General features: G+C 57.0%; 53 protein-coding genes, 4 tRNA genes and 6 pseudogenes (2 of these 63 running past the window's edge). 22 read left to right on the top strand and 41 right to left on the bottom strand.

The window, feature by feature from the left end:
- The 4 genes from AC1Z1G_RS10510 to AC1Z1G_RS10495 all read right to left on the bottom strand — a co-directional run.
- On the bottom strand, nucleotides 1–709 hold the 5' portion of the coding sequence (locus tag AC1Z1G_RS10510; RefSeq protein WP_347905287.1) for an ABC transporter permease. Its footprint begins 269 nt before the window's first position; only the first 709 of its 978 coding nucleotides appear in the window; it begins with the start codon at nucleotides 707–709; its stop codon lies off the left edge, out of view.
- Nucleotides 706–2259, bottom strand: a complete 1554-nt coding sequence (locus AC1Z1G_RS10505; RefSeq protein ID WP_483626862.1) for a sugar ABC transporter ATP-binding protein — start codon at nucleotides 2257–2259, stop codon at nucleotides 706–708. Before AC1Z1G_RS10505 ends, AC1Z1G_RS10510 begins: the two co-directional genes overlap by 4 nt.
- A gap of 61 nt (nucleotides 2260–2320) precedes the next feature.
- Complete coding sequence (locus AC1Z1G_RS10500) at nucleotides 2321–3277, bottom strand: substrate-binding domain-containing protein (protein WP_483626861.1); 957 nt, start codon at nucleotides 3275–3277, stop codon at nucleotides 2321–2323.
- A gap of 259 nt (nucleotides 3278–3536) precedes the next feature.
- A complete protein-coding gene (locus AC1Z1G_RS10495; RefSeq protein WP_483627800.1) occupies nucleotides 3537–3971 on the bottom strand; it encodes a hypothetical protein in 435 nt (144 codons plus the stop codon).
- Nucleotides 3972–4318: 347 nt separating this feature from the next.
- On the opposite strand from AC1Z1G_RS10495, the gene AC1Z1G_RS10490 reads away from it, so the two are divergent.
- From AC1Z1G_RS10490 to AC1Z1G_RS10480, 3 genes are all read left to right on the top strand, one after another.
- The gene (locus AC1Z1G_RS10490; protein ID WP_347905283.1) at nucleotides 4319–5407 is read left to right on the top strand and encodes an asparaginase; all 1089 of its coding nucleotides are present in this window, start codon (nucleotides 4319–4321) and stop codon (nucleotides 5405–5407) included.
- 201 nt (nucleotides 5408–5608) lie between these two features.
- A complete protein-coding gene (locus AC1Z1G_RS10485) occupies nucleotides 5609–5902 on the top strand; it encodes a DUF1654 domain-containing protein (RefSeq protein ID WP_483626860.1) in 294 nt (97 codons plus the stop codon).
- Nucleotides 5903–5906: 4 nt separating this feature from the next.
- The gene (locus AC1Z1G_RS10480) at nucleotides 5907–6596 is read left to right on the top strand and encodes an endonuclease (RefSeq protein ID WP_483626859.1); all 690 of its coding nucleotides are present in this window, start codon (nucleotides 5907–5909) and stop codon (nucleotides 6594–6596) included.
- Nucleotides 6597–6670: 74 nt separating this feature from the next.
- Here the strand turns inward: AC1Z1G_RS10480 and AC1Z1G_RS10475 are convergent, their stop codons facing one another.
- Both AC1Z1G_RS10475 and AC1Z1G_RS10470 read right to left on the bottom strand, forming a co-directional pair.
- On the bottom strand, nucleotides 6671–7582 hold the full coding sequence (locus AC1Z1G_RS10475; RefSeq protein ID WP_483626858.1) for a siderophore-interacting protein: 912 nt from the start codon (nucleotides 7580–7582) through the stop codon (nucleotides 6671–6673).
- Nucleotides 7583–7692: 110 nt separating this feature from the next.
- Nucleotides 7693–8061, bottom strand: coding sequence for an SPOR domain-containing protein (locus tag AC1Z1G_RS10470; RefSeq protein WP_483626857.1), 369 nt, complete (start codon nucleotides 8059–8061; stop codon nucleotides 7693–7695).
- A gap of 249 nt (nucleotides 8062–8310) precedes the next feature.
- Here AC1Z1G_RS10470 and csrA point away from each other — a divergent pair, with 249 nt between their 5' ends.
- Nucleotides 8311–8505 (top strand): carbon storage regulator CsrA, encoded by a 195-nt coding sequence (csrA, locus tag AC1Z1G_RS10465; RefSeq protein ID WP_483626856.1) that lies wholly within the window; start codon nucleotides 8311–8313, stop codon nucleotides 8503–8505.
- 215 nt (nucleotides 8506–8720) lie between these two features.
- Here csrA and AC1Z1G_RS10460 read toward each other — a convergent pair whose 3' ends face one another.
- Nucleotides 8721–9176, bottom strand: a complete 456-nt coding sequence (locus AC1Z1G_RS10460; RefSeq protein ID WP_483626855.1) for a DUF2214 family protein — start codon at nucleotides 9174–9176, stop codon at nucleotides 8721–8723.
- Between the two features lie 174 nt (nucleotides 9177–9350).
- Between AC1Z1G_RS10460 and AC1Z1G_RS10455 the strand changes: the two genes are divergently transcribed.
- Together AC1Z1G_RS10455 and AC1Z1G_RS10450 are read left to right on the top strand one after the other, a co-directional pair.
- Nucleotides 9351–10064: an alpha/beta fold hydrolase gene (locus AC1Z1G_RS10455; protein ID WP_483626854.1), complete on the top strand. Its 714-nt coding sequence runs from the start codon at nucleotides 9351–9353 to the stop codon at nucleotides 10062–10064.
- 48 nt (nucleotides 10065–10112) lie between these two features.
- On the top strand, nucleotides 10113–10505 hold the full coding sequence (locus tag AC1Z1G_RS10450; RefSeq protein WP_483626853.1) for a VOC family protein: 393 nt from the start codon (nucleotides 10113–10115) through the stop codon (nucleotides 10503–10505).
- Between the two features lie 240 nt (nucleotides 10506–10745).
- On the opposite strand, the gene AC1Z1G_RS10445 is transcribed toward AC1Z1G_RS10450, so the two are convergent.
- Nucleotides 10746–11477, bottom strand: coding sequence for a hypothetical protein (locus AC1Z1G_RS10445; protein ID WP_483626852.1), 732 nt, complete (start codon nucleotides 11475–11477; stop codon nucleotides 10746–10748).
- 472 nt (nucleotides 11478–11949) lie between these two features.
- Here AC1Z1G_RS10445 and AC1Z1G_RS10440 point away from each other — a divergent pair, with 472 nt between their 5' ends.
- The 3 genes from AC1Z1G_RS10440 (at nucleotide 11950) to AC1Z1G_RS10430 (ending at nucleotide 15407) form a co-directional block, all read left to right on the top strand.
- Nucleotides 11950–12702 carry a carbonic anhydrase gene (locus AC1Z1G_RS10440; protein WP_483626851.1) on the top strand — a complete coding sequence of 251 codons (753 nt, stop codon included), beginning with the start codon at nucleotides 11950–11952 and terminating at the stop codon, nucleotides 12700–12702.
- A gap of 316 nt (nucleotides 12703–13018) precedes the next feature.
- Entirely contained in the window at nucleotides 13019–13621 is a 603-nt protein-coding gene (locus AC1Z1G_RS10435) for a hypothetical protein (RefSeq protein ID WP_483626850.1), read from the top strand.
- A gap of 1111 nt (nucleotides 13622–14732) precedes the next feature.
- A complete protein-coding gene (locus AC1Z1G_RS10430; protein ID WP_483626849.1) occupies nucleotides 14733–15407 on the top strand; it encodes a DUF3313 domain-containing protein in 675 nt (224 codons plus the stop codon).
- Nucleotides 15408–15578: 171 nt separating this feature from the next.
- Here the strand turns inward: AC1Z1G_RS10430 and AC1Z1G_RS10425 are convergent, their stop codons facing one another.
- From AC1Z1G_RS10425 to AC1Z1G_RS10405, 5 genes are all read right to left on the bottom strand, one after another.
- Nucleotides 15579–15935 (bottom strand): copper-binding protein, encoded by a 357-nt coding sequence (locus tag AC1Z1G_RS10425; protein ID WP_483626848.1) that lies wholly within the window; start codon nucleotides 15933–15935, stop codon nucleotides 15579–15581.
- Entirely contained in the window at nucleotides 15932–19090 is a 3159-nt protein-coding gene (locus AC1Z1G_RS10420; protein ID WP_483626847.1) for an efflux RND transporter permease subunit, read from the bottom strand. The genes AC1Z1G_RS10425 and AC1Z1G_RS10420 overlap by 4 nt, the downstream gene beginning before the upstream one ends.
- On the bottom strand, nucleotides 19087–20571 hold the full coding sequence (locus AC1Z1G_RS10415; RefSeq protein ID WP_483626846.1) for an efflux RND transporter periplasmic adaptor subunit: 1485 nt from the start codon (nucleotides 20569–20571) through the stop codon (nucleotides 19087–19089). The genes AC1Z1G_RS10420 and AC1Z1G_RS10415 overlap by 4 nt, the downstream gene beginning before the upstream one ends.
- Nucleotides 20568–21824 carry a TolC family protein gene (locus AC1Z1G_RS10410; RefSeq protein WP_483626845.1) on the bottom strand — a complete coding sequence of 419 codons (1257 nt, stop codon included), beginning with the start codon at nucleotides 21822–21824 and terminating at the stop codon, nucleotides 20568–20570. Before AC1Z1G_RS10410 ends, AC1Z1G_RS10415 begins: the two co-directional genes overlap by 4 nt.
- A 99-nt stretch (nucleotides 21825–21923) precedes the next feature.
- Nucleotides 21924–22265, bottom strand: a complete 342-nt coding sequence (locus AC1Z1G_RS10405; RefSeq protein WP_483626844.1) for a hypothetical protein — start codon at nucleotides 22263–22265, stop codon at nucleotides 21924–21926.
- A 685-nt stretch (nucleotides 22266–22950) separates the two neighbouring features.
- Between AC1Z1G_RS10405 and AC1Z1G_RS10400 the strand changes: the two genes are divergently transcribed.
- Nucleotides 22951–23133, top strand: coding sequence for a hypothetical protein (locus AC1Z1G_RS10400; RefSeq protein WP_483627798.1), 183 nt, complete (start codon nucleotides 22951–22953; stop codon nucleotides 23131–23133).
- Nucleotides 23134–23453: 320 nt separating this feature from the next.
- Here AC1Z1G_RS10400 and AC1Z1G_RS10395 read toward each other — a convergent pair whose 3' ends face one another.
- The gene (locus tag AC1Z1G_RS10395) at nucleotides 23454–23942 is read right to left on the bottom strand and encodes a hypothetical protein (protein WP_483626843.1); all 489 of its coding nucleotides are present in this window, start codon (nucleotides 23940–23942) and stop codon (nucleotides 23454–23456) included.
- A 390-nt stretch (nucleotides 23943–24332) separates the two neighbouring features.
- Here AC1Z1G_RS10395 and AC1Z1G_RS10390 point away from each other — a divergent pair, with 390 nt between their 5' ends.
- Complete coding sequence (locus AC1Z1G_RS10390; protein WP_483626842.1) at nucleotides 24333–24542, top strand: hypothetical protein; 210 nt, start codon at nucleotides 24333–24335, stop codon at nucleotides 24540–24542.
- A gap of 407 nt (nucleotides 24543–24949) precedes the next feature.
- Entirely contained in the window at nucleotides 24950–25375 is a 426-nt protein-coding gene (locus AC1Z1G_RS10385; protein WP_483626841.1) for a hypothetical protein, read from the top strand.
- Between the two features lie 188 nt (nucleotides 25376–25563).
- Here AC1Z1G_RS10385 and AC1Z1G_RS10380 read toward each other — a convergent pair.
- Nucleotides 25564–25851 (bottom strand): annotated as a pseudogene (locus AC1Z1G_RS10380) (DUF4113 domain-containing protein); the annotation flags it as partial.
- A 4-nt stretch (nucleotides 25852–25855) separates the two neighbouring features.
- Between AC1Z1G_RS10380 and AC1Z1G_RS10375 the strand changes: the two are divergent.
- Nucleotides 25856–26200 (top strand): annotated as a pseudogene (locus AC1Z1G_RS10375) (SOS response-associated peptidase family protein); the annotation flags it as partial.
- Nucleotides 26201–26506: 306 nt separating this feature from the next.
- Entirely contained in the window at nucleotides 26507–27031 is a 525-nt protein-coding gene (locus tag AC1Z1G_RS10370; protein ID WP_483626840.1) for an AidA/PixA family protein, read from the top strand.
- A gap of 219 nt (nucleotides 27032–27250) precedes the next feature.
- Here the strand turns inward: AC1Z1G_RS10370 and AC1Z1G_RS10365 are convergent.
- From AC1Z1G_RS10365 to AC1Z1G_RS10345, 5 genes and pseudogenes are all read right to left on the bottom strand, one after another.
- Nucleotides 27251–27382, bottom strand: a pseudogene (locus tag AC1Z1G_RS10365) (lysis protein); the annotation flags it as partial.
- Nucleotides 27383–27398: 16 nt separating this feature from the next.
- Nucleotides 27399–27692, bottom strand: coding sequence for a hypothetical protein (locus tag AC1Z1G_RS10360; RefSeq protein WP_483626839.1), 294 nt, complete (start codon nucleotides 27690–27692; stop codon nucleotides 27399–27401).
- Nucleotides 27693–27755: 63 nt separating this feature from the next.
- On the bottom strand, nucleotides 27756–28001 hold the full coding sequence (locus AC1Z1G_RS10355) for a hypothetical protein (RefSeq protein ID WP_483627797.1): 246 nt from the start codon (nucleotides 27999–28001) through the stop codon (nucleotides 27756–27758).
- A 47-nt stretch (nucleotides 28002–28048) separates the two neighbouring features.
- On the bottom strand, nucleotides 28049–28387 hold the full coding sequence (locus tag AC1Z1G_RS10350; protein ID WP_483626838.1) for a hypothetical protein: 339 nt from the start codon (nucleotides 28385–28387) through the stop codon (nucleotides 28049–28051).
- A 32-nt stretch (nucleotides 28388–28419) separates the two neighbouring features.
- Nucleotides 28420–28849, bottom strand: a pseudogene (locus AC1Z1G_RS10345) (structural protein).
- A 506-nt stretch (nucleotides 28850–29355) separates the two neighbouring features.
- Here AC1Z1G_RS10345 and AC1Z1G_RS10340 point away from each other — a divergent pair.
- Complete coding sequence (locus AC1Z1G_RS10340; RefSeq protein WP_483626837.1) at nucleotides 29356–30732, top strand: IS30 family transposase; 1377 nt, start codon at nucleotides 29356–29358, stop codon at nucleotides 30730–30732.
- Nucleotides 30733–30739: 7 nt separating this feature from the next.
- Here AC1Z1G_RS10340 and AC1Z1G_RS10335 read toward each other — a convergent pair.
- Nucleotides 30740–31617: pseudogene (locus AC1Z1G_RS10335) on the bottom strand (IS3 family transposase); the annotation flags it as partial.
- Between the two features lie 542 nt (nucleotides 31618–32159).
- Here AC1Z1G_RS10335 and AC1Z1G_RS10330 point away from each other — a divergent pair.
- Nucleotides 32160–33296: a fimbrial protein gene (locus tag AC1Z1G_RS10330; RefSeq protein WP_483626836.1), complete on the top strand. Its 1137-nt coding sequence runs from the start codon at nucleotides 32160–32162 to the stop codon at nucleotides 33294–33296.
- 667 nt (nucleotides 33297–33963) lie between these two features.
- On the opposite strand, the gene AC1Z1G_RS10325 is transcribed toward AC1Z1G_RS10330, so the two are convergent.
- A complete protein-coding gene (locus tag AC1Z1G_RS10325) occupies nucleotides 33964–34359 on the bottom strand; it encodes a hypothetical protein (protein WP_483626835.1) in 396 nt (131 codons plus the stop codon).
- A gap of 601 nt (nucleotides 34360–34960) precedes the next feature.
- Nucleotides 34961–35287 (bottom strand): hypothetical protein, encoded by a 327-nt coding sequence (locus AC1Z1G_RS10320; protein ID WP_483626834.1) that lies wholly within the window; start codon nucleotides 35285–35287, stop codon nucleotides 34961–34963.
- A 430-nt stretch (nucleotides 35288–35717) separates the two neighbouring features.
- Here AC1Z1G_RS10320 and AC1Z1G_RS10315 point away from each other — a divergent pair, with 430 nt between their 5' ends.
- Complete coding sequence (locus AC1Z1G_RS10315; RefSeq protein ID WP_483626833.1) at nucleotides 35718–35966, top strand: hypothetical protein; 249 nt, start codon at nucleotides 35718–35720, stop codon at nucleotides 35964–35966.
- A gap of 86 nt (nucleotides 35967–36052) precedes the next feature.
- Here the strand turns inward: AC1Z1G_RS10315 and AC1Z1G_RS10310 are convergent, their stop codons facing one another.
- The gene (locus AC1Z1G_RS10310) at nucleotides 36053–36817 is read right to left on the bottom strand and encodes a C40 family peptidase (RefSeq protein ID WP_483626832.1); all 765 of its coding nucleotides are present in this window, start codon (nucleotides 36815–36817) and stop codon (nucleotides 36053–36055) included.
- A gap of 2 nt (nucleotides 36818–36819) precedes the next feature.
- Nucleotides 36820–36936: pseudogene (locus AC1Z1G_RS10305) on the bottom strand (phage minor tail protein L); the annotation flags it as partial.
- A gap of 21 nt (nucleotides 36937–36957) precedes the next feature.
- On the opposite strand from AC1Z1G_RS10305, the gene AC1Z1G_RS10300 reads away from it, so the two are divergent.
- The 3 genes from AC1Z1G_RS10300 (at nucleotide 36958) to AC1Z1G_RS10290 (ending at nucleotide 38860) form a co-directional block, all read left to right on the top strand.
- Nucleotides 36958–37164, top strand: a complete 207-nt coding sequence (locus AC1Z1G_RS10300) for a hypothetical protein (protein WP_483628019.1) — start codon at nucleotides 36958–36960, stop codon at nucleotides 37162–37164.
- A 323-nt stretch (nucleotides 37165–37487) separates the two neighbouring features.
- The gene (locus AC1Z1G_RS10295; RefSeq protein ID WP_483626831.1) at nucleotides 37488–37721 is read left to right on the top strand and encodes a hypothetical protein; all 234 of its coding nucleotides are present in this window, start codon (nucleotides 37488–37490) and stop codon (nucleotides 37719–37721) included.
- Complete coding sequence (locus AC1Z1G_RS10290) at nucleotides 37721–38860, top strand: tyrosine-type recombinase/integrase (protein WP_483626830.1); 1140 nt, start codon at nucleotides 37721–37723, stop codon at nucleotides 38858–38860. Before AC1Z1G_RS10295 ends, AC1Z1G_RS10290 begins: the two co-directional genes overlap by 1 nt.
- Before the next feature lie 114 nt (nucleotides 38861–38974).
- Here AC1Z1G_RS10290 and AC1Z1G_RS10285 read toward each other — a convergent pair.
- Nucleotides 38975–39051: transfer RNA gene (locus tag AC1Z1G_RS10285), tRNA-Val, on the bottom strand.
- A gap of 183 nt (nucleotides 39052–39234) precedes the next feature.
- Here AC1Z1G_RS10285 and AC1Z1G_RS10280 point away from each other — a divergent pair.
- Nucleotides 39235–40518: an NAD(P)/FAD-dependent oxidoreductase gene (locus AC1Z1G_RS10280; RefSeq protein ID WP_483626829.1), complete on the top strand. Its 1284-nt coding sequence runs from the start codon at nucleotides 39235–39237 to the stop codon at nucleotides 40516–40518.
- Between the two features lie 204 nt (nucleotides 40519–40722).
- Here AC1Z1G_RS10280 and AC1Z1G_RS10275 read toward each other — a convergent pair.
- The 12 genes from AC1Z1G_RS10275 to truA all read right to left on the bottom strand — a co-directional run bounded on the left by AC1Z1G_RS10275 (nucleotide 40723) and on the right by truA (nucleotide 50181).
- Nucleotides 40723–40799, bottom strand: a tRNA-Asp gene (locus AC1Z1G_RS10275).
- Between the two features lie 93 nt (nucleotides 40800–40892).
- Nucleotides 40893–40969: transfer RNA gene (locus AC1Z1G_RS10270), tRNA-Asp, on the bottom strand.
- Between the two features lie 56 nt (nucleotides 40970–41025).
- A tRNA-Val gene (locus AC1Z1G_RS10265) sits at nucleotides 41026–41101 on the bottom strand.
- A gap of 185 nt (nucleotides 41102–41286) precedes the next feature.
- The gene (locus AC1Z1G_RS10260) at nucleotides 41287–42060 is read right to left on the bottom strand and encodes an SDR family oxidoreductase (RefSeq protein ID WP_483626828.1); all 774 of its coding nucleotides are present in this window, start codon (nucleotides 42058–42060) and stop codon (nucleotides 41287–41289) included.
- Nucleotides 42057–43268 carry an O-succinylhomoserine sulfhydrylase gene (locus AC1Z1G_RS10255; protein WP_483626827.1) on the bottom strand — a complete coding sequence of 404 codons (1212 nt, stop codon included), beginning with the start codon at nucleotides 43266–43268 and terminating at the stop codon, nucleotides 42057–42059. Before AC1Z1G_RS10255 ends, AC1Z1G_RS10260 begins: the two co-directional genes overlap by 4 nt.
- A 64-nt stretch (nucleotides 43269–43332) precedes the next feature.
- Complete coding sequence (gene purF / locus AC1Z1G_RS10250; protein WP_483626826.1) at nucleotides 43333–44838, bottom strand: amidophosphoribosyltransferase; 1506 nt, start codon at nucleotides 44836–44838, stop codon at nucleotides 43333–43335.
- 41 nt (nucleotides 44839–44879) lie between these two features.
- Entirely contained in the window at nucleotides 44880–45440 is a 561-nt protein-coding gene (locus tag AC1Z1G_RS10245) for a CvpA family protein (protein ID WP_347905246.1), read from the bottom strand.
- A gap of 98 nt (nucleotides 45441–45538) precedes the next feature.
- Nucleotides 45539–46195 carry an SPOR domain-containing protein gene (locus AC1Z1G_RS10240; RefSeq protein WP_483626825.1) on the bottom strand — a complete coding sequence of 219 codons (657 nt, stop codon included), beginning with the start codon at nucleotides 46193–46195 and terminating at the stop codon, nucleotides 45539–45541.
- A complete protein-coding gene (folC, locus tag AC1Z1G_RS10235; protein ID WP_483626824.1) occupies nucleotides 46179–47486 on the bottom strand; it encodes a bifunctional tetrahydrofolate synthase/dihydrofolate synthase in 1308 nt (435 codons plus the stop codon). Before folC ends, AC1Z1G_RS10240 begins: the two co-directional genes overlap by 17 nt.
- Entirely contained in the window at nucleotides 47483–48403 is a 921-nt protein-coding gene (accD, locus tag AC1Z1G_RS10230; RefSeq protein ID WP_483626823.1) for an acetyl-CoA carboxylase, carboxyltransferase subunit beta, read from the bottom strand. Before accD ends, folC begins: the two co-directional genes overlap by 4 nt.
- A 257-nt stretch (nucleotides 48404–48660) precedes the next feature.
- Nucleotides 48661–49293, bottom strand: a complete 633-nt coding sequence (locus AC1Z1G_RS10225; protein WP_483626822.1) for a phosphoribosylanthranilate isomerase — start codon at nucleotides 49291–49293, stop codon at nucleotides 48661–48663.
- A gap of 63 nt (nucleotides 49294–49356) precedes the next feature.
- Nucleotides 49357–50181: a tRNA pseudouridine(38-40) synthase TruA gene (gene truA, locus AC1Z1G_RS10220; protein ID WP_483627796.1), complete on the bottom strand. Its 825-nt coding sequence runs from the start codon at nucleotides 50179–50181 to the stop codon at nucleotides 49357–49359.
- Between the two features lie 213 nt (nucleotides 50182–50394).
- On the opposite strand from truA, the gene AC1Z1G_RS10215 reads away from it, so the two are divergent.
- Nucleotides 50395–51054 (top strand): M24 family metallopeptidase, encoded by a 660-nt coding sequence (locus AC1Z1G_RS10215; protein WP_483626821.1) that lies wholly within the window; start codon nucleotides 50395–50397, stop codon nucleotides 51052–51054.
- Between the two features lie 95 nt (nucleotides 51055–51149).
- Here the strand turns inward: AC1Z1G_RS10215 and AC1Z1G_RS10210 are convergent, their stop codons facing one another.
- From AC1Z1G_RS10210 to asd, 3 genes are all read right to left on the bottom strand, one after another.
- Nucleotides 51150–53819: a FimV/HubP family polar landmark protein gene (locus AC1Z1G_RS10210; RefSeq protein WP_483626820.1), complete on the bottom strand. Its 2670-nt coding sequence runs from the start codon at nucleotides 53817–53819 to the stop codon at nucleotides 51150–51152.
- A gap of 207 nt (nucleotides 53820–54026) precedes the next feature.
- On the bottom strand, nucleotides 54027–55037 hold the full coding sequence (locus AC1Z1G_RS10205) for an aspartate-semialdehyde dehydrogenase (protein ID WP_483626819.1): 1011 nt from the start codon (nucleotides 55035–55037) through the stop codon (nucleotides 54027–54029).
- A 262-nt stretch (nucleotides 55038–55299) separates the two neighbouring features.
- Nucleotides 55300–55619, bottom strand: the final stretch of a protein-coding gene (gene asd, locus AC1Z1G_RS10200) for an aspartate-semialdehyde dehydrogenase (RefSeq protein WP_483626818.1). Its footprint extends 793 nt past the window's final position; the window shows 320 of its 1113 coding nt (coding positions 794–1113); its start codon lies beyond the right edge, outside the window; it ends in the stop codon at nucleotides 55300–55302.

Raw genomic sequence — 55619 nt, 5'->3', positions numbered from 1 at the left:
AAATCTGGAACAGTGCCGCCACACCAGCCAACAGCCCCATCAGGCTGAACACCAGAACCTTGTAGGGCTTTGGATTGATCCCCGCCAACCGCACCGCTTCCTCGTTGGTGCCGATGCCGATCAGGTAACGACCGAACACCGTGCGCGTCAGCACAGCCTGGGCAACGAAGATAATCAGCAGCGCGATGATGAACGACGGCGAAATGCCAAAGGCAATCGGGTTCGACAACCAGGCAAACGCATCACCGATATACGCGGTGCGCGAGCCGGTCATCTGGTAGGCCACGCCACGTGCCATTTCAAGCACGCCCAGCGACACGATGAACGACGGAATCCGCCAGGCCACGGTGATCGAACCGGTGATGGTCCCGGCCAGCGCGGCAACTGCCATCCCCAACAGCGCGGCCGGCAGCACGCTCCAGCCCCACCCGAGAATCGCCACGCTGACCGCCGACGCCGCCAATGCCAACACCGAGCCGACCGACAGGTCGATACCGCCGATAATCAGCACGAACGTCATGCCGACCGCCAACACCATCAAATCGGGAATCTGGTTGGCCAGGGTGCTGAATGTGTCGTACGACAGGAAATGACTGCTCAGGACGGAGAACAGCGCAATCATTGCCAACAAGGCACCGGCCAGTCCCAGATAGGTGCCCAGACCGTAAAAATTGCCACTACGTTTGCCGGCAGAAGAAGCAGTTTTCATGGGAGATCCCTAGGCGCTGCTTCATTGAGCAGCGCATCACGTTTTTGATAGCCGGCAAACGCGGCGGCAAGCAATTCATCCTGGGTCCAGCTGTCGCGTTCGAAGGTGTCGATCAAACGCCCGGCCGACAAGACGCCGATGCGGTCGCAGATCAGCATCAACTCACGCAAGTCGCTGGACACCACCACGAGCGCCTTGCCCTGACGCGTCAACTCACCGAGCAAGGCGTAGATATCGAACTTGGCACCGACGTCGATCCCCCGGGTCGGCTCGTCGAACAACAACACCGAACACTCGCGCTCCAGCCAGCGGCCGATCACGACTTTCTGCTGATTGCCGCCCGACAACTCGCTGACCAATTGCGTCGGGCTGGAACTGCGAATACGCATGCTGTCGATCTGACGCTGTGCCAGCGCCGCCTCATCAGCCGCATTAACAATACCGCCGCTGGAAATCACCGGCATGTTGCCCAAGGCAATGTTGGCGCTGATCGACTGAGTCAGCAGCAGCCCCTCACCTTTGCGGTCCTCGGTGATCAGGGCGATCCCGTGACCCACCGCATCAGCGGGCGAATGGATGCTCACGACCTGCGCCGGCGAGCCCAGGGCAACCGTGCCGCTGTCTGCGGTATCGGCACCAAAAATCAGCCGCAGCAACTCGGTACGCCCTGCCCCGATCAGCCCCGATATGCCGAAAATCTCACCGCTGCGCACCTCGAAGGACACGTCGCGAACTTTGTCCGAGCGGGTCAGCCCTTTGACCGTCAAAGCGGGAGAACCGATCTGCCGGGCCCCCAGATCAATGTGCTCGCCCAGCTCGCGGCCCACCATCAGGTTGACCAATTGCTCGCTGTTGTAATTGGCCATTGGCTCGACGCAGACCAGGTTGCCATCGCGCAACACCGCAATACGCTGAGCCACCCGCGCCAGCTCTTCAAGCCGATGGGAAATGTAAATAATCGCCACGCCACGCGCCTGCAAGCGCGTGATTTGTTCGAACAACATCTCGACTTCTCGGGCCGTCAGCATCGCCGTTGGCTCGTCAAGAATCAGTACGTGGCAATCGCCAATCAGGTTACGGGCGATTTCGACCATTTGCTGGTGACCAATCCCCAGTTCCCCAACCAGCGTGTCCGGATCAATCGCGTCGAGCCCGACCTGCGCCATCGCCTGGATCGCCGCTTTACGCAGCTGCTTGCGGTTGATCCAGCCCCCCAAGCTTGGCAGGTTATCCAGGAACAGGTTTTCTGCAACAGACAGCGTCGGCAGCAGGTTGAGTTCCTGCATGACCATGCGAATACCCAGCTCTTCAGCCTGAGTCCGGCTGCCGGGACGGTAATCCTGCCCCTGGTATTGCATCTGGCCGGCGGTCGGGGTGACCAGTCCGCCGATGATTTTCGACAACGTGCTTTTGCCGGCGCCGTTCTCGCCGGTCAACGCCAGCACTTCACCGCGCATCAGGGTCAGGTCGATACCGGTCAGAACCGGCTGGGCATAGGTCTTGCCGATACCGCTGACCGAGAGGACAGCGTTCGGGGCACAAACTGACATAAGAAACTCTCCATGCCCTCGCCTGCATGATCAGGCGAGGGCCGTTGTGCGGCCAGAAGGACTACTGGGTTACCAGCTCAACCGGAGTTTCGATCACACCGTTGGTGCCGCTGTCGACTTTCTCGCCCTTGAGGATTTTCAGCGCGGTTTCGATGCCGAACACTGCCTGTTTGGCGGCGAACTGGTCAGCGGTCGCCAGTACACGACCGTCCTTGAGCATCGGTTTGATGGCATTGATATTGTCGTAGCCGACCACTTGAACCTTGCCGGCCTTGCCTGCCGCACGAACGGCAGATACCGCACCGACTGCCATGCTGTCATTGCCTGCCAGCAAGGCCTTGAGGTTCGGGTACTCGCTCAACATGGCAGCGGCAACGCGGTTACCTACGTCGATTTCCCAGTCACCCGATTGCAGGGACACCACTTTGATCTGTGCAGCTTCCATCGCATCCTTGAACCCTGCGGTACGCTGCTGGGCATTGGTGGTGGTGGAAACGCCTTCGATGATGCCGACTTCATCACCGGCCTTCAGTTGCCTGGCCAGGTATTCGCCGACCAGACGTGCCCCTTTGCGGTTGTCCGGGCCAACGAACGGCACGCTGATGTTCTTGCTTTTGAGGACGGTCGGGTCAAGTTGGTTGTCGATGTTGATGACCGTGATGCCCGCGTCGACGGCTTTCTTGATCACCGGCACCATGGCCTTCGAGTCAGCCGGTGCAATCACCAGCGCATTGACCTTGGAGACGATCATCTGCTCGACAATACGGATCTGGTTCGCGGTGTCGGTTTCGTCCTTGATGCCGTTGGACACCAAATCGAAATCGGCGGTGTGTTCTTTCTGATAAGCCTTGGCGCCATCTTCCATGGTCAGGAAGAATTCGTTGGCCAGCGATTTCATGACCAGGGCGACTTTAGGTTTTTGCGGGGTGTCGGCGAAAGCCGAAGAGAGAGGCAACGCAGCGGATGCGGCAGCCAGCATAGCGACAGCGAGAAGACGTCCAGCAAATGGCAGCTTCATGGGTTCACTCCGATCTTATGATTATTGTGAGCAACGCTTGCGCTGGAACCCGCCTCGAACCCGCCCGCCAGGCGAACACGGACTCAGGCACTCCCGACCCTTGGCAACGACCATCATGAATGGTCGCGCAAACGTTTGCGTAGAACGAACTATGGGAACCCGGATGCTATTTGTCAACGCTCAACCCGGCCAATGTTGAGCAGCGGTTCTCAACAAATGGCAATAACGCCAATGAGAACCTCGATCAGAAACCGCCTTATCAAGCGGTGGTATTGATCACTGCCCCAGCGCCGGAATCCTTGTTCAACTCTTTCACCAGTGCAGCGGAAACCTCCTGCATCGCAGCATTGGTGTTGCCAATCTGCCCTTGAATCGCCATCACTGCCGTGGTCTTGGCTTCAGGTGTTGGATAGGGTGCCGCCTGGGCTGCGGCCAGTTGTTGCTGTTGCTGCTTCAAGAGCTCCTGCAATTCCTGCAGACGCTTGAGCAGGATTTGCACCACAACGTTGTCGTGCCCCGCACTTTCACTCTTGCCCTCTGCGCCCTGCGCGCTCGAACCAGCCTTGACTTCTTTGGCCTCAATTCCATCTTGCGATGGATCATCGACCGCCAGCGCCGTGTCTTCAGCAGCTGTCGCGGGTTTCAGGCCGATGGTGATTGCGCCCGCGTTTGGAAAGCCAACAGTGAAAGACATTTGAGCTCCTGAAATGAAAGATCCTTGAAAGAACATCGACCTTCACGCGGATTTCTTTAACCCGGTCCGTTATGCCTGCATGAGGGATCCTTCCTGTTGATGCGTGGGAATTTTCGGACAGCCGAACACAGCACTCCCTCATGTTCGGAAACCCGGACACACCCCATGAATCCCTCTTCACAAAATCGAGAATAAGTTGATATAAATCATCAGGTTAAAAGAGTTTAAAGGTCACAGTAGGACTGGTATGGATCCTGCTCTTCTACAGGCGCCCCTGCATTCAGATCTGCTCGGGTGTTTCTAGATGAACCTGCATCAGCACCGTTGTCATTACTAGAGAGAGAATAATGAAATCTGCCTTCAAGACCTTTGTCCCGGGCGCTTTGGCCCTCCTGCTCCTCCTCCCGACTGCACTGCAAGCAAAAGAAGTCGAAAACAAACAAAAACTGGCTAACGTGGTGATCCTGGCCACCGGCGGCACCATTGCCGGCGCTGGTGCCAGTGCGGCAAACAGCGCGACCTACCAGGCTGCCAAAGTGGGTATCGAGCAACTGATCGCCGGCGTCCCCGAACTGAGCCAACTGGCCAACGTTCGTGGCGAACAGGTCATGCAAATTGCCTCGGAAAGCATCACTAACGACAATCTGCTGCAACTGGGTCGCCGCGTCGCCGAACTGGCCGACAGCAAAGATGTCGATGGCATCGTCATCACTCACGGCACCGACACCCTGGAAGAAACCGCTTACTTCCTGAACCTGGTGGAAAAGACTGACAAGCCGATTGTCGTTGTCGGCTCCATGCGTCCGGGCACCGCAATGTCGGCTGACGGCATGCTCAACCTGTACAACGCCGTTGCCGTTGCCAGCAGCAAAGAATCACGCGGTAAAGGCGTGCTCGTGACCATGAACGATGAAATCCAGTCGGGTCGCGATGTCAGCAAGATGATCAACATCAAGACCGAGGCGTTCAAAAGCGCTTGGGGCCCAATGGGCATGGTCGTTGAAGGCAAATCCTACTGGTTCCGCTTGCCCGCCAAGCGCCACACTATGGATTCTGAATTCGACATCAAAACCATCAAGAGCCTGCCTGACGTCGAAATCGCCTACTCCTACGGCAATGTCAGCGACACCGCTTACAAAGCCCTGGCTCAAGCCGGCGCCAAAGCCATCATCCACGTAGGGACTGGTAACGGCTCCGTCTCCTCGCGCGTTGTTCCAACCTTGCAAGCCCTGCGCAAGGATGGCGTGCAAATCATTCGCTCGTCCCACGTCAACGCTGGCGGCTTTGTCCTGCGTAACGCTGAACAGCCTGACGACAAGTATGACTGGGTTGTTGCTCACGACCTGAACCCGCAAAAAGCTCGCATCCTGGCGATGGTCGCACTGACCAAAACCCAAGACAGCAAAGAGCTGCAACGCATGTTCTGGGAATACTGAGTCACGCTGCCCGACCGCTCAGGTCGGGCACTTGCTACAACCACTCGCCCGCTCGGGCGAGTGCCTTACACGGCCCTGCCGCTGATTCTTGAGCAAGATGTGTTAGCGCTCAAAACCCTGTCGAAAAAAAACGAATCGACTTACACCAAATCGAATAAATCGTTGTCAGACGAACTTCTTGAATTTTAAGCAGTTGCGAAAATGCTCACAGTTAAATACTGTATGCACGTACAGCTTATTAAGGATCGCTTCGTGGCCACTACTTCGACTACCCCTCCAGGCTCCTATGAACGCCTCGGTTTACGCGTTCAGAAAATCATCAACTCCCCCACCGCCCAAAAAGCCAAGGCAGCACTGATATTCCGCCTTCCCGATGAGTCGGTGGAGGAATGGGAGCGCCTGCTCGAGGAAATTGCCGAGAACGACAACGTCACCCTCGCCTATCGCGACGATGGCGGCGTGCAGATTTTCTGGGTAGTGCCGAAGGAAGACTGAGTCGATGAGTGTTCGCTGTTTAGCTTTGTTGTTGCTCTTCGTTGCAGTCACCGCCCAGGCCGACCCACCCCGCACCTTCAACGAAGCCAAGAAGGTTGCCTGGAAACTGTACGCTCCACAGTCCACCGAGTTCTATTGTGGTTGCAAGTACACCGGCAATCGCGTGAACCTGGCCGCTTGCGGTTACGTCCCGCGTAAAAACGCCAAGCGTGCTGCGCGCATCGAATGGGAGCACATCGTGCCTGCCTGGCAGATCGGCCACCAACGCCAGTGCTGGCAAGAGGGCGGGCGCCAGAATTGCACACGTCACGACCCCACCTACCAGCGCGCCGAAGCTGACCTGCACAACCTGGTGCCGAGCATCGGCGAAGTAAATGGCGACCGCAGCAACTTCAGCTTCGGCTGGCTCCCGGTACAGACAGGCCAATATGGTTCGTGCCTGACCCAGGTCGACTTCAAGGCAAAGAAGGTCATGCCCCGCCCCTCCATTCGGGGGATGATCGCGCGGACGTACTTCTACATGAGCAAACAATACGGCTTGCGCCTGTCCAAACAGGACCGGCAGCTCTACGAAGCCTGGAACAAAACGTACCCGGTGCAGGACTGGGAACGCCAGCGCAATCAAAGCGTAGCGTGCGTGATGGGGCGCGGCAATGAGTTCGTCGGCCCGGTGAACATGAAGTCGTGCAGCTAACCACATAGCCCTCACTCAAAGGCCTCGGATGCAACCCCGAGGCTTTTGTTTATGAAGGGTCGGCAACGCGCCCGCTAACTGCCGACCTTGTTGTAACGCCAATACCCCATCAAATTGAGCATCTCGCGAGGGATGCGGCACTCCTTGATCAGGTACTTGCGCACGTCCATCACCGCCGCTGTCTCCCCGGCTATCCAGCCATAAAAACCGTTACCGTTCGGCCTTGGCGTTTCCCAGAGCAGTTCTTCGTCAATATTGACCTCAGCCAGCGCCGCTTGCGCCGCAGCATCCACAGAGAACGCCGACAAATCGAGCGCTCGCAACGCTGCCGCCATCAAGGTTACCGCCTGCGCGCCCGGCGCCTGATCACGAATCAGCCATTGCAATGACAAGCCCTGCCAGATCGGTGTCGGCAACTTGTCGTCAGCACTTTCGATCTCAAAAAGGACTTGAGCCCTGGGCGGCTCGGCCAACGCCGCCAGTTCGTCAAGAATGCCCAGGGCGGCCGGCAAAGCTGTCGGATCAGCCATCAGCAACAAATGCTTGAGGGCGCGTGGCGGCTTCCATTCGAAACCGCCGGTTTCCACCGCCGTGAATTGTCGGTCAGGCGCAACCATCTGGATGCCGGCACCTGGCTCGGCATGAATCGCCCAACGCGAGGCGGGCCCCGTTTCGCCGTGCAGAACGAAATCGATGTCCACCTCGCAGCGCTCGGTGCGCAGATGACGAATGGTGTAAGTGCGCATCGCCGGACGCTGGGCGACGGGAATCGAACGATAGTCAGCATGCCAGTTGTCATTACGCGGAAGATTCGCTGGCGTACCGTCGGCTGCCGGGAAAAACAGCTTCACTCGCTGATCCGGCGCCCAGGTGGCCATATCCGCGACCATTGGGCCTGCCAGGGTGACACGCATCAGATGAGGGCTCAGCACTTGCTTTCGTTGCAAAACAGCATCGAACACGGTGTAAGGCGCGGCGCGGGCCATGGGGAAATCCTTTCGCAGGTAGATTGTCACTCCTTATGAAACGGATAACGACTCACACCATTTAAGGCCTGCACCGCCCCCTCGCGCCTGCCCCCATCATTGCAGAGCGTTTAGCGAACCGCAGCGTGTTCGATAACCTGCGACTCGATGTTTTGCTTCTTCGCCTTGGTCAGCGCTTCGGTCAACTGGACTTGCCTGGCTTCTGCCTCGGCTTTCGAGTTGAATGGCCCGAGCAATATCCGGTCCTTGCCATCCTGCTTGACGACATAAGCAATGAAACTGTGCTCGATCAACCAGCCTGCGAGATCGCTGACAGCCTGCACCGTGCCCCCTTGAACAAGGACATCCCATTGCGGCGCCACGGCAACCGGTGCCGAGGCTGTTGCAGCCGGAGCCTGGACCTTCGGCGCGTCAGGACTCTTCGCCTCACCGCAGCCAGCCAGTGCCAATACTGCAATTACCGTTGCCACTTTGCGCACAGATTTGCCCTCTGAATGTCAAAAGCCGCGATTTTACCACCCGCGCCCCCTTCATGACGCCAGCAAAACAGGCTTAAAACAACGAGATTGAAAGTTCCCGGCTCTGTATAGTTACACCTTGGGAATTTATACCGCGCCAGCGCGTCAGAAAGAGACCCCTACCGTCGCACTTCACACTAATCTATACGTACTATCGACATCTGCATTGTCTGAAATCAGGTGCCCTACGAAGAATTCAAGGAGAAGCTCATGCTGATACTCACCCGCAAAGTCGGTGAAAGCATAAACATCGGTGATGACATTACGATCACCATTCTGGGCGTTAGCGGCCAACAAGTCAGAATTGGCATCAATGCCCCGAAAGACGTTGCGGTGCACCGCGAAGAGATCTACCAACGCATCCAGGCAGGCCTGGCCGCGCCAGACAAGAACGACACGCCCTGAGCGACACCCGTAATCAGTAGCCAGCCTTTTCCCTTACAGTCATGGCTGGCTAAAGATCGCTTCTTGGCGCCTCTGGAAACCGAGTGCAGACGCAAGACTGCAACGTATGTAAAGCTTTGATCACCATGGAAGGTGAAGCCGATACTAACGGCAATCCACTCGCCAACGCTGTCAGACGCTTCGTTTTAACCTCAACGAAACCTCCCCCGAACGGGCTAGCCGAATATCACCCCGCGCGCCATGCCTGTAGCCGCCACCACCATCAAGGCCATCAGTAACGCTTCAACATGGCTGATCATGGCAAATGCACCTGCACGCCCGCTGTCAATCAACGTGCCACGACTCAAGGCAGTCCGCCATTTGATCAAGGCAACCATCGGTGCGATCTCAAGCAGCAGTATGATGACGAACAGTGTCATTTTGAGATGGAACAATGGCTGATGCAGGTAGTAGTCCGCTCCCTTCTCGTACCCACCAAAAACGCGAACGCCTCCGCTAATCAACAGAATCGCAGCTGAAATCCCCCAGCAGTTATCCGCCAACAGCACACGGGACACCTCGGATGTATTCGCGGCCACTCGGCGCAGGGCCGCCCCACGGGCAAGTACTGCCCAAAACGCCATCGCAAAGGCCAAGAGGTGGACGGCCGCCAGCATCCAACGAACCAGCATAAAGTGGCTCTCCATTCATCAGAGAATAATCAGGAGTTCGTCAGTAGTAGCCCAGATTTTCGCTTTTTGCTCACATGAGACCCCATCAGCAACGCGGGAAAATGTTCCTGCAAAGCAGGTTACGAAGTCAGGCGAACATCGGCGAGAATGCCCACATCAGGGAAAGGCGGCAGCATGACGAATCAATCCAGCACACTCACACTCGTTTTACTTCCAGGGATGGATGGAACAGGCAGACTGTTCCTGCCATTCACCGCAGCCATCGGGAAAGAGTTCGACACCCTTGTCCTTGATTACCCACCCGACCAACCCCTGAGCTACGCGGCGCTTGAAACACTCGTGCGCAAAGCGCTGCCCACTGACCGCCCCTACATCGTGCTGGGGGAATCTTTCTCCGGGCCGATTGCCGTTTCCCTGGCCGCATCACAACCCCCTCAGCTCATGGGACTGGTGCTATGCAGCACGTTTGTCAGAAACCCTCATCCGATGTTTCGCAAGATGGGGTTACTGGTGAACGCACTACCGCTCGGCCAAGCCCCGATCCGCTGGATCAGCCGATTGCTGCTGGGACGATTCTCCACCATCGCATTGCGTGCCGCCTTGAGTCAGGCGATCTCTGGAGTGACGCCGGCAGTGATGCGTACACGATTGCGCTCGGTGCTGGCAGTGGATGTCTCCACGAAGCTGACGCAGGTCCGCGTGCCGGTCCTGTACTTGCGCGCGACCCGTGATTGGGTCGTCCCTGCAACCGCCTCAGCGTTAGTCTTACAACTAAAACCGAACGTTCAGATAGTCGATGTAGAAGCGCCCCACTGCTTGCTCCAGGCCAAACCCGACACGGCCGCCCGGCACATCAGAGTTTTCGCAAGGACCCTGAAAGACACCTGAAGGGTTCGTGATAAGGTTCTGCCCTTTCTATGGCAAGGATGGCTACTCATGAAATTTGGCTACACCATTATCTACGTGCCAGACGTCACTGCCTCTGTGCAGTTCTTTGAAGACGCTTTCGGCCTGCGCCGCCGCTTCGTGCATGAGTCTGGTACCTACGGCGAACTCGAAACCGGTGAGACCACCCTTTCCTTTGCCGCCCACGAACTGGCCGAGATGAACTTCAGTGCGGGTCATGTCGCCGCTCATACCTCACCGCAGCCGCTGGGCATGGAGATCGGCCTTGTCACCGAGGACGTGCAGGCAGCACACGCAAAGGCGCTTGCCTGTGGCGCATCGCAACTGTTACCGCCCACCTCTAAACCCTGGGGGCAGACCGTGTCATACGTGCGTTGCCCTGACGGAACACTGGTTGAGCTGTGCAGCCCGGTTCATCCCTGAAGAGACGCAACCACAGATTGCCTCAACAACTCAGCACTTCAAGGGGCAAAAGCCCGAATGATAGAAATTACAACCCCGGGCTTTCAAGTTTAAAACATGCAGCCAGATAGGTTTCAATAACGCAAACTTTCATAGTTTCCGAGAGCCAAACAACCGCGATCCGGCCCTATCTGGTTAATATCCACCACATAAAAAAGGCCCCGAGCAACGGGACCCTTTTGTATTGCTCAACTCAGAAAATCACAACTTTTGCAAAGCAATAGTTGCACCCTGAGAGTTTTGCTGGCTGTCGGCATCCATCCAGACATACTGCGTGCCATCACCCTGGAAAGGGTTAGTGACGCCCTTATCACCGGTGTACACGATGTTGACAACATTTGGCAATTTCGTACTGGTCGAAATTGGAACCACCTGACCTGGAAGTAAGCCATGTGTAGTCTGCTTCACCACAAACACTGTTACTTGACTTTCACGGAACTGACATGAAATGAACTGTGTAATTTTACTGTCGATGGTCAAGTTCATCCACTGCGACGGCGGTACTGCATAATAACGGCTGTATTTGCTAAATGGTCGCTGATCTCCGTCAGCGGGCAGCGGCTGATTACTTAGCCCCGACGTATCAGTCGGCATACTGACACTACCCAACCAGGCTTCGACCTGCGCAATACCAGTACCCACCTCCAGCGAAATCGAAACGGTCTGCGTGTCATCACCAGAAACAAAACCCACCGATGCCAGGCCAGCATTGGCAGTGGTACCAGGAACAACGATTTTGCCAGGAGCGCTACTATTGCTCCAGTTCACATTCACAGTGGCATTGTTGTCAGCGCCCGCTGAGTTGTAGATAAAGATCCCATAGAGCTGACCCGGACGAAGGGCTGTACAGGTCGCTGTATCACCCGCTTTCAAGGTAATACGTTGTCCACCGTTCCAGTTTGTCTGGGCTGCTGCGATAGAGATGCTTTCCATGAGAGGGTTCCTTTCCTTGGTTTAAATAAAAAGGGGGTGTCGCGTAGCGACTCCTCAACTACCACTGCGCGTGCATAGCATGTTAGCTGCCATTAAATTTTCAACTCTGAAGATTTTAGATTCTTTAGAAATAACGTAACCTTGCGTTACTTCCTCTATATGTTTCATTATTGAAACACCTCGCACCACGCCCTTAAAACACCATTGAATCTTCACGAGAAGATAAATGCACAGCCACCGCCGCCCTATCAAATTAACAATCTGCACTGCAATTCAGCCACTGAAACTGAACTGACAACAAAGGCTATAAAAAAATCTTTCACTAAAGCTAAATTCGACAAAACCATGTAGTACGAAACACAAAGTCACACACCATCTAGACTCCAGTATTGAAACACTGTCCCCCACCCCCGAAGCTCCCGGTGCTCAATGAGCGAGTCACTCCCATCAATAAGTCTGAGTACACAAGACTATGTGCCAATCATGCGATTCAAGCTCTACGCCGAACGAAAATGATCGTCGCCGGTTTCTAAAGCTCGCCGGCCTGGGAGCCGGCGCCCTGCTACTGGCCAGTGCGCTGCCCGACAAAATTGTCCAGGCCGCAGAGAAAGCGGCCCTTCCCCCAAAACCGCAAAACTCAATCAGTCCGGACATGGCCCTTAAAAGGCTGACCGAAGGCAATGAACGGTACTTCACAGGCACGTCCAAAACACATGATTTCAAAGCCGAACGAGAAGCCCTGGTGTCCGGCCAGAATCCGTTCGTAGCAGTTTTGGGCTGCTCGGACTCTCGCATCGCTCCCGAGTACGCTTTTGATACGGCACGAGGCGACCTGTTTGCCATACGCGTCGCAGGTAACTTCGTCACGGATGAAGGCCTGGCGAGCCTTGAATACGCCGTGGCAGTGCTCGGTGCGCCCCTGATTCTTGTGCTGGGGCATGAGAGCTGTGGCGCTATCTCGGCAGGTATCAAAGCAACCAAGGAGCATGTCGTTTTCCCTGGCCACATCCCCAAACTGACTGACGCACTAAAACCCTCTATCGAGAAGGTTCTCAATGAACCTGGAAGCCTCATCGAAAACGCGACGGCGCAGAACGTTAAAGACTCGGTCAACCGCCTCAAGAACGCTTCACCCTTACTGACCGATGCACTTGCCAAAGGCACGCTGAAAGTGGTCGGCGGCATCTATCGCCTTGCGAGCGGCAAAGTCGACCTGATCGCCTGAATCGCAAGATGCAGCGGCCTGATGAAACGGACACTCACTTAAGCGAGAATACTCGCCGGACCGAGGGGTTAAACGACCCATCCATGTAGTTTCTTTGCGCCGAACTAACACGAGGCCCCAGGCCTCGTGTTGCAACCCCCGACTACAAGCACATCGAGCCCGTCACGTGCTCAAGGCGATCAATTGCGGGTTGCGCCTGCGCGTTATCCGATGCGCCGGTAGACTGGCGCCCACTCAGGCCGAAACAACAACTAACACCCACCCTGGATCAGTTGCCCCTCCCGACATAATCAGACCTTACTCAGGCGCGAAGAACATGCTCAACGTCAACACCACCATGACGGCTTTCATAGCGTTACTGGCCTTTTCAGGCCAAAGCTTGGGAGCAGGCTTACAGCCACCCAACGTCAATGTACTGGCATGGCCACGCATGTCCTCAAGTGAGTTTGGTTGCTACATGGAGCAGACGCTTGGGCATCAGGACAAGCGCTTCAACTGCTCTTTGAAAAACTACGAAAACCAAGGCGACCCGTGCATAAACACCGACGCCTACTATGAAGGCCCAATACTCCCCGCAGGCCTGGCATCCCGGATTCATCCGCTCGCCAGGGAGATAGAGCTCAGCTGGGAGCATGGAGAACTGCAACAGGTCACGGTTACACTTGAGGGAACATTGAGTGAGGCCGAGGTCCGCAATGCGTTTGAATTACCTCTCGCGACTGCCGACCTACCGTCCGAAACAGCCCCGCGGCACCTGCCGGAAAATGTCATGGCCGCCCAAGTCGAGTATCCACTGGGGCCTACTGACAGCTCACCGGACAAGCACCCTGACAATCCTTCCCGAGGGCTTACCTCGGTCGTGCTGACCGGCTTCGACCATATGGGCGCAGGCGACGCCGACTGCGACGCCGAGCAGTGATTTCCTGATTGAGTAGCTCCAACGCATGCTCCAGAAACCGCTGCGACGGCTGCCCTCCTGATACTTTCAAACCGGGTCGAACGGCACGGATCGCGCTGACATTGCCGACAACGTACACGACGCCCCGCAAACGTTGGGCTGGCCTTGACAGCCGTGATGATCGTGAGGCCCCCGGCAGCGCTATCTTCCATCGATGCCGATGCTCTGGGCTCGAAAGGATCAACCTGCACAAGAGAAAGGGGGATCAATGAGCCCATTGCGCTTGTGCGCGAGCAGTTGGCCAAAGTCGCAGCTACGTATCCCTGTATCGGCAATCAGACTCATTGATCATTGCCCAGCTCAATGTTGGGCGTTTTCCATTTAAGCAAATGGAGATGCATTGGCATGCACGCAGCAGCCATGCACTAGTTTTTTTATCAAAACAACTTCTTCGCGTCTAATAACCTTTTTCTCCGGCCTTATAGGTCCGGGAAATAACCCTCCCCCTTCAAAGTCAGCTGCTATAGCAAAAAGCGCATGGGCCTATGAAAACGCATGTCATCACGCCCTCAAGACCTGTGGATCCCACTTCAGTTTGGCGCTTGAGTCATTGACTCCAGGTGCGCTTGCGCCAACGCTAAATCGCCCACCATTAACGCCTCAAGCCCCCCCGCTACGACTCGTCGCCCTGGGCCACCGCAGATAAGCCGCATTGACGTGCCCACCAAGCCAGAAACGCTTCAGGCCATAGATTTCAATTGAGTAACATTTCTACTCTATAGAAATAAGCCGGACATCTTCCAGCAAAGGGCACAGGGCACTCTATGCAGGCCCTCTCATAAGGAAACTAGTGTCCAGGTGTTCACCCCGCGCCTTATTACTGCCGTCGGCTCGATGCGGCTCTGCCGCGCGCAGTCTGTGTTTAATCGACAGCTCTAATGACCACTTCTAATCGCCCCCTACCCGATCAAGAAGGACGGCAGCGGACCCAGACCGGTCAGTAACAACAGACAGAAAACGGCCATATCCAGGCAGTTCGATAACGCCTGGGCTCAAGCCGTGACCGGCAATATGACCTGGCGCTTCTGACGCCCTGTCACCGAAAAAATGACCTTACCCATGGAGTAAAGATATGAGCCTGACCAGGAAATTGCTTGTCGGTGCGGCCTTGACCAGCCTGCTGCTCAGCGGTTGCACCTCAAGAGTCACGGAGAAGGAACAGTACTCAGGGTTTCTTCCCAACTACAACAACCTGCAAGAGGTCACCACACCCAGCGGCGAAAAAACCATGCGCTGGGTGACACCGTCCTGGAACCCGAACGCCTATGACACGGTGGCCTTCAAGCGACTGGAACTGTACCCGACGCCGCAGCCCAACGAACGAGTCAACCGTCAGACCCTGGACCAGTTGCAAACCTACATGACGAACAATGCCAAGAGTGTACTGGGCCAAAAGTACCGCACGGTACCGAACCTGCAGTCGGCCCCCGCGGGTTCGCGAACCCTGGTCATACGCGCTGCGATTACTGGTGTCAGCGCGTCCAACGAAGGCATGAAATGGTATGAAGTAGTTCCGGTTGCGGCCGCAATAGGCGCGACTCAAGCGGCTACCGGCCACCGTGATCAAGAGACCGAGTTGTACATCGAGGCCGAAATGATCGACGCGAGTAACGGCCAGACCGTGGCCAAAGTGGTGCGCAAGGTCTTTGGTGAACAATTGAAAAATGCAAGCCAACAGGTTACCGCCAACGATTTCAAAGAAGCGATCAAAAAGCTGAACAGCGATATGCAGGCATTCATCAAATAGCAATGAAGTGTCAGCCGCTTCCGCGGCTGACCGCGCTTGTGATCTCAGCGCCATAAGAAAAGATGGGGTCGCCCAATCTAATGGCGCCAGCAACCCGGACGCGCGCCTACGTCGATGAAGCTGCGCCACGCAGGAGCAACAAATGGAGCAGAACCAGAGGCGACTCAGTTTCTATTCCAGTTTCTTAATGGAAACAATCGTAGCTTTCGTGCCTTCGACTTGAAACTCGAACGCTACCTGATCTCCGACGCTCAGCCCTGTTATCTGATCTGCTGTAGCAGAGAAAGCCATGGTCATTGCAGGCCACTGCACGGCCGGAACGGCACCGTGAGAGATGGTCACAGTGTGCTTGGTTGTATTGATAGCCTTAATGGCTCCCTTGGCTTGGACTACCAGAGCCTGCTTTGTTTCCTGCTTCATCTGCATGCCCTCCATACCGTCCATTTTCATCCCCGGCATCTCCTCTGCGCGAGCAGAAAGAGAAAACACAACGACGGTACTTACAATGGCAATCAGCGTCAGTTTCATACGAGTTTTCCTTGAGGATTGGTGGGGTCAACCGGGAGGTGCCGACGGCGCATCAAGCGATAAGCTGCCGGAATGACAAACAGGGAAAGCAAGGGTGCTGTGACCATGCCCCCGACCATCGGCGCGGCGATGCGGCTCATCACTTCACTGCCAGTGCCGCTACCCAACAAGATGGGCAGTAGACCGGCAATGATGACTGCCACTGTCATGGCCTTGGGTCGAACTCGCTGCACAGCGCCTTCACGAATCGCCGCAACCAGCCCACGCTCAGTACGGTCGCCGAGGTCTTCACGTTCGGCCCAGGCATTCTTCAGGTACAGCAGCATGATTACGCCAAACTCGGCGGATACGCCGGCCAGCGCGATAAAGCCGACACCGGTGGCCACTGACAGATTGAAGCCCAAGAGATACAGAAACCACACACCTCCTGTGAGGGCAAACGGTAGCGTGGCCATAATCAGAAAGGCCTCATCGAAGCGGGCGAAGGTCAGGTAAAGCAGCACGAAGATGATCAGCAAGGTGGCGGGGACCACCAACTTGAGCCGAGCGTTGGCCCGCTCGAGAAACTCAAACTGCCCTGAGTAGCTCAAGCTCATCCCTGGCTGCAATTTGACCTGCTCGCTGACAACCCGGCGCAGGTCAGCGACTACTGAGGCGATATCCCGCCCCCGTACATCGATGTACACCCAGCCTGAAGGCCGTGCGTTCTCACTCTTGAGCATTGGTGGGCCGTCACTAATCTTGACCTTCGCCACCGTGCCAAGGGTGATCTGGCTACCCAGCGGGGTGTAGATCGGCAACTGCTCCAAGGCGCTGATCGAGTCCCGCCACTCACGGGGGTAACGTACGTTGATTGGGAAGCGAGCCAGCCCTTCAATGGTCTCCCCGACGTTTTCACCGCCAATAGCACCGGCCACGATGGACTGCACGTCGGAGATATTCAGCCCGTAGCGAGCGGCAGCCTTGCGGTCGATGTCCACGTCGATGTAACGGCCACCAGTCAATCGTTCGGCTAGCGCTGAACTGACACCTGGCACCTCCTTGGCTGCACGCTCGACGGCCCGGGTGACGGCATCAATCTCCATCAGATTTTCACCAGCAACCTTCACTCCAATCGGGCTCTTGATACCTGTGGCCAGCATATCGATACGATTACGGATCGGCGGTATCCAGATGTTGGTCAACCCTGGGACACGCACCACTCGGTCCAACTCTTCCACGAGCTTTTCCTGAGTCATGCCTGGGCGCCATTGCTCGTGCGGTTTGAATTGAATGGTCGTTTCAAACATCTCCAGTGGTGCCGGATCCGTAGCGGTTTCAGCACGGCCCGCTTTACCGAAGACGTGCTCGACCTCTGGCACTGTCTTGATTAGCCGGTCAGTCTGTTGAAGCAGTTGCGCGGCCTTCTGCGCCGACAAGCCCGGCAGCGCTGATGGCATGTAGAGCAGATCCCCTTCGTCCAATGGAGGAAGAAACTCCCCTCCCAATCGAGAGATCGGCCACAACGCGCTGACGAAGACTAATAACGCGACCAGTAGCGTTACTTTAGGTCGACGCAATACCGTGTCCAGGGCTGGCTCGTAGATTCGGATCAACCAGCGGTTGAGGGGGTTCTGTTGCTCATTGGGGATCCGCCCCCGAATCCAGTACCCCATCAACACCGGCACCAGCGTCACCGACAGTCCGGCCGCCGCTGCCATGGCGTAGGTCTTGGTGAACGCTAGTGGACCGAACAGGCGTCCTTCCTGAGCTTCCAAAGTGAACACCGGAATAAACGACAAGGTGATGATCAACAGGCAGAAGAACAGTGCAGGCCCCACCTCGGCCGCCGCTTCGGTCATCACATGCCAGTGATGCTCGCCCTTTAGTTCTTCCCCTGGATGAGCCACATGCCAGGCTTCGACCTTCTTGTGAGCGTTCTCTATCATCACCACCGCGGCATCGACCATGGCGCCGATAGCGATGGCGATCCCGCCCAAGGACATGATGTTGGCGTTGATTCCTTGGTGACGCATCACGATGAAAGCAATCAGTATCCCAACCGGCAAGGAGATGATCGCCACCAGGGACGAGCGCAAGTGCCAGAGGAAGATCCCGCAGACCAACGCGACAACGATGAACTCTTCAATCAGCTTGTGGCTGAGGTTTTCTACAGCACGGTCGATCAGTTTGCTGCGATCGTAGGTCGTGACGAGTTCTACACCCGCCGGCAGACTGATTTTCAACTCTTCGAGCTTGGCTTTGACTGCCGCGATGGTCTGGCGAGCATTCTTGCCGCTGCGCAGAATCACCACTGCGCCGACGGTCTCGCCTTCACCATCGAGTTCGCTGATGCCGCGGCGCATTTCCGGACCGAGCTGGACCGTGGCGACGTCACCCAGGGTGACCGGCACGCCACCCACACCCAGCTTGAGGGGGATCGCCCGGAAGTCATTCAGGGTCTTCAGGTAGCCGGAGGCCCGTACGATGAACTCGGTCTCCGCCATCTCCAGCACGGCACCACCCGTTTCCTGATTGGCCTTGCCGATCGCCTCGGTCACCTCAGACTGAGTGATGCCCAAGCTGGCCAACCTCAACGGGTCGAGTTGGACCTGGTACTGCTTGACCATTCCACCCACAGTGGCCACTTCTGCAACATTCGGCAGAGTCTTGAGCTCGAACTTGAGAAACCAGTCCTGCAATGCCCGCAGTTGCGCAAGGTCATGCCCACCGCTGCGATCCACCAGCGCGTACTGGAAAATCCAGCCAACGCCCGTGGCGTCCGGCCCCAAGGCTGGCTTGGCACTGGCCGGCAGGCGGCTTTCTATCTGGCTCAGGTACTCCAGCACCCGAGAACGGGCCCAGTACAAGTCAGTCCCGTCTTCGAACAGTACATAAACAAAGCTGTCACCAAAGAAGGAGTAACCACGCACGGTCTTGGCTCCTGGCACCGAGAGCATGGTAGTCGCCAACGGATAGGTCACCTGATTTTCGACGATCTGCGGTGCTTGTCCTGGATAAGGTGTCCGGATAATCACCTGCACATCCGACAGATCCGGCAGCGCATCGATAGGCGTGCCTTGAACCGACCAGATCCCCCAGGCGGTAATGAACAGAGTCGCCAGCAGCACCAGAAAGCGGTTGGCCACCGACCAGCGAATCAGGGCAGCAATCATCGCTCGCTCCCCGAACGTTCCAGACGCTCAACGCGTAGACCATCATCGGTCTGGCTTACCGCGATCCGCACCTTGTCACCCGCCTTGAGGTCCTGCATCAACGTGGGATTGGCGAGCGGGAAAGTCATGGTCATGCCGGGCATACCCAGCGTCTTGAAGGGGCCATGGGTGAGCGTGACTTCTTTGCCGTTGATCTCGACAATTTGACCGTCCGCCTCATGCAAGGCGATGGCTTTTGCAGCAGGTGGAGACATTTCCAAGGAGCTTGCAATAATGCCCTTGAGACTGGCCTCCGAGTCGAGCAGGAACTGGCCAGAGGTCACCACCTGCTGCCCCTCTTCCAAGCCTTTCAGTATCGCCATCTTGCCGTCGTTGTCTTGCCCCAGTTGCACCTCTACCGGGCGGTAACGGCCAGCGTTTTCAGCAAGCATCACCAAGGCACGTCGACCGGTGCGAATGACGGCTTCGCTGGGCACCCACAGCACACTCTGTTCCGTCGCACGATTGAGGCTTACCTGGGCGGTCAATCCCGGCCTGAGACGACCATCCGGGTTGGGTAACTCGACGCGAACGCGAAGTGTGCGACTGTCCGGATTGGTTTCCGGAAGAATGGCACTGACGGCACCCTTGAGTACAACGCCTGGGAGCGCAGGCAAGCGCGCTTCCGCCGTTTGCCCCATAACGATAGATCCAGACTCTGACTCCGGGACGGCCACGGCCAGCCAGACACTGCTCAAACCATTGACTCGAGCCAGCGTTTCACCAGCAGCTACCGTCATCCCTTCGCGCACATTCAGCTCTTGCAGCACGCCACCAATAGGGCTGACAAGGGTCAGGTCCGGTTGGACTTTACCGGTTCGCTCTACCTGGGCAATTAACGAAGGCGGCATCCCGGTGAGCCGCAAACGTTGGCGGGCGGCTGCCAGCAAGACTGCATCGCCATTGCGCTTGAGCGCCAGGAACTCCTCTTGGGCCGCAGCCCATTCCGGCACCAGAATATCCGCTAATGCGGCGTTGGCTTTGAGCACATCGCCAGGAGCACGCGCATAAACCCGCTCGACAAAACCCGCAGTACGGGCCTGAATCACTGCGACGTCCCGCTCGTTGAAAGCCAGCACACCGACCACGTTCAGACTCGAGGCAAACACGCCTCGACTAACCGTCGCCAGCCGTACACCGAGATTCTGGGTCAGGCTCGGATCAATTCGGACGGCAGCGCTATCCCCTTTGGTATCGGCGTACCGGGGGACCAGTTGCATGTCCATGAAGGGCGACTTGCCCGGCTTATCGAATTTTTGTTGTGGGTACATGGGGTCATACCAGTACAACGCTTTGGGATCGGCTAAAGCTTTTGGAGCCTGTTGCGCCGCCCCCCCCTGCACTCCGCTCATTCCAGGTTGAGCCAGCCAGTAACCTCCGCCAACGCCCAAGGCAATTGAGACACCGACGAGCAAAACGCTTTTCCAGGTTTTTGAACTCATTGAGCAGACTCCCCATATGAGAAATACAGGCGAGCATTGGTAAGAGCACGTTGCTCTTCAACATCAATCTGCTTGAGTCGAGCTTCGATGAGCTCTCGTCTGGCGGTAACAACTGAATTCAAGTCACCCTTTCCGGCGCGGTAGCTGGCCGTGCTAAGTTCGACCTTTTCCTTAGCTAGCGGCAACAGGCTTTCCTGGGTTCGGTTTACGGCACGATTGAGACGTTCGTATTCGGCCAGCTCCTCCTCCAGTTGCTGGGTGTGCTCACGCACCATGGCTTCGCGCTCAGCCTCAAGCTGGTTGAGTTCAGCGTGCTTGGCGGCAATCCTGGGGTTTTGGCGAGAGCCAGGAAAAATCGGCAGGTCCCACGAGAACTGCACGCTGATCATGTCCCCGAACTGCTGGCCCCGATGCTGGTAGTCGAGCTCCCAACTCCAGTCCGATTGCTTTTGCGACTCGGCTTCACGGATCTTGGCTTGCGCTTCACGGGTCATTGGCGCAAACGCTGCCAATTCGGGGTGATGTTGCAGCTTGTGAGAGTAGCCAGTGGTTTCTATGGGCCATTCAGGTAAGCGGCCCTCAGGCTTGTCGTTGGCGGCCGGGCCAATCCAGCGCTTGAGGGCTGCCCGGGCCTGTGCTCGCTGACGAATCAGGTCGTCCTGCTGCTCCGCTATCTGAGCCGCTTCTTGTTTGGGTGTCACCGCATCCGCAGGTTGAGCGCGGCCGCCGGCAATCTGGGCCCGAACGGTATCAGCCAACAGGCGATTTTCTTTGTAGAAATCCTGAAACAATGCATCTTTGCGCTCAACGGAATAGCTGCTGATCCAGGCCAGCGCGGTGGACTGACGTACTTTCAGGCGTTCCACTTGACGCTCGGCGGCAGCTCGATCAACGGCTGCATTGGCGACCTCAATACGGGCTTTTCGCTTGTCACTGCTGGGCATCTCCTGCCTGACCCCAACCATTTGCATGGTCATGAAGTCATGATCGATGCTCCAGCGATCCGGTCCACCGATGGGGTAATTCTGCACACCCAACAACAACTTGGGATCGGGTAGCTCCCCCGCGGGGATGGCGGCACTGCTGGCAGCCTGAATTTTGGCGTCTTGTGCGGTCAGCGACGGCGCGTTGTGTTCGGCCAGCCGCAACGCTTCATCGAGTGTCAATGCGCCTGCGAAACTCGGCAATGCCAACACGATTGCCGCTAGGCCGGCCACGAGGGACCACCCTATGCAATAGCACTTGGAGTTCATGTTCACGATTCCTGTGATGATCCACTGCGCGCTTCATTAGACATGCGCACAGATATGCCATCCCGCTAACGCGGAATGAGATTCAGTGTGGTACAGGAATCAAACGCGTGGCGGTCGCCACACCCCTGGCAGGGTTTGCACTGGCAGGAAATCGCTGGAGAAGGACAGTACAACGGGGCTGGATAAGGTGACAGGGGGCTTGATGATCGAGACTTGCAACATGCCACCCGTCTTGCATTCCTGGCCGGGTTTGCAGGGTTTGCAGTGCTCGGCAGGGCTTTTCATGTCGTTGCAGCAGTCCATCCCCATATCGTCCATCATCGCCATGCCCATCGTCTTCATTGGGCACGGTTCTGTCGGTGCCTGAATCCCCGCCATCCCGCTGAGGGGAAGCGCCAGGCTAATCATGAAGATGAGGCATAACCGCAGAGAGCGTTTCATGGGCTGGAGTGTAGTCGTGGACAATGGCTCTTACAATTGGACGCATGCCATCAGCTGTCTGCCGAAAGATGCTGATGCAGCGCGATATCACCAACCCTGAATTAAACCAGCATTACTGGTACAAAATTTAAGAGCGGCCCACTGCCCACGAAATTCGCGTTTAGGTGCATGGTTTTACGAGCAGCAGGATTTCCCGCAGAGCTACATTCAGACCTTGATGGGGCATGCGGACGAGAAGATGACGAAACACTATCAGGAGGGGCACGACGAAAAGAAAATCGTGTACCTGGAGGTAGGCGCCGATCAGGCGTTTTGAGTGGGGGTTTTTCAAATCCCAGACAACAAAAAAGGGCCACCTTTCGGTGAGCCCTTCTAGACCGCCCAGCAGAGCGGATTTTGTTTGGTAGGCGCGATTGGACTCGAACCAACGACCCCCACCATGTCAGGTGACCATCGGCAAGCTGTAAGCTATTGATAGATAAGAAAAAAAATACTCTTTCAGGACGAGTGCAAAAAGACCATATCACCCTATAAGAATCAATAACTTAGCGTTGTATATTCCTACAGTAGTACCCACCCCAACGGCGTTCTGCCGACACAAATCCCCCCTATCGTTTCAACATCTCTTGCTGCTACGCCGCCCTCTCCACGGAAGACTCCCGATGCCAAATTCAGACTCCCGTCCCTGCTGTTCAAGCTCAACGAAAACCAACTCGCCCTCGAGGCCGCCATCCTGGAGCTTTCAAACTGGATGGAGCAGCGCGGATCAGCTGACGTCACCGACAACGTTCGCGAAACCTTGGACACGATTGGCCGGAATGAGGAGTTCATCAAGATGACGCTCGCGGTGCTGATGGCGCCGGAGTGACGTCAGACTGGCAGTTATCGGCCGAGGCTGTGTAAAAACGTTTTAGAGCAGGTTTGATGGCCTGAATCGGAACGAAAATCGCGCTCCTACGCAAATTTCAGGTCTGTCTGATTAACCAAAGACCGGCAGATTTTACGTAACAACGCAGACTTCAAAACGGTGCATGCATTTTCACACAGCCTCGGCCGGATGGTGCGCAAAGCAGTTCACGGCGCCACAACGGCCCGATTGACGAGCAGGCGGCCCGGCAGCTTAGCCGGGGAGCAGGAGATGCCGCGAAGCCACAGCGGGTTCGCAGCGTATCCGTTTACCGCCAGGTTTCAGGAAGCGTTTCGCTGATAGCTGCAACCAACGTAGAGATCGCTGTCTTTGTTTTCCGTGGAGACCACTCGCAGGGTCGCGCCATTGCCGAGGCTGCGCTGGTAGTCAACATAGCCACCAAGATCCAAGGTCTTTCGCAGTTTCAGGGTGCTGGCGAGCTTCTCTGCATCGGCCTTTGGGCTGCTGCTTTTGGCCTGGAGAAAGAAGTTGAAGCGGTCGGTCATCACTACGGTGGTCGACGACACGCCGTGCACCGTCAGCGCAGGCGTGACCTGCCAGGCGCCGCCGCCCCACGGGCTGTGCGGCTCATCCTTGGGCAACGACAATTGCTCAGCGGCAACCAGATCATTGAACTCGCTCACCTGCTGCGCACCGGCCTGGCACTGCGCCAGAGCTTTGAACAGGTCACTGTGGCTCGGGCCAGCAGCCGAGACAGAAAAGGTGGACAGGCACCCAGCCAGGGCGACGATACCAAGAGAGACTTTCATGACGACATCCTTGTTCAGTTGAACCAGCAGGTGATGGGCACCCGAGGTGAATGGCAGTAGATATTGCCCCTGCCTGGCTGCACACGGAGCAGCGCTGAAGGTCAGAAGCTTGCCATCGCCAACTTGAATATGCCATCAGGGTATCCCTGAGGGTGGGCTGTCGTAGAAAACAGTACTGGCTGGAACAGTGCATAGACCACGTACTGCGCAGCTCTCAGCGATTCCCTGTCTAAAACCCTACCGTCATTTGTAGGGCTTTACGCCTAATGAATACGCGGCAGCAGGTGGTTTTATACAGCAAGTCTGCCCCTCCCTGGCGCCCTGCCTACCATCCCCCTATCGTTTCAACATTCCCTACTGCTACGGCGCCCCCTCCACGGAGGACTCGCGATGCCAAATTCAGACCTACTCCCGTCCCTGCTGTTCAAGCTCAACGAAAACCAACTCGCCCTCGAGGCCGCCATCCTGGAGCTTTCAAACTGGATGGAACAGCGCGGATCAGCTGACGTCGCCGACAACGTTCGCGAAACCTTGGACACGATTGATCGGAATGAGGAGTTCATCAAGATGACGCTCGCGATGCTGATGGAGCCGGAGTGACGTCTTACTGGCAGTTCCCGGCCGAGGCCGTGTGAAAACGTTTTAGAGCAGCTTTGATGGCCTGAATCGAAACGAAAATCGCGCCCCTACGCAAACTCCAGGTCCGCTGAGCTACCAATCACTGGGAGATTTTACATAGCGACGCAGACTTCAAAACAGGGCCTGCGTTTTTACACAACCTGGGCCAAAAGCTGTCAGTCAGATGCGTCTAGCAAGCCACGGGGAATTGAAGTCGCCGAGACTCTCCCATCAGCAAAAAAGCTCAGCAATACCAGCCCCCCTGCGCCCTCATATTCGATCATGGAACTTTTCTATAAACTGATGTCAATTTGATGTCTCATTAAGACACAAGATCATCTTGGATCAATCAACGTCAGTCTATTTCCTGACAACCCATGGAGAGTGTAATGAGAGTAATCGTTGCAGTGCTATTGATGCTTAGTGGATACGCCTATGCCGGTTGCAGCACCATCAGCGACAGCGACCAGCGCACTTATTGCTATGCCAAAACGAAAGGCGAAAGCTGTAGCACTATCAGAGACAGCGATCTTCGTACTACCTGCTATGCGGAAACCAAGGGCGAGAGCTGCAGTACCATCAGCGACAGCGACAAGCGCACTTATTGCTATGCCAAAACCAAGGGCGAGAGCTGCAGCACTATCAGAGACAGCGATCTTCGTACTACCTGCTATGCGGAAACCAAGGGCGAGAGCTGCAGTACCATCAGCGACAGCGACAAGCGCACTTATTGCTATGCCAAAACGAAAGGCGAAAGCTGCAGCACTATCAGAGACAGCAACCTGCGCAGCCAGTGTGATGCCATGAAGCGTTGATTTAAGACCTCGCCGAATGAACTGGAGGGAGGATTAAATAGGGGGGCGGCGCATGATTGTTTTGGTCAGCCCGCCTCCGGAACTCGCTTGAATTCGCCTTGCCCGTACCACTCCCATTGCGTGATGGAGAACTCCATTGTCAACTCAACAATGACTTCAGGCGGATTGCTGTCACTTCATTATTCCCATCAATGACAACTCACCCTCCACAGCTGATCAAGCCTGGTCGTATAGCTCTGACTCATCATTTCATGCCGCATGGCCCAATCCGGATGGCTAGGCACGCTGGCTGATCGAAGCGTCCCCCTGCCCCAGCGACCGTTGATCTGATCCAGCACACCCATCAGCTTTGTTGAAGCGCCCGGCTGTGACGCGGCAAACAGGTCCTCGGTGAATTCGCCCGGCTGGCACAGGTTCAGCAACATGACCTCGGCCTTGCTGTAGTTGAAACCCGGCCGGAAGGCGTGCCTGAGCGCGCCGGATGGCTCGTCGATCCTGTGCGCAGCCATTGGCCAACTTCCGGATGCCGATGAGGGCGCCGGAGAGCATGACGGGTTTGTGATCATCACCGCGGACAGCGTTGGCGGTATGGTGGGCATCCATGACCGGCGGCCGGTGGCGCTTTCTCCCGAGTTGGCCGGGGAATGGCTAGATCAATTTACGACGAAAGAGCGGGCTGAGCAGATATTGCTTCAGCAAGGTGAGCTGGCCGAGGCCTTTGAATGGTTCAAGGTCAGCGTTGCCATTGGGAATGTGCGTAACCAGGGTGCGGAGTTGATTGATTCTTGGGGGGGGCGTGCCCTAATCGCACCGAACCTAATGTGAGTTGATAGAAATATGGAGTCACAAGTAAATAATAAAATCTGCACCGCAGTTTAAAATCACACCTGAGCCTATGAATAATAAGCAACTACCATTCATCCGATTTACACCTAAATTTAGCGCAACTATTTGACCGCCTACCTTTCCAACCTATAGTCACCTGCAACAATCAATAAAATACAAATATTGTAAAAATAACAACACCACACACAACCCCTACAAACTTATCAAACCCAGACCCACAGACTAATAATTTACTGTAGAACACAAGAGATCAAAAAACCCTAGCACATCAGAAGGATCTATATAATGTCTTCAAGCACAAACACTGCGGACATACTTGTAATTGTTGATGCAGATGCCTTTGTAGAAAATTATATATCCAAAGGGATAAAAGGCACCTATGGCGAGCCGATATCAATCACCACAGCAAGCGAGCTGAACAAAATCTTCATGCTCACTCAGTACAGCTCCAGCCTCAAGGGGCAGGCTACCGCAGAACTCGATTTAACAGTAAAGCTACAGGATAATATTCGCTGGCGCGGCGCAACGCTCACAAAAGGCTTCGACAAAGAAATAATTTTGTACAACCCCCTAGTGAAACCATACTCCACAGGCGCGTTTACAGGAATAACATTTGTTGCGCCAAACGCACCGCTCCCTTTATTCAACAATGACAATCCGCCAAACCCACAACAAGTAAGGTACAATCTGTGGCAAGCAGTCGCCACCACAAAAGGGAAAGTTACATACACCCTATCCTTTATGATAGTTGACAGCGACAATAAGGTTCTTGGCTACTTCACCTGGGACCCTTACATCGAGATCGTCTAACACAACAAATGCCCGCTAAGCAATTAGCGGGCATTTACTTACAAATATACTCTTGCCCACCGCTAAAACTGTCGAAACACGCACTATGAGAAGTTCCTACTATCGACAATTTATTGTTAGTTTCGAGTTCGATGTAATGTGCACGCCTCCCTTAGCGTAATGGGCGAGACCTAATATGGTTATCCTGTGTTGCCCAGTCCGCAGATCAATCATGAGTCTCTAGCGACTCACCTCCCAAACATACGCCTGGCAAGCCGCCAGAGCGATCAGTCCTTGATCGCCGTCGCCGGTAATTCCGACAATTCGTTGAGCATGCGCTGGGTCAAGTCGGGCGCGCGCCCCATGAACTACTGGTAGTGAGCACGCTTCAATCGAAAAAAATCATCAAATACCAAACAGCAAACACCCCTAACGCAGCGGTATGGATGATCAGTATGTCGCGTACTCCTGTTGGTCGACCAGAGACCATCCAATATGCGATGACCAGTGGATAGCACAGCAGGCAGGTGAGCCCTAAGGCAATGATAGCCAGCGCAATTCGAATGCCTGGAAAAAAACCAGGAGGGCTAGCCAGGCAACCAACAAAAGCAATACCGCCTAGCGTGACTATGATTATTAAGAACGCAACGATAACGCGCTGCGCGTCGAGCCGATTTTCCATAAACCCCTACTTTCAATCCTTTAAGATCATACTTAACTGGGGCAATGATATCTCATCAAGCACTCAATAAGTGCAGGCCAAAACGGCAGCAACAAGTTGCCTTTCGTACCCGATCCGCTGCCTGCGCTCAGCCAAGAGCGCCCGCACCTTCACCTCCAGGTTGTCGCTTTTCTTCAGGCCTGCAACTACCCATGGCGGCGGCATCACATCCCAAGTTTTGCACGGTACCAGTACCGGCACCTCCACCCGTACAGTGCGTACTTCTGGCACCCGGCCGGCGCATCCCGTCACCCCGACCATGAACACCATCAGGAATAGTTTTCGGAATATTCCGTATTGATTTTCTGCGACTTGCCTCATAACCCCAACTCCCGATCGATCACCGCGTTGGCTGCCGCGCATTGATCACCACCGATCCTCTCCTGCTGAATCCGGTTCGCCGCAGCGTAGTCGAGCTTCGCCTCTTCTTTGGCCTGGGCCACCGCCTTCTCGGCGAGCGCCGCACGGTCCCTCCCTGCCCGCACCAGCCTGCCCAACTCGCGCCCCTGCTCGCTAGCCAGTGCTTCCAGGTTGTCTCGCCCGGCCTGCGTCTTGGCCAGGTCCTGGTTCGCAGTGACGAGCAGCGGCCGATAGTGACCAGCAGCCAACCAAACACCGAACACCGCCCCGCTGCCGAGAAGGACGATCAGAGCCAATCCCGCGCCCAGCAGCCGCCACGCCCCGGCACTCACAGCAACGCCCTGCGCACGCCTTCCAGCAACACCGAGTCCGGATAGGCATACCCGGCGTTTTCATGGCGGATGATCGCCTTGACGAAGCCCTGCATCACCGCCGACGTGCTCAGGTCGACCTCAGCGCCCGGCCGGGTGCCGGTGCTCGCTTCGACGGCGCGCACGTAAGCCTCGGTATTGTTCTCGTTGCTCGGCGCCCAGCGGCCGATCAGCGCCGCCACGGTCTTCAACTGGTGCTTGCGCTGGGTAGGTCAGCAGCAGCTTGCCCAGGGCGCGGATGCCGTTCTCGGCGCTGTCGAAGCGGACAAAGCGTGGTTTGGGCACGCCGACTTCCAGGCCGATCTGGCCCTGCCAGGCGTTACGTGGGCTGTAATCGATGTTTCCGGGGTTTTGGTTGCGCACTCCGCGCGTTTCGGTGATCGGCATAGTTTTCTCCAGGCATAAGAAAGCCCACGGATTGGTGGGCGAAAGACATTCGATATACTGCAGCGACTTATCGGACTTACTAGGAATGGCCCCCCTATGAAATACGCGATGTTTCTCCTAGCGACAGCCGTCCTTGGTGGTTGCTCCGCATATAGCGACGGTCAAGATGCTTCTGAAATTAAAGTCGGAGGCTTTCAGGTCAGTTGCGATGCCACTCCGGCGAATCAACCCGGTTGTAACGCCGAGCCACCCTCTCGATCGTCGAAGTCCTCTGGAGGCTTTATTCTTCGCCCCAGTCAAAACTGACTCTTCTGCCCCCCGACATCACTGTTCGGCAATCTGTACTGTAGTGGTCAACTAATCCCGGACACGACGTTAAGTTTTTTCTCGGCCCGAGCTGGCGCCAGCCCACCGTTGAATTGATGGGGTCGAATCCAGTTGGGCGGATTCAACCGGTCGTCGCAACACCTTTGATCGAGGTGTTTATGGGACGACCGGCAAGCTGGATGCAAAAGTTGACGGGACGAGGGGCGATGCGTTCGCCAGGTGCGCCGTCGCTTCGCAATGAAATCGAGCGGCTGTTTTGGGCGCAGATCGCAACCGGGATCACAAGCGAAAAGGCAGCGCAGGCCATTGGCGTTTCATCAGCGGTAGGCACACGCTGGTTCCGTCATCGGGGCGGGATGCCGTTGTTTATGTCTAACCACATATCCGGAAGGTACTTATCGTTCGCAGAGCGAGAAGAGATTGGCCTGCTTAGGGCACAAAGTGTTGGCGTGCGCGAGATTGCCCGTCGCCTTGGACGAAGCCCATCGACAGTTTCACGGGAGCTGGCACGTAATGCTGCAACTCGTTGCGGTCGGCTTGAGTATCGAGCTTCAGTCGCACAATGGAAGGCCGAATTGGTTGCCAAGAGGCCGAAGCCAGCGAAACTGGCGACTAACCCACGACTGCATCACTACGTGCAAGACCGTCTGGAGGGTAAGGTTCACGACGCTGATGGCCGTGAGATTACTGGGCCTCGGCAAGCGCCCTTCAAAGGCCGAAATAAACCACATCGCAGTGACCGTAAATGGGTCAGCGGCTGGTCGCCCGAACAGATTACCAACCGGCTACAGATCGATTTTCCGGACGATGAATCCATGCGCATCTCTCACGAAGCCATATATCAGGTGCTCTACATTCAGGGGCGAGGGGCTCTCAAGCGCGAACTGGTTAGCTGTTTGCGCACGGGGAGAGCATTGCGCGTGCCGAGAGCCAGGGCGCAGGCCAAAGCGTGGGCACATGTAAGTGAGGATGTCATGATCTCCAGTCGTCCTGCTGAGGTGGAAGACCGAGCTGTACCAGGGCATTGGGAGGGCGACCTGATCATCGGTCTAAACCGTTCTGCGATTGGAACGCTGGTCGAGCGTTCAACTCGATTCACCATGCTCGTCCATCTGCCCCGCGAAGAAGGTTATGGGCTAATTCCCCGAACGAAGAACGGCCCGGCACTTGCCGGCTACGGGGCAGTTAGCATGGCCAACGCGTTGAAGAAGACGGTGACTGATCTTCCCGTCGAGCTGTGGAGATCTTTAACCTGGGATCGTGGGAAGGAGCTATCGGATCACGCTAGGTTTACTATCGAATCCGGAGTAAAGGTCTTCTTCGCTGACCCTCATAGTCCATGGCAGCGCGGCACGAACGAGAATACGAACGGTCTTCTGCGCCAATACTTCCCGAAAGGTACCGACCTGTCTCGCTGGAGTGCTCAAGAGATCCAAGCCGTAGCCCACGCGCTAAACACGAGACCCCGAAAAACACTCGGCTGGAAAACACCCGCCGAAGCTCTGAATGAGTATCTAAAATCTGTTCAACAACTCGGTGTTGCGACGACCGGTTGAATTCGCCCTGCGACCCTTGATCCGAGTGAAACAGCAGGCCCTGAGGTCTTCCTCGTTGCTCGTAAGCCATATCCAGCGCCTTGATAACCAGATCGGCGTCCGGCTTTTCCGACAACGCCCAGCCCACCACCCGGCGCGTGCAAAGATCCAGCACGACAGCCAGGTAATGCCATTTCCCCTGGGCCCAGATGTAGGTGATGTCGCCGCACCACACCTGGTTGGGTGCCGGAACATCGAACTTCCGATTCAAGATGTTCGGGATATCCAACCGTTCAACCGTCGCTCGTTTATAGGCATGTGATCCGGGTTGTTTACTGACGAGGTCAAGCTCGCGCATCAAGCTGCGCACTTTGAATCGACCGAGCTGCTCGCCGTCGTCACGCATCAGCGACAGGATGCTGCGGCTGCCCGCTGCACTGCGACTTTGCGAGAACAGCTCGCTCACCCGGCTGCGCAACCGAAGCCGTTCGACATCAGGCGTTCGGCGCCTAAGGCGCTGGGCGTAGTAGCACGAACGGGTGACTTCAAACACCTTGCACAGCCAATCAATCGGCTCATGGACGCTCAATTGATTGATCAGCGCGTACGCTCGTGATCTTCCGACATCAAGAGCGCGGTAGCCTTTTTTAATATCGATTTTTCCCGTTCAAGGCGGGCGATCCGGGCTTCAAGCTCCTGGATTTTCTGCTGTTCCGGGGTCAGCGCTTTGCTCTGCGGAGTGACGCCTTGGCGCTCCTGCTGAACCTGATCAACCCAGCGGCGCAGGGCCGACTCGCCGACGCCGAGTGAACGGCTGGCTTCGATGTAGCTGTAGTTTTGCTTGAGCACGAGGTCGGCAGCCTCGCGTTTGAATTCAGCAGAAAAGGAACGGCGTTGTTTGGTCATCTGACACCTCGATCTGGCGAGCATTCTCGCCTAAATGGGTGTCCGGCTTCATTAGACCACTACAACTCGCTTGTACTCATCCTGCCCATACCACTCCCAGAGTGTCGCTGAGAACCCCATATCCAAACTCCTAAACCGGAACCGCCGAGATCCCTTGAGTAGCGATTTTAGCCCTAAGTTGGAAAGAAACGAAAAAGCCAAACAGGTGGACTGGGCTTTTTGCTACCTCTCCGTTGAACCGGTAAAACACCCTACAACTGCCCCTGATCGGGCATCCAGCGTGGATGCAAAGCCAGTAACGCCCCGTCACCCTCGGATAGTAGCCTCCTGCCCCCTACGCAAAGGATTTCCCAGTCCTTTGCCTGCAAGCCCAAGGACTGGGATTGCGCCAATATCGGCGCGGATAAGGCCTGACCGAACACCAGAAATAACAAAGCCCAGGTCTAGACTGGGCTTCTTCACATCTAATTGGGTCAACGAATGAGCTGTCCCCCACACACCATCTGATCAGTCATGTACTTTAGGATGTTGGTGCACGCCCGATGGCAGCCCCCTCTCAGCCCTTTTGTTACTCAAGACAAAACAGCTCAGGTCGGCTCGTCGGTTGGCAAGAGGTCACCAAAATTTTAAGAAATGCCTTATGTTCGCGGCCTTTAGCAACCCCCATGGTGGCCGCCCCTCCACCATCCCGTATCGACATCAATATGAAAACTTCAAGAGCGCAGAGCAGACTGCGCCCGCTGCTGAGCGTCGCGGCCGCGATGGCGATTGTGTTTTCGTCGGGAGCAATGGCTGAGACGTGCAAACTCACTGCCATCAACCCAAAAACAGTCACCATAAACTTCGGGAGCAATCTGACGGAAAGCCTGACAGTCCCTAGTGATGCGCCCATTGGCACGGTCATTTACCAGGACAGTATTAACGTGTCGTTCATGTCGGTTATATGTTATCCGGGCAAACTGTATGGCTTTGCCTTGAACCCGGCACTGGGCAGCGCGAGCAGTGACACAACCTTTCCTTTGGGTAAGTCTGGGCTTTCATTTCGAATAGCTTCTACAACAGACGAATATCCCTACTTATCAATACTGGAAAACCTTGGGCAATATGGAGTTTATTTTTTTGAGGCTGGAACCTATCGGCTTGAAATTATCAAGTCAGATGAGAAAATGCAAAGTGTCCCAGCCGGTTATCTTGGCCAACACCAGGCCGGTGAAGCCGTTCTTAACAAATTTTATTTAATCAACCCCATTACCCTGAATACGGCCTCCTGCCAGACCCCGGCAGTGTCGGTTCAAATGGGCGACGACTATCGCCTGGAGGAGCTCACCAAAAGCGGCGATACCCCTCGGGTGATCAAATTCAACATTGGCCTCAATCAGTGCCAAAGCGGCATCAACAAGGTCACCTACTCACTCAAAGCAACCACCCAAGTCATCAATGCTCAAAAGGGTATCGTGGCGCTGAACTCCAGTTCAACGTCTAAAGGCATCGGTTTAAAGCTAATGAACGAGGCAGGACAACCTATCGCGCTGGACACTGCCTACCCGTTCGACGGGTTCAACACCATAGGCACAAGCTTCAACATACCGCTGTCCGCTGCTTACTACCGCCTGGCTGAGGGCAAACTGGAAGCCGGCACCGCGAACACCGAAGTGACGTTTATCGTGAATTACCTGTAACGAACTAAGGGCCGATAGCAGCCATTGCTTAATGCCCGTTTTGGGTTGTGGGATTCACCGGTCGATGCACGAAAGCATCATGCAAGAGATGATGCCACCGCCTGTACGAATCCCCAGAAGCGAGAAAGCCCAGCACTCGACTGGGCTTTTCACGTCAACGAACCGGAAGCTTCAGCGAGCCAAAGCCCCTACGAACAATTTCATGTCGTTCCCTCGTTGAGATTTGGCGGGACTGTAACATTGGGAGGACAGAAACGAAAAAGTGCGCGGGTCGACCTTACCTTGGCCTACTGTGCTGGAACGCTCAGCGTTCGCCCCCTTTCGAGTTGAAGATTGTTTTGGAGTTGCATTCGGTTATTCAACGTTGGTGACGAACGAAAGTTATTTATCTTCGCCGCTTCACTGAGACTTTTGGGGCCCTGGATTTTATCAAAGTCTATCTTCTGAAAACTGCTCTTCTTATCGACCAAAATTCGAAGATCATCTCGCACGTTCGGTGGTAAATTCTGGATCTTATCAATATTCTTCCCGCCACTTTCTACGATATCCTCGGCACACGCGTTATAACAGGGAGGATTCGGTTCGAAAGGATAAGAGTAACAACTGCATGCATGAGCTTGACCAGCAAAGGCACTGAGACAAAAAAACGCAAAACCTATTGCTTTCATTATCGAGCCCCCTCACGCAGTTGCTTTAGAAATATCCATGTCAAGGTATAGCAGATCAGCCAAATGCCGAAAAACACCAAGGACCACAACAGGTATGTACGCTGGAACCCGTAGAAGGTGTTGATCTGGTCAGCGATAGTGTTGATCAAAGAAGGACTAAAACGAGTCGCGAGGTGGGCGCCAACAATCTGGTTTCCCGCGTAGATGGAAAAACCGATACAGCCCCAGCCTGGAAGAAAAAGCAGATAAGGCAGCCGGAATAGCAACCGATCAGGCCGATTGTGCGAGGTACCTATGATCACGGCCACCGTCGCGCCGCCGATACCCACCGCCCAACCAGACAGCAGGGTCGAGCTTTCTAGTACCTCCTTGAGAGCCTGCACCAAATCGACCATATTGCGGTTCTCCATTTGCTGAGCAAAGGCTCAAGGCATTACTGCCGGTCCATTAGTGGTTTGCCATGGCAGTTGCTCTGTAGCAAGCCAGCACACGCTGCAAACATAATCGATATGTAGATATTAGCTATAGATAACTTCTGGAAAGAACGCCAATGAAAATGGCGCATAAATAAACGCTACCGAGAATTGTTGATCTTCTGATTCGGGTCGAAATAGGACTTTCGCCAGCACACATAGACGCACTAAAAAAATGGCGTACTCCAGCTGCACGAATCCCCAGAAACGAAAAAGCCCAGCGGGTGGGGTGGACTGGGCTTTCAGTTTATTGCTCTCGGACCTCCAAAATGGTCGCCCCTGGGTGCTTCTGCAAAATCTTCCGCTCCGCATCCCTTTGGTCAGTCCCGCTTTGCAGGACATTGTTCATCCCGTTGCCGTTTTTTCCTTTTAGCTTGAAAACGTATGTCTTCGCTGCAGCCATGATGCGCATCCTTTGCTTGATGGAGGTCTAACTCTACCAACTACACTGAGCGGGCATCCAGATGCAAAAAGCCCAGCGCGGGGCTGGGCTTTGGTACTCATGCTGAATTCAGCAGCCACTTTACTGTTTGGCGCTTTCAAGCCCCTTTGGCAGCCTCCAAGGCGACAGCATGCTGGCGTATGCAGATGATACTGACACCCAACCAAGTGCTATACATCCAATGAGGATGACGACTTTCTGATCATGCAGTACGCCGAGTTCTTCTATTTTCGCGGTGTATGTGAGAGCAGCCAATGAAATCGAAGCCACGAACGCACTGCATGAGGTCGTAATGATCAAGGCCTGATTTAGGTCTGGTTTTTGTCCACGATAAAGCGATGTTGCGACGTAGGAGATCAGAAGCAATAGACTGCTCACCATGGAGCAGCCCAGTTGATCGATTTGCATGAACCGTATCCCTGTCCAGCTTACGCCGCCTTGGTAGCACACAGGCCGATGAAAGCTCCAAGAACTGCACCGATAACGGCGCTTCCTACACCAGGGAAGATCATATTTGCAGCAGCAGCGCAGCCAACAGTGGTTGCGATCATTGTGACGTCGAGTACTCGACTGATTGAGACTTTCTGCCGGGAACGGCAGCAGTTTGACCTGTGCATTGAGCTCTCCTTTCCTTGAGATATCACAGTGTGTATCAGCTATATGTCGTAATGATAGCATGCAAAACAGTGCATTCCTCCCTGTACGAATCCCCAGTAACGCCCGTCTGCCCTCCGTAGTAGCCTCCTGCCCCTACGCAAAGGATTTCCCAGTCCTTTGCCTGCAAACCCAAGGACTGGGGTTGCGCCAAATTCGGCGCTTTTATGACCTGGAGGTCAATGTGAACGAAGAGCAGCGAGTGATTACCCCCTTCGAGCTGGGCGTATGTGCAGCGATGAAAATAATCGGAACAGCTATCGCCAGTCTCGACGTGGCCAGCAGGATCAAAGTTGCTGATGCCGCCAAATCTTTAATCGAGGCAATGCCAGCCGACAAATCAATTATAAAAGATCGTTCGGCCCATCACCTTGCGCTTGAATCTTTGATATCAGGTCTTTTGCCAGAGTCGTCTCAGAAACCTTCCGAGTAAGCCATCCAACAACTTTCCCGGCGTCAGCATGGCCCGGGAAAGCATCCTTTTCTTGCTCCATAGGTATCTCCTGCGGCCCTGCCGCTTCATGTTGTTGATTGTGCATCTTTGTGCCTGAGAATCAGGCGCGTTCGGTCATGCCAGGGCCCGCCGAAGACGATCACCTCGGACGGCCGCCCGTACATGTGGTGCAGCAGGAATGGGCCTGGGCCGAAGGTGTCCGACTCTTCGCCGGGCAATGCTGGATCGGCGCCGAGATAGATCCCCGCATGGTTCGGATGCGCCGTCCTCCCCATGGCCATAACGATCATGTCACCACGCTGCGGCTGGTCGACCCTGACGAACCCGGCAGCCTCATAGGCCTGCTCGTAAAGACTCGGGCCGTCCGCGTTCTCCCACCAGCCGTCCTCGCGCTGGAAGGCTTCAAACTCAAGCCCCCACTCACGCTGGTACCAATCCGCGCAGACCTGCCAGCAATCCCAGGCACCGTGCACGAACGGCCGGTTGAGTAGCGGCGTATTGCCGGTCGGGGTGATGCTGCGCAGATCTGCCTCGGGCCAGCTCAGGATGTGCCAGGGCAACCCCGTGGCCTCACACATGGCCAGGTCATGCGGTGACGGCCGGCTGGTCGCATCCGGGTGCGAGTGAACGATGCCGATCACTTCGCCCAGGTCTTCCGCCACGGCGTAGTCCTCCGGATCGAGCCGGAACTCCTCGTTCGGCTCGGTGGCGATGTTCCGGCACGGGAAGTACTGCTGCTTGCGGCCCACGGCCAACAGCAGGCCGCAGCACTCTTTCGGGTACTCGGCCGCGGCGTGCGCCTGGATTGCACTGAGGATGTGCTTGCGCATGATCAACTCCGGGCGATCAAGGACACGGCAGGAAATCCGCCATGGCTGAGGGGTTGGTTCTCACCGACGCGTAACTTGCAGGACTTTAGGCCGCCCTTGCACTGATCCTTGCTCGGGTTAGGCGCGGCAAGGATCTCTCTATGCCCGCAATAAAGCTCTTCGGCCTGCTCATGGCCGCCCTGTTCTACCTGGTCACTACCGGGCTCTGGTTCGCCTACGGAGTGCCGCCGATGTTCGAAGAAGGTTCGGCACCCGCCCTGCTCATCGCAACAATCGGCACCGCCATCTGGCTTTGCGCCACCGGCTGCATCGTCATTCACATCATTCAGAAAGTGCGGCCGGCGTAGGTCGGGTCTGGCTTTCATCAACTTCTGCCGCCGCGCGCGGCACGGAGAGGCGCATGCCAGCAAAAGGCATCGGAGAAGCCGTAGACGCCAAGTGCTCACCCTGCGGTAGTCGGAACATTCAAATATCAGAAGAGTTTGTCGGAAGCGATCAGTACGAACTCCAGAGCGGCAGGGTTGCAGCAATTAGTACTGCTGCAATGTTCGATGCAACCGGCCGGACGTTTGGTAAGTGCCGCCAATGCGGGCACACCTGGCGCTTCCGGAAAAGCCCGCTCGCACCAGCTTAATTACTCAAGGCCCCGGACGGGGAACAGGACAACGCCATGGCAAAGGTCATTGCTCACATCACCGCCCGGTTGCCGCGACTTATGGAAGCGGGCGAGTACAGAAAATTGCGGTACGCCGGTAGCAAGCCGAGTCTGCAACAGTTGAAGAAATGGATTGAGGAAGGTGAAGTTGTGGGAGAGGTAAAAGGCGAGATGTACTTCATGGACTTGCAGGCAGTGGTACTGGGATCAAATGATCCCCTCCTCGCCAAGATGATGGAGGTGGGCTGATGGCTCCCCCGCGCGGCAGAGACGTCTCAAATCGAGCACTGCCCGAAAACTTGTATCCGAACGGTAAATACTTCATTTACCGCAATCCGATCACTGGCAAGCGCACCAGCATTAACCAGCCCCTTGCAAGCGCGGTTCGTCTGGCCAAAGCCGCAAATGCGAAGCTGGCGCCCCTGATGAATCCAGACGGTGCGCTACTCGCCCTTTTAACCGGTGAGTCCGCCCCAACTTTCTCAGCGCTTCTCCAGCGATTTGAGGATGAGTGGCTGCCCACTAGGAAATACGCCGAAAGGACTCTGCAAGAGATCAAGTTCAAAACCGCTAGGTATCGGGAGGACTTGGGTCATCTGATGATCGGACAGCTGGACGTTCTGGCCGTAGCCGAATATCTCGACGGGTTCGAAAACAACGCCTACACCAAGCACCGCGGCCTACTGATTCAGGTTTTCGCCTTCGCGACCGCCAAAGGTCTCGCAGAAAGGAACGTGGCCGAACTCACCCTGGTGAAGAAAGAGAGCGACAAAAAACGCCAACGGCACACGTTGGAGGGTTTGCTGAAGATCGTGAACAGCTCGAAGACCCCGGACTGGCTTGGTCGAGCTATCCGCCTGGCCCTGGTCAGCCTCCAACGGCGCGAGGATATTGTGAGCTGGCCGAAATCGGCGGTAGATCTCGAGAAAAACACCATCCGGGTGTCGCCCGGAAAAACCCAAGGTTACGAGAATCCAATACACCTAGAGATTGTAATGGGCGAATCATTGAGGGCGGTTGTACAGGAGTGCTTGCGATCCCCTATCGTTTCGCCGTTCCTCATCCATTACAAGACAAAGGCACGGCGACGCGAGCAAGTGGCAGCCAAGGAGCACTGGTCATCAGTCACCCCGGACTACCTGACTAAGGAATTCACCAAGGCAAGAGATGCAGCGCATGCCTACGATCATATGGACCCTCTTGAGCGACCCACCTTTCACGAAATTCGCGCTTTAGGTTCATGGCTGTACGAACAGCAAGAGTTTCCCGAGGAGTACGTCCAGGCCCTTTTAGGGCACGCGGACGCGAAGATGACACGGCATTATCAGGAGGGACATACCGAGAAGACTATCGAATATCAGACGGTCGGCGCAGACCTGAAATACTGATACTGGCGGTTGTTTTTCCAATATATTTCCAACGTTTTTCCAAACGCCAGACAACAAAAAAGGGCCCACCTTTCGGTGAGCCCTTCTAGACCGCCCAGCAGAGCGGATTTTGTTTGGTAGGCGCGATTGGACTCGAACCAACGACCCCCACCATGTCAAGGTGGTGCTCTAACCAACTGAGCTACGTGCCTGCTGTGAGGCGGCATTCTACGGAATTCCGGAGGGGTGTCAACACCTTTTTTTCACCTAACCCTATGAATATGCAAAATATTTAATTTCAGGCCCATGAAGAAGCGTTTCCGCTGGCTGGCAGCTGTTTTTTAACTCAGGTAGGATCGACGCACTCGTAAAAAATATAAAACAGAGGTTGCAGAATGGCGAACACACCCTACCCAGAGTCCTACTACGCGGCATCAGCCAATGCGACCTCGCCACGACCATTGCTGCAGGATGATGTAGAAACCGACGTCTGCGTAATCGGTGCCGGCTATACCGGCCTCTCCAGCGCACTGTTCCTGCTGGAGAGCGGTTTTCGGGTGACCGTGCTGGAAGCTGCCAGGGTGGGTTTCGGGGCCTCGGGCCGCAATGGCGGTCAGATCGTCAACAGCTACAGCCGCGACATCGACGTGATCGAACGCAGCGTAGGCCCCAAACAGGCGCAACTGCTTGGGGAGATGGCATTTGAAGGTGGCAAGATTATTCGTGACCGGGTTGCCAGGTATCAGATCCAGTGCGACCTGAAGGACGGCGGCGTATTCGCCGCCATCACCCGGAAGCAGATGAACCACCTCGAATCACAGAAGCGCCTGTGGGAGCGTTACGGCCACACGCAACTGGAATTGCTGGATCAGCGCCGTATACGCGACGTCGTGGCCTGCGAGCAGTATGTAGGCGGCATGCTCGACATGAGCGGTGGCCACATCCACCCTCTTAACCTGGCCTTGGGCGAAGCGGCAGCCGTCGAATCACTGGGCGGCACTCTTTACGAGCAGTCGCCCGCCGTGCGCATTGAGCGCGGTGCCAACCCGGTGGTACATACCCCACAAGGCAAAGTCAGGGCCAAGTTCATCATCGTTGCCGGTAACGCCTACCTCGGCAATCTGGTGCCTGAACTCGCCGCCAAGTCAATGCCGTGCGGCACACAGGTCATTACGACCGAACCGCTGGGCGATGAGCTGGCAAAAACCCTGCTACCTCAAGACTACTGCGTCGAAGACTGCAACTACCTGCTCGACTATTACCGACTGTCTGGCGACAAACGCCTGATCTTCGGCGGCGGCGTGGTATATGGCGCACGGGACCCGGCCAACATCGAAGCGATCATCCGACCGAAGATGCTCAAGACCTTCCCGCAACTCAAGAACGTGAAGATTGATTACGCCTGGACCGGCAACTTCCTGCTGACACTGTCCCGACTGCCTCAGGTGGGACGCCTGGGCGACAACATCTACTACTCACAGGGCTGTAGCGGCCATGGCGTGACGTATACCCACCTGGCCGGCAAAGTGCTGGCCGAGGCGCTACGCGGGCAGGCAGAGCGTTTTGACGCCTTTGCCGACCTCCCGCACTACCCTTTCCCCGGCGGCCAACTGCTACGCACGCCATTCGCTGCACTGGGCGCCTGGTACTACGGCCTGCGCGACAAGTACGACTTCTGATCTGGCGTAAAAGCAAAAAAACCGCCAAAAGGCGGTTTTTTTTGGATCAGGACTTGAGCAGCCCCTCAACAGGATGAGAAGCCAAAAATCAAATCACGGATACAAAAAACCCCGGTCTTTCGACCAGGGTCTTTGCTATCGACTCGAAGTAGCCATCGGCTTTCTTCGTAGCATAAAGGCGTTCAGTGGGCCTTGATGCAGATATGGCGCAGCGGACGGGACTCGAACCCGCGACCCCCGGCGTGACAGGCCGGTATTCTAACCGACTGAACTACCGCTGCGTATCGCTTTGGACTTACGCCCAATTAACTCGTCTGATTGCAAAGCTTCGAGGCTTTTCAATCTCGAACCAGGAACACCTGACTCGGAAAATATGGCGCAGCGGACGGGACTCGAACCCGCGACCCCCGGCGTGACAGGCCGGTATTCTAACCGACTGAACTACCGCTGCGCGTCGGTGGAGGCTTTTGACAGCTTCCATCTTGCTCTCGCAAGACTCTCAAGAAGTGGTGGGTGATGACGGGATCGAACCGCCGACATTCTGCTTGTAAGGCAGACGCTCTCCCAGCTGAGCTAATCACCCGTTTGCTTCTCCGAGGCCGCGAAATTTACGCAGGTAGCGAACCTAAGTCAATAGCAGGATTGAAGTTTTTTCAAAACAGCTTCAAACGGCAAGCTTCAAGCTGCAAGAAAAAGCAGGATTGCGCATTCAGCGCCCGACAGGGGTTCGCCTTTGACTTGCAGCTTGTCGCTTGAGACTTGCAACTTCTACTCGTAGACCATTTTCTTGGTCATACCGCCATCAACCACAAACTCCTGCCCGGTGACAAACCCGGCATTTCTGGACAGCAACCAAGCCACCATCGCAGCAACGTCCTCGACCGTCCCTACCCTGCCCGCCGGGTGCTGGGCATGATCGGCCTCGCTCAGGGGTTCGGCACGCCGCGCCGAAGGGTCGCGCGCATCAATCCAGCCCGGACTGACGGCATTGACCCTGATCTCCGGCCCGAGGCTGATCGCCAAGGCGTGAGTCAGGGCCAGCAATCCGCCCTTGCTCGCCGCATAAGCCTCGGTATCAGGCTCCGACTGGCCGGCACGAGTCGAGGCCAGATTGACGATGGCGCCGCCATGAGCCCGCAAATAAGGCGCGCAGTGCTTGGCCAGCAACATCGGACCACTGAGGTTCACCGCCAGCACGCGATTCCAGTAAGCCAGGTCCAGGCTTTCCAGGGTGATGTTGTGCGGATCGGCAACCGCCGCGTTACACACCAGTGCATCAAGACGCCCGAACTGCCCGAGCACCTCGGCAATCCCGAGGGTAACCTGTTGCTCGTCCGCGACATCCATGGTGATAAACCAGGCGTTCTCGCCCAGCACCTTCGCCACTTTCGAGCCACGCAACCGATCAAGGTCAGTCAGCACGACCTGCCAACCTTCCGTAATCAGCCAGGCAGCAATACCCAAACCAATGCCGCGAGCGGCGCCAGTGACCAATGCAACGCGGCCATTGGCGCCAGATATCGGCGTGGACAGCTCGATCACAACGCCGCCAACCCACGCGCCAGATCGGCCTGCAGGTCTGCCACGTCTTCCAGGCCGACCGCAATGCGGATCAAGCTGTCACGAATCCCTGCCGCTTCACGCTCTTGCGGCGCCAGGCGACCGTGGGAGGTAGTGCTTGGGTGAGTGATGGTGGTTTTACTGTCGCCCAGGTTGGCAGTGATGGAAATCAGGCGGGTCGCATCGATAAAGCGCCAGGCGCCTTCTTTGCCGCCCTTGACCTCGAAACTCACCACTGCACCAAAACCCTTTTGTTGACGCTGGGCCAGTTCGTGCTGCGGATGACTCTTGAGGCCGGCGTAATGCACTGTCTCGATGCCATCCTGCTGCTCCAGCCACTCGGCCAACTGCTGAGCATTGGCGCAGTGTGCCTTCATGCGCAGGTTCAAGGTTTCCAGGCCCTTGAGGAAGATCCAGGCATTGAACGGACTCAGGGTCGGACCAGCGGTGCGCAAGAAACCGACAACTTCTTTCATCTGCTCGCCGCGCCCAGCCACCACGCCGCCCATGCAACGACCCTGGCCATCGATGAACTTGGTCGCCGAATGCACCACGATGTCCGCGCCCAGCCTCAACGGCTGCTGCAAGGCCGGCGTGCAGAAGCAGTTGTCGACCACCAGCATCGCGCCCTTGGCGTGCGCCACTTGCGATAACGCAGCGATATCCACCAGCTCGGCCAGGGGATTGGACGGCGACTCAACAAACAACAATTTGGTGTTGGCCTTAATCGCATCGTCCCAACCTGAGAGGTCGGCCAGCGGCACGTAGTCGACCTCAACACCAAAGCGCTTGAAGTACTTCTCGAACAGACTGATGGTCGAGCCGAACACACTGCGCGATACCAGCACATGGTCGCCAGCACTGCACAGGCTCATGACCACCGCAAGAATGGCCGCCATGCCCGTCGCGGTTGCGACCGCCTGCTCAGCGCCTTCCAGCGCAGCAATGCGCTCCTCGAAAGCCCGCACGGTCGGGTTGGTGTAACGCGAGTAGACGTTGCCCGGCACTTCACCGGCAAAACGCGCAGCAGCGTCGGCAGCGGTACGGAACACATAGCTTGAGGTGAAGAACATCGGATCACCGTGTTCGCCCTCTGGCGTACGGTGCTGACCGGCACGTACGGCCAGGGTGTCGAACGCTACGCCCTCAAGGTCGCTGTCCAGCCGACCGGCATCCCAATCCTGACTCATGCTGCCACTCCTTGCTTTTTCTCTGGATATATACGCAAACCGGCCCATAAGGGCCGGTGATTACTCAGTTGTTGTACAGATCAATGATCGCGCTGACTGCCTGCGTCTTGACCTTGGAGGCATCGTTACGCGCCTGCTCGATCTTGTTCAGGTAAGCCTCGTCGATGTCGCCGGTCACGTACTTGCCGTCGAACACGGCGCAATCGAAGTGTTCGATTTTGATCTTGCCGCCGCCGACCGCTTCGATCAGGTCTGGCAGGTCTTGATAGATCAGCCAGTCCGCACCGATCAGATCGGCTACATCCTGGGTCGAACGATTGTGGGCGATCAACTCGTGAGCGCTCGGCATGTCGATGCCATACACGTTCGGATAACGTACCGCTGGCGCCGCCGAGCAGAAATAAACGTTCTTGGCGCCGGCTTCGCGTGCCATTTGAATGATCTGCTTGCAGGTGGTGCCACGAACAATGGAGTCGTCCACCAGCATCACGTTCTTGCCGCGGAACTCCAGCTCGATGGCGTTGAGCTTCTGGCGTACGGATTTCTTGCGTGCAGCCTGGCCCGGCATAATGAAGGTCCGACCGATGTAGCGGTTCTTCACGAACCCTTCGCGGAACTTCACACCCAGGTGATTCGCCAGCTCCAGCGCCGCGGTGCGGCTGGTGTCCGGAATCGGGATGACCACGTCGATGTCGTGCTCCGGACGCTCGCGCAGGATCTTCTCGGCGAGCTTCTCACCCATGCGCAGACGCGCCTTGTACACCGAAACGCCGTCGATGATCGAATCCGGACGCGCCAGGTAGACGTGTTCAAAGATGCAAGGCGTGAGTTTCGGGTTGGTCGCGCACTGACGGGTGTGCAGCTTGCCCTCTTCAGTGATGTAGACCGCTTCGCCCGGCGCCAGGTCGCGGATCAGGGTGAAGCCGAGCACATCCAGGGACACGCTTTCAGAGGCGATCATGTACTCGACACCTTCGTCGGTATGACGCTGGCCGAACACGATCGGGCGAATACCGTTCGGGTCGCGGAAACCGACGATGCCGTAACCGGTCACCATTGCCACGACTGCGTAGCCACCCCGGCAACGGTTGTGCACGTCGGTGACGGCAGCGAACACATCTTCTTCAGTCGGCTGCAACTTGCCGCGCTGGGCCAGTTCGTGAGCGAACACGTTGAGCAGTACTTCGGAATCGGAATTGGTGTTGACGTGGCGCAGGTCGGATTCGTAAATCTCCTTGGCCAGTTGCTCAACGTTGGTCAGGTTGCCGTTGTGTGCCAGCGTGATGCCGTACGGCGAGTTGACGTAAAACGGCTGGGCTTCGGCCGAGGTCGAACTGCCCGCCGTCGGGTAACGCACATGACCAATGCCCATGTGGCCGACCAGGCGCTGCATGTGACGCTGCTGAAACACATCACGAACCAGGCCGTTATCCTTGCGCAGGAACAACCGGCCATCATGGCTGGTCACGATACCGGCAGCGTCCTGGCCGCGGTGCTGGAGGACGGTTAGCGCGTCATACAGCGCCTGATTGACGTTCGACTTACCGACGATACCGACGATGCCACACATGCGACGCAACCCCTACTTAATGGATCTGAACTGAACACATCTCACTGAGGCGTTTTGGCCGTCGGCAAGAGGTGCTCCTTGAACGGTATATCAGCGGGTACGCTGATACCGCTGGCAAGCCACTGACTGCTCCAACCCAGAATCAGGTTTTTGGACCAGTCTGCAACCAATAGAAATTTTGGCACGAGCTGTGAGTCTTTCCACCACCCGTCCTGCTGTACCGGCCCCAGGCTCAACAGCCCGACCGCCACGACCACCAGCAACACGCCACGCGCGGCGCCAAAGGCCATGCCGAGGAATCGATCGGTCCCGGATAGCCCGGTCACGCGAACCAATTCGCCGATAAGATAATTGATCATTGCGCCTACCACTAAGGTGGCGACAAACATGATGGCACAGCCCGCGATCACGCGAGCCGACGGTGTTTCGATGTATCCGGCGAGGTACTCGGACAATGAACCACCGAACATCCAGGCAACGACTCCTGCGATGATCCAGGTCACCAGCGATAGTGCTTCCTTGACGAAGCCGCGGCTCAGACTGATCAAAGCGGAGATGGCGACGATAGCAACGATCGCCCAGTCAACCCAGGTAAATGGCACAGTGCAGCCTACAGACGGATAAGGCGGCGCATTTTAGCAGAGCCCATGGCTGTCGGTAAGCTGCGATTGTCAGTGCTTTTGAAATCAATCGCTTGGGATTAACCGCGCTCAGGCTGAAAGCGAACGACAAAACCTTTAAGGTTTTGCTGACGACCCAGCAAATCACGCAGGCGATCCGCCTCGGCGCGCTCGATCAACGGCCCGACAAACACCCGGTTCTTGCCTTCAGCCGAGCGAATATAGGCATTGTAGCCTTGGCTGCGCAGGGTCTTTTGCAAGCTTTCGGCGCTTTCACGGCTCGACAGACTCGCCAACTGCACCGACCAACTGACCGATAAACCATTGGCGTCGACACGACGCTGCGTCACGTCCGGCTTGCTCGGTACTACTGCAACCGGTTGCACCGGGACAGACTTGGGAGCAGGAGGCGGCGCAACCGGCTTGCTGGCGATCACCGGAGCCGGGACAGGGACCGGAGTGACCGGCGCACTCGGCGCGACAGGCACCACTTGCTGAGCGACTTCGTCATCGCTGGGAATCGGCTCCTGAGGCAAAGCTTGCGGCTCGGGCACGACCACCGGCTCTACCTGAATCTGCGCCATCGCCGGTGCTTGCGGCGCGGCGGGTGCCTGGACACTGATCTGGCGCTGTTCATCCTCACGGGTAAACAGCATTGGCAGGAAGATCACCGCCAACGCCACCAGAACCAGAGCCCCGACCATGCGCTGCTTGTACGCGTTATCCAGCAAAGCCATTTGTGGCCTCCTCCGTGGAGCGCCGGGCCAACCACTCGAGCGCCTCGGCAACACAATAAAATGATCCGAACAGCAGGATTTCATCCTCGGCTGTCGCCAGCGCGCACTGCCCTTCAAGGGCCGCCGCCACGCTTGCATAGGACGTCACCGACGCCCCAAGGTTCTGCAACGCACCCTGCAAATCAGCTACCGGACGAGCGCGAGCGCAATCGAGTGGGGCAACTGCCCAGTGCTGGACACTAGCACTCAACTCAGCCACCACACCGTCTAAATCCTTGTCGGCCAGCAAACCGAACACCGCCAGGCGCTTGCCCACCAGCGGTCGGTGCGCCAGACGCTGCGCCAAATACTGCGCCGCATGGGGGTTATGCCCCACATCCAGCATCAGGTTCAGGCGCTTGCCCTGCCAGTTGAACTGACGACGATCGAGACGCCCGACCACGGCGGTCGCTTTCAAGGCCTCGACAATCGTATCGGCCTGCCACGGCAAGCCCAGCAGCGCATAAGCCTGAAGGGCCAGGGAAGCGTTTTCCATCGGCAGGTCGAGCAATGGCAAATCGTGCAGCTCAAGCTCGCACCCTTGCCCATCGACACCGCGCCATTGCCAGTTCTGCTCGGTGATGCCCAAATCGAAATCGCGACCGCGCAGAAAGAACGGGCAACCGAGCTCGCGAGCCTTGTCCAGCAGCGGTTGCGGAGGATTGAGATCACCACAGAGCGCGGGCGCGCCCTGACGGAAAATACCGGCCTTTTCGTAGGCGACGGACTCACGGGTATCACCCAGGTAATCCGCGTGATCGACACCAATGCTGGTGACCAGTGCCATGTCGGCATCGACCACGTTGACCGTGTCCAGGCGCCCACCCAGCCCGACCTCCAGCACCACGGCATCGAGACCTGACTGCTGAAACAGCCAGAACGCCGCGAGCGTGCCCATTTCGAAGTAGGTCAGGGACGTGTCGCCACGGCCAGCCTCGACCGCGACAAAAGCCTGGCACAGCTCGGCGTCGGTCGCCTCGACACCATTAACCTGCACACGCTCGTTGTAACGCAGCAAGTGCGGAGAACTGTAGACGCCCACCTTGAGCCCTTGCGCCCGCAGCAATGAAGCCACGAACGCACAGGTAGACCCCTTGCCGTTGGTGCCGGTGACCGTAATCACCCGAGGCGCCGGCTTGCCCAGCCCCATACGGGACGCTACCTGTTGCGAACGCTCCAGCCCCATATCGATGGCCGATGGATGCAACTGCTCCAGGTAGGCGAGCCACTCGCCAAGGGTGCGCTCGGTCATAGGTTTGCAGGCACCGGTGGAACCACGATCGGCTCGATTGGCGCCGCCACGAACTCAGGCGTCGGCAACCCCATCAGTTGAGCCAGCAGGTTACCCAGGCGCGGACGCAGCTCATGACGCGCAATGATCATGTCGATCGCACCGTGCTCCAACAGGAATTCGCTGCGCTGGAAGCCTTCCGGCAGTTTTTCACGCACGGTCTGCTCGATCACACGCGGACCTGCAAAGCCGATCAGGGCTTTTGGCTCGCCGACGATCACGTCACCCAGCATGGCCAGACTGGCGGAAACACCACCGTAGACCGGATCGGTCAGCACGGAGATGAACGGGATGCCTTCTTCGCGCAAACGTGCCAGCACCGCAGAGGTCTTGGCCATTTGCATCAGCGAGATCAGCGCTTCCTGCATCCGCGCACCGCCGGAAGCGGCGAAGCAGATCATCGGGCAGCGGTTTTCCAGGGCGTAGTTGGCAGCGCGCACGAAGCGCTCACCGACGATGGCACCCATCGAGCCACCCATGAAGGAGAACTCGAACGCCGACACCACGACCGGCATACCCAACAGGGTACCGCTCATGGAGATCAGGGCGTCTTTTTCGCCAGTCTGCTTCTGCGCAGCACTCAGGCGATCCTTGTACTTCTTGCCGTCACGGAATTTCAGACGGTCAACCGGCTCCAGGTCAGCGCCCAGTTCGGCACGGCCTTCAGCGTCGAGGAAGATGTCGATCCGCGCACGTGCGCCGATGCGCATGTGGTGGTTGCACTTGGGGCAAACATCCAGGGTTTTTTCCAGCTCCGGACGATAGAGCACAGCCTCACAGGATGGGCATTTGTGCCACAGACCTTCAGGCACCGAGCTCTTCTTCACCTCGGAACGCATGATCGAAGGGATCAGTTTGTCTACTAACCAGTTGCTCATGCTTTCTTTCTCCAGTACCGGCGGCCCGGACACTCTGGTCCCAGGCCCCGCGTATGCCCTTGAGCTAAATTCATGTGTGCGGCGATGAGGGTTCGCTGCCGCGGTCGGCACGGGGCCATGACCTGCCTGCAACGCAACCCATCCTCAGCCATCCCGACACCCGCACGGAGCGGTTGTCACTCAGGTTTCGGCCGTCCGAAGGCGGCGCCAGCCTGCTGTGTACAGTGAACTTATGGACGGCGGCAGACTGCCAGCCGTCACATCGACGATGCAGCGCCGCGTACAGCCTGCATAAACGCGCGAATCTTCGCGTGATCCTTGATGCCCTTGCTCTGCTCCACCCCACCGCTGACGTCTACCGCATAGGGATGGACCCGGGCGATGGCCTCGGCCACATTGTCCGCCGACAGCCCGCCGGCCAGAATAATCGGCTTGTCCAGGCCTTGCGGTATCAGTGACCAGTCGAACGCCTCGCCGGTCCCACCGGGAATACCCTCGACATACGTGTCGAGCAAAATCCCGCTGGCGCCGGCGTACGCCTTGCAACTGGCGGCGATATCGTCGCCAGCCTTGACCCGCAACGCCTTGATATACGGACGATGGTAACCCTCGCACTCGGCCGGGCTTTCATCGCCATGAAACTGCAACAGATCCAGAGGCACCGCGTCGAGGATCTCGCCCAGCTCGCAACGGCTGGCATTGACGAACAACCCCACGGTGGTCACGAACGGCGGCAAGACCTTGATGATCGCTCGCACCTGCTGCACGGTCACCGCTCGCGGGCTTTTGGCGTAAAACACAAAACCAATCGCATCCGCCCCCGCCTCGACCGCAGCCAGCGCATCTTCTATGCGGGTAATCCCACAAATTTTGCTGCGAACGGCTGGCATGTCGTTTGAACCTCAGGGCAAATCCGGGAAAGTCCCGGATGGTAACAAAAGCGTTCGAAGGCGTCAGCCGTCAAGTTCCGTGAACCCTGTCAGGAAATGCGGACCGACATAACGCTCCGGCAACTGGAATTCGTCGTGGTACTCGACCTGCACCAGGTACAAGCCAAACGGATGGGCCGTGACCCCGCCCGAACGACGAGCCCGGCTCTCCAGTACGTCCCTGGCCCACTCCACCGGGCGCTCGCCTGCACCGATCGTCATCAACACCCCGGCGATGTTGCGCACCATATGGTGCAGGAACGCGCTGGCGCGGATATCCAGCACGATCATCTTGCCGTGCCGGGTGACGCGCAAGTGATGGATTTCCTTGATCGGCGACTTGGCCTGGCACTGACCCGCGCGAAACGCACTGAAATCGTGAGTGCCCAGCAAGTGCTGCGCCGCCTCAGACATACGCTGCACGTCGAGGGGGCGATGATTCCAGGTCACTTCTTCGTTGAGGTGCGCAGGACGGATCTGATCGTTGTAGATCACATAACGATAGCGCCGGGCAATGGCTTTGAAGCGCGCATGGAAATGCGCGGGCATGACCTTGGCCCAACTGACACTGATGTCATGGGGCAAGTTGATATTGGCGCCCATGACCCAGGCCTTGAGCGAACGCTCGACCTGAGTATCGAAATGCACCACCTGGCCGCACGCATGCACCCCCGCATCGGTGCGCCCCGCGCAATGCACGGACACCGGCGAATCAGCCACTTTGGACAAGGCTTGCTCAAGGGCTTGCTGCACGGTTGGCACACCGGACGCCTGACGTTGCCAGCCGCAGTAGCGCGAGCCTTTGTATTCAACGCCCAGAGCGATCCGGAAAAAGCCGTCGGCCGCCATTTCGGCGGCCGGGTTATCTATATTTGCCAAGGAGTAACAGCCTGCTGATCAACGCAAAGGCAGGCATTATAAGGCCGCAAGACCGGGACGCCATGTTCGCCGCACTTTTTGTTTCACGCAAAGCGCAGCACGCAACGATTGCATCAAGCCACCCTTCATCGCTATATAGACAACTACATAACGAAGCTCATGAAAACCACCGAGACCTGATGAATGAGTGCCATACAAAAAGAAGCGGTCGGATTAGCCTACAGCCTGGAAGGCATGCTCCACGCCAAACGCAAGACCTGGGAAGCCATCGACGAGATGGCCCGCCGCATCAAGCCCGGACAGCTGGAATCCGAAGCCCGCGCAATGGGCCTGGAAGTCCTCAATGAGCTGGGCATGGACCGCATCTGGCATCCAGCACTGATCCGCTTCGGCGAAAACACCTTGAAAACCTTCAAGGAACGTTCCGATGGCGACCCGATGCTGGGCGAGAACGATATTTTCTTTATCGACCTGGGTGTGGTCTGGGATCGTCATGAAGGGGATTGTGGCGCAACCTACACCACCGGCCACGACCCGCAGATGATCGCGTGCGCTGCGGCGGCAAAAACCCTGTTTGATCAAGTTCACGATTACTGGCGCACCCATCAGGTTGCCGGCCCCGACCTGTATCGCTACGCCGACGAACAGGCGAAAGCGCTGGGCTGGGTGCTTAATCTGGATATCAAGGGCCACCGGGTCAGCGACTTCCCGCACGCGATCTATCGCGCAGGCGACCTGGGTAACTTCGAGGCCTGCCCGAACGTTGGCTTGTGGATCCTGGAAATCCAGATCGCCCACCCTACCCGCCCCTTCGGTGCGTTTTATGAAGACCTGCTGGCCTGACAAGCACAACAGATGATCCATGCGGGAACGGTGACTGCAAAAACAAAAACGGCAGCCTCAAGGGGCTGCCGTTTTGTTCAAGCGTTAACGCGAAGTCAAGCCAGACGCGTCAGCATCTCCTTGGCTTCGTTCTTCTGACCCGCATCCCCTTCGCTCAGGACTTCACCGAGAATATCCCGTGCGCCGTCGTTGTCACCCATGTCGATATAGGCTTGCGCCAGATCGAGCTTGGTGGCGACTTCGTCAGTGCCCGCCAGGAAATCAAACTCAGGCTCACCGATATCGATCGCTGCATCTTCGGCCGTGTAGCTCGGTGCCGCCGCTGGCTGTTCCAGGCTCTGGGACAAGCGATCCAGCTCTGCATTGACATCATCGAGTTCAGCGGCGAATGCGTCCGGCTCGGCATGAGCGTCCATCTCATCGGCCAGCGACAGATCGAAATCCGCCGGCAGTTCCAGATCGTCAGCCAGGCCTTCGGAAAGCGTCGGCACATCGGCCACCGGCAAATCCTTCAGGTCATCATCCAGATTCAGCAGGAAATCGTCGCCACTCAAGGTCGGGACGGCGGTATCGGCGGTACCCAGATCCAGATCGAAGTCCGACAGGTCGTCCAGGTTTTCCGTGGCATCCGTCTGCTGTTGCAGAACCGACTCGAAACTCAAGTCGTCGTCCAGCGGGAACTCATCCAGCTCAGGCTCAGGCTCGACTTCAGCAGCAACAGGCTCAGGTTCAGGCTCAGCCACGGCCACTGGCGGGTTTTCCAGATCATCCAGGCTCAGGTCGAAAGCCGCATCCAGCTCAGCATGCTCTGCTGGCGCCTCTGGCTCTGGCTCTGGCTCGTCGAGCAGCAGATCCTTGACGTACTGGGCGTCCAGCTCGGCTGCAATTGCAGCTGCTGCGATACCTGCAACGGCCACCACAGCCATCGCCGGGAACCGTTTTTTGAGTTGCTCGACTTCAGCGTAATTCTTGCCGTTAGCCACCAGTTGGCGCTCTTGCGCGATAAACGCGTCACGGTCGCCCTGCCCGCCGTAGACTTCCATCAACTTCAAGCGCAGGTCGCTGCGTTGTGGCTCCTGCTTGATCGCCTCTTCAAGAATTGCGGCAGCCTGGTTCAGGCGACCGTTCTCGATATGCGACTGGGCTTGTGCCAACACATCATCCGACCGCTCGGCGGCCGGAGCCACCAGTGGAGCGGCAATAGGCTCGGCCATGACTACCGGCGCAACGACCGGCTCAGGAGCTGGAGCTGGAGCTGGAGCTGGAGCTGGAGCAAGCTTGACGCTCGGCGGCGGAACTTCCAGGCCTTCGAAGCTGCTTTCCGGCAGGTCCAGGTCGGCGGAGAAATCGGTTTCCTCAGCCAGCGCCCGTGCCATGCGCACATGCTTCTCAGCTTCCTGTTGAGCCTTGCGGCGACGAGCCAGCAACAGCAGCAGGAGCAACATCACCACCGCGCCACCGCCCACCAGGCCCAGCAACACCGGGCTGGTCAGCAGTTCGTTAAACTTCTGGTCGTCGCTCGCCACGGGAACCGGCGCCTCTACTGGCGCAGGGGCCGGAGCCACTTGCGGCACGACAGCCGGGATAACCGGTTCCGGCGCCGCCTCGACGACTGGCGCTGCCGGTGCAGGCGCAGGCGCAGCAACCAGCTCAGCCGGCATCGGTGCCGCAGGCTGAGCAGCAGCCGGAGCCGGAGCCGCAGGTGCTGCGCCTTCAGCCTGCAACTTGGCCAATTGATTGTTTTTCAGCTCAATCAGACGTTCCAGCTTGTCGAGTTGGCTTTGCAGATCGGTCATGCGACTTTTCAGCTCGGCATTGTCGCGCCGGGTCGTATCAAGGCTTTCCTGGGTGACTGCCAACTTGTTGCTGATGGCTTTGCTGTCGCCCGCCGCGCCCTTGCCGTGCGCCTTGCCGGACTCCGCAGAGACCAGGCTCAGGTTGTCCTTGGCGGCAACTTGCGAGGGCGCCACGTCAGTGCGAGCACGCTTGGTCGCATCCAACTGCCGGGGCTGGGTGCGCGTCGCCGTACGACGCCCCTGACGCCAGGCGGCGTTCTGCGCGGCCACTTCGGCGATGGCCTTGGGTTGCGCCAGGCTGGTGCTCTGTACAGCGTCCGGCAGGCGCAGGACCTTACCGGTTTTCAGACGATTGATGTTGCCATCGATAAAGGCATCCGGGTTCAGCGCCTGAATCGCCAGCATGGTTTGCTGGATCGAGCCGCCATTGCGCGCCTTGGCAGCGATTTCCCAGAGGGTATCGCGCGGCGTGGTGGTGTAACGGGCAGCCTTGGTGGTACCGGTAACCGGCGCAGTCACCGCTTGAGCCGGCGCAGGTTGCGCGGCCGCATCGGCGGTTTGCGGCGAGAATTTGGACGGATCGAGCAACACGCTGTAATCGCGCAACAGTCGACCGTTAGGCCACATCACCTGCACCAGGAATTTCACCATGGGCTCGGAGAGTGGTTGACTCGATGTCACGCGCAGGATGCTTTTGCCGTTGGCATTGAGCATCGGAGTAAACGTCAGGTCATTGAGGAACGCCTGACGATCAACGCCCGCCTTGGCGAAATCATCGACCGATGCCAGGCTCGGGACCACTTCGGCCGCCGTAAGATCCTTGACATCGAGCAACTCGATTTCCGCAACCAGGGGCTGGTTCAGCGTCGACTTCAGGGTCAATTCCCCAAGCCCAAGGGCATGCGCCATACCGGAGGACAGCGCCGAGGCGGCCGCTATTGCTAACGCCAGTTTGCGAACTTGAACCATAGCCTCATCCTTTCTTTGAACATTCCTCGGCCAGCGAGAAGGTGTTAATAGCCGCTGCCGTAAGGCATTGCGCGCCGCATCGAGATGTCGTTGCGCGCGATTATTTCACTTATGCCTTGGAAGCCCCAGATGGCGGCTCGCCTCAAGCGTTCAGGCCAAGCATAGCGCTCGGCTAGAATCATTCTGTAAATTGTTGCCAAGTATCTTTTACGCAAGGTCTTTTATCAACAGCTCAGCCACCTGCACAGCATTGAGTGCGGCGCCTTTGCGGACGTTATCCGAGGTCAACCACAGATTAAGCTCCGTCGGATCATCGACACCGGTCCGCACCCGGCCGACATAGACCACGTCCTGCCCTACCGCATCGCCCACCGGCGTCGGGTAATCACCGGCCTCGACCAGCTCGACCCCCGGCGCCGATTCCAGCGCCGCGTTGACCGCTGCAAGGTCGATTGCCTTGGCTGACTGCAAGGTCACGCTAAAGCTATCGCCAAAAAACACCGGGGCTTGAATGCAAGAGACGGAAATCTTTAATAAAGGTTGTGCCATGACCTCGCGCAACTCACGCACCAGACGTTTTTCCAGCAACGTGTGGCCTTGCGCATCCGGCGTACCGACTTGAGCCAACAGGTTAAACGCCATCTGCCGATCGAAAAATTTCGGCTCCAGCGGACGCACGTTGAGCAACTCGGCGGTCTGGCGCGCCAGCTCGGTCACGGCCTCGCGACCTTGCGCAGAAACGGCCAGGCTGGCCGTCAGGTTGACCCGCTGCAGATCCAGCAAACCACGCAACGGCGCCAACACTACCGCCAGGGTTGTGGCCGAGGCGCTTGGGCTGCTGACCTGGAACGGTTTTTTCAGGCTCGCCAGCACCTCGCCATTGGCTTCGGGCACAACATGCGGCGCTTGTTCTGACGGCAGCGCGCCAGACAGGTCGATCACCATGCAACCCGCGGCGCTGGCGCGCGATGCGAAACTCAGGGTAACCGCCGGCCCCGCCGCGAAGAACGCCAGTTGAACCTTGCTGAAATCGAATTCATCGACCTCACGCACCCGCACATTCTTGCCACGAAACGGCACCGAATGCCCGGCCGACTCACTGCTGGCCAGCAGGTGCAGATTAGCGACCGGGAAGTCGCGCTCTTCAAGAATCTGGACGAGTGTTTCGCCGACAGTACCGGTGGCGCCGATGACGGCGATATCAAAGGACTGGTTCATGGTTCTACCTCAGGCGAAACGGGGGGAGCGGCACTTTACCGGGTGACTGGCGGCGAGGCAATTCGGCGGGAGATTTGGGTTGGCTGGACCGGCCTCTTCGCGAGCAAGCCCGCTCCCACATTTGATCTTCAGTGTTCATGCAATCAATGTGTGCGAGCTTGCTCGCGAAGGCGGCCGTTAATATTCCAGGAAATCCAAGACCACCCTCAATAAAAAACCCGTCGCTCTTTCGAACGACGGGTTCTTTCATTGCATCAACCGATCAACGCTCCAGCAGAATCCGCAGCATGCGACGCAGCGGCTCGGCCGCGCCCCACAGCAGCTGGTCGCCCACGGTGAAGGCGCCGAGGTACTGCGTGCCCATGTTCAGCTTGCGCAGACGACCAACCGGTACGTTCAAGGTGCCGGTGACTTTCGTCGGGCTCAGCTCCTGCATGCTGATCTCACGCTGGTTCGGCACCAGTTTGACCCATGGATTGTGCTGGCTGATCAGCCCTTCGATGTCGGCGATCGGTACGTCTTTGTTCAGTTTGATGGTCAGTGCCTGGCTGTGGCAGCGCATAGCGCCGATGCGCACGCAGA

The sequence above is a fragment of the Pseudomonas sp. JL27(2026) genome (assembly GCF_056933555.1).
Note: the sequence above shows the minus strand (reverse complement) of the source record. Positions and strands in the feature narration are given on the sequence as shown.

Bases quoted from the DNA above. Each gene is read 5' to 3' on its own strand.
- AC1Z1G_RS10505 (WP_483626862.1), bottom strand. From the start codon at position 2,259: ATGTCAGTTTGTGCCCCGAACGCTGTCCTCTCGGTCAGCGGTATCGGC.
- AC1Z1G_RS10500 (WP_483626861.1), bottom strand. From the start codon at position 3,277: ATGAAGCTGCCATTTGCTGGACGTCTTCTCGCTGTCGCTATGCTGGCT.
- AC1Z1G_RS10495 (WP_483627800.1), bottom strand. From the start codon at position 3,971: ATGTCTTTCACTGTTGGCTTTCCAAACGCGGGCGCAATCACCATCGGC.
- AC1Z1G_RS10490 (WP_347905283.1), top strand. From the start codon at position 4,319: ATGAAATCTGCCTTCAAGACCTTTGTCCCGGGCGCTTTGGCCCTCCTG.
- AC1Z1G_RS10485 (WP_483626860.1), top strand. From the start codon at position 5,609: ATGCTCACAGTTAAATACTGTATGCACGTACAGCTTATTAAGGATCGC.
- AC1Z1G_RS10480 (WP_483626859.1), top strand. From the start codon at position 5,907: ATGAGTGTTCGCTGTTTAGCTTTGTTGTTGCTCTTCGTTGCAGTCACC.
- AC1Z1G_RS10475 (WP_483626858.1), bottom strand. From the start codon at position 7,582: ATGGCCCGCGCCGCGCCTTACACCGTGTTCGATGCTGTTTTGCAACGA.
- csrA (WP_483626856.1), top strand. From the start codon at position 8,311: ATGCTGATACTCACCCGCAAAGTCGGTGAAAGCATAAACATCGGTGAT.
- AC1Z1G_RS10460 (WP_483626855.1), bottom strand. From the start codon at position 9,176: ATGCTGGTTCGTTGGATGCTGGCGGCCGTCCACCTCTTGGCCTTTGCG.
- AC1Z1G_RS10455 (WP_483626854.1), top strand. From the start codon at position 9,351: ATGACGAATCAATCCAGCACACTCACACTCGTTTTACTTCCAGGGATG.
- AC1Z1G_RS10450 (WP_483626853.1), top strand. From the start codon at position 10,113: ATGAAATTTGGCTACACCATTATCTACGTGCCAGACGTCACTGCCTCT.
- AC1Z1G_RS10445 (WP_483626852.1), bottom strand. From the start codon at position 11,477: ATGGAAAGCATCTCTATCGCAGCAGCCCAGACAAACTGGAACGGTGGA.
- AC1Z1G_RS10440 (WP_483626851.1), top strand. From the start codon at position 11,950: ATGTGCCAATCATGCGATTCAAGCTCTACGCCGAACGAAAATGATCGT.
- AC1Z1G_RS10435 (WP_483626850.1), top strand. From the start codon at position 13,019: ATGCTCAACGTCAACACCACCATGACGGCTTTCATAGCGTTACTGGCC.
- AC1Z1G_RS10430 (WP_483626849.1), top strand. From the start codon at position 14,733: ATGAGCCTGACCAGGAAATTGCTTGTCGGTGCGGCCTTGACCAGCCTG.
- AC1Z1G_RS10425 (WP_483626848.1), bottom strand. From the start codon at position 15,935: ATGAAACTGACGCTGATTGCCATTGTAAGTACCGTCGTTGTGTTTTCT.
- AC1Z1G_RS10420 (WP_483626847.1), bottom strand. From the start codon at position 19,090: ATGATTGCTGCCCTGATTCGCTGGTCGGTGGCCAACCGCTTTCTGGTG.
- AC1Z1G_RS10415 (WP_483626846.1), bottom strand. From the start codon at position 20,571: ATGAGTTCAAAAACCTGGAAAAGCGTTTTGCTCGTCGGTGTCTCAATT.
- AC1Z1G_RS10410 (WP_483626845.1), bottom strand. From the start codon at position 21,824: ATGAACTCCAAGTGCTATTGCATAGGGTGGTCCCTCGTGGCCGGCCTA.
- AC1Z1G_RS10405 (WP_483626844.1), bottom strand. From the start codon at position 22,265: ATGAAACGCTCTCTGCGGTTATGCCTCATCTTCATGATTAGCCTGGCG.
- AC1Z1G_RS10395 (WP_483626843.1), bottom strand. From the start codon at position 23,942: ATGAAAGTCTCTCTTGGTATCGTCGCCCTGGCTGGGTGCCTGTCCACC.
- AC1Z1G_RS10390 (WP_483626842.1), top strand. From the start codon at position 24,333: ATGCCAAATTCAGACCTACTCCCGTCCCTGCTGTTCAAGCTCAACGAA.
- AC1Z1G_RS10385 (WP_483626841.1), top strand. From the start codon at position 24,950: ATGAGAGTAATCGTTGCAGTGCTATTGATGCTTAGTGGATACGCCTAT.
- AC1Z1G_RS10370 (WP_483626840.1), top strand. From the start codon at position 26,507: ATGTCTTCAAGCACAAACACTGCGGACATACTTGTAATTGTTGATGCA.
- AC1Z1G_RS10360 (WP_483626839.1), bottom strand. From the start codon at position 27,692: ATGGAAAATCGGCTCGACGCGCAGCGCGTTATCGTTGCGTTCTTAATA.
- AC1Z1G_RS10355 (WP_483627797.1), bottom strand. From the start codon at position 28,001: ATGGTGTTCATGGTCGGGGTGACGGGATGCGCCGGCCGGGTGCCAGAA.
- AC1Z1G_RS10340 (WP_483626837.1), top strand. From the start codon at position 29,356: ATGCAAAAGTTGACGGGACGAGGGGCGATGCGTTCGCCAGGTGCGCCG.
- AC1Z1G_RS10330 (WP_483626836.1), top strand. From the start codon at position 32,160: ATGGCAGCCCCCTCTCAGCCCTTTTGTTACTCAAGACAAAACAGCTCA.
- AC1Z1G_RS10325 (WP_483626835.1), bottom strand. From the start codon at position 34,359: ATGGTCGATTTGGTGCAGGCTCTCAAGGAGGTACTAGAAAGCTCGACC.
- AC1Z1G_RS10320 (WP_483626834.1), bottom strand. From the start codon at position 35,287: ATGCAAATCGATCAACTGGGCTGCTCCATGGTGAGCAGTCTATTGCTT.
- AC1Z1G_RS10310 (WP_483626832.1), bottom strand. From the start codon at position 36,817: ATGCGCAAGCACATCCTCAGTGCAATCCAGGCGCACGCCGCGGCCGAG.
- AC1Z1G_RS10300 (WP_483628019.1), top strand. From the start codon at position 36,958: ATGCCCGCAATAAAGCTCTTCGGCCTGCTCATGGCCGCCCTGTTCTAC.
- AC1Z1G_RS10295 (WP_483626831.1), top strand. From the start codon at position 37,488: ATGGCAAAGGTCATTGCTCACATCACCGCCCGGTTGCCGCGACTTATG.
- AC1Z1G_RS10290 (WP_483626830.1), top strand. From the start codon at position 37,721: ATGGCTCCCCCGCGCGGCAGAGACGTCTCAAATCGAGCACTGCCCGAA.
- AC1Z1G_RS10280 (WP_483626829.1), top strand. From the start codon at position 39,235: ATGGCGAACACACCCTACCCAGAGTCCTACTACGCGGCATCAGCCAAT.
- AC1Z1G_RS10255 (WP_483626827.1), bottom strand. From the start codon at position 43,268: ATGAGTCAGGATTGGGATGCCGGTCGGCTGGACAGCGACCTTGAGGGC.
- purF (WP_483626826.1), bottom strand. From the start codon at position 44,838: ATGTGTGGCATCGTCGGTATCGTCGGTAAGTCGAACGTCAATCAGGCG.
- AC1Z1G_RS10240 (WP_483626825.1), bottom strand. From the start codon at position 46,195: ATGGCTTTGCTGGATAACGCGTACAAGCAGCGCATGGTCGGGGCTCTG.
- folC (WP_483626824.1), bottom strand. From the start codon at position 47,486: ATGACCGAGCGCACCCTTGGCGAGTGGCTCGCCTACCTGGAGCAGTTG.
- accD (WP_483626823.1), bottom strand. From the start codon at position 48,403: ATGAGCAACTGGTTAGTAGACAAACTGATCCCTTCGATCATGCGTTCC.
- AC1Z1G_RS10225 (WP_483626822.1), bottom strand. From the start codon at position 49,293: ATGCCAGCCGTTCGCAGCAAAATTTGTGGGATTACCCGCATAGAAGAT.
- truA (WP_483627796.1), bottom strand. From the start codon at position 50,181: ATGGCGGCCGACGGCTTTTTCCGGATCGCTCTGGGCGTTGAATACAAA.
- AC1Z1G_RS10215 (WP_483626821.1), top strand. From the start codon at position 50,395: ATGAGTGCCATACAAAAAGAAGCGGTCGGATTAGCCTACAGCCTGGAA.
- AC1Z1G_RS10210 (WP_483626820.1), bottom strand. From the start codon at position 53,819: ATGGTTCAAGTTCGCAAACTGGCGTTAGCAATAGCGGCCGCCTCGGCG.
- AC1Z1G_RS10205 (WP_483626819.1), bottom strand. From the start codon at position 55,037: ATGAACCAGTCCTTTGATATCGCCGTCATCGGCGCCACCGGTACTGTC.